This window comes from Streptomyces sp. NPDC051563 (assembly GCF_044454225.1).
GTDB lineage: Bacteria > Actinomycetota > Actinomycetes > Streptomycetales > Streptomycetaceae > Streptomyces.
The window spans coordinates 341,508-385,953 of record NZ_JBITDL010000003.1 but is presented as its reverse complement, the minus strand read 5'-3'; the positions used below and the strand labels follow the sequence as shown (position 1 = coordinate 385,953).

Annotated in this window: 38 protein-coding genes, 1 pseudogene and 1 riboswitch (1 of these 40 running past the window's edge); of the genes and pseudogenes, 9 read left to right on the top strand and 30 right to left on the bottom strand. The window is 71.6% G+C overall.

The annotated features are described in order from the left end of the window. Positions 1 to 123: 123 nt before the first annotated feature. From ACIA8F_RS05960 to ACIA8F_RS05945, 4 genes are all read right to left on the bottom strand, one after another. Positions 124 to 714, bottom strand: a complete 591-nt coding sequence (locus ACIA8F_RS05960; protein WP_399376978.1) for a hypothetical protein — start codon at positions 712 to 714, stop codon at positions 124 to 126. A 123-nt stretch (positions 715 to 837) separates the two neighbouring features. After that, on the bottom strand, positions 838 to 1,392 hold the full coding sequence (locus ACIA8F_RS05955) for a GNAT family N-acetyltransferase (protein WP_399376977.1): 555 nt from the start codon (positions 1,390 to 1,392) through the stop codon (positions 838 to 840). Between the two features lie 39 nt (positions 1,393 to 1,431). Continuing rightward, positions 1,432 to 3,681: an MMPL family transporter gene (locus tag ACIA8F_RS05950; protein WP_399376976.1), complete on the bottom strand. Its 2,250-nt coding sequence runs from the start codon at positions 3,679 to 3,681 to the stop codon at positions 1,432 to 1,434. A 246-nt stretch (positions 3,682 to 3,927) separates the two neighbouring features. Further along, a complete protein-coding gene (locus ACIA8F_RS05945; RefSeq protein WP_399376975.1) occupies positions 3,928 to 4,428 on the bottom strand; it encodes a signal peptidase I in 501 nt (166 codons plus the stop codon). 59 nt (positions 4,429 to 4,487) lie between these two features. Between ACIA8F_RS05945 and ACIA8F_RS05940 the strand changes: the two genes are divergently transcribed. Next, entirely contained in the window at positions 4,488 to 5,297 is an 810-nt protein-coding gene (locus ACIA8F_RS05940) for a GNAT family N-acetyltransferase (RefSeq protein WP_399377003.1), read from the top strand. Between the two features lie 695 nt (positions 5,298 to 5,992). On the opposite strand, the gene ACIA8F_RS05935 is transcribed toward ACIA8F_RS05940, so the two are convergent. Further along, positions 5,993 to 6,421, bottom strand: coding sequence for a hypothetical protein (locus tag ACIA8F_RS05935; protein ID WP_399376974.1), 429 nt, complete (start codon positions 6,419 to 6,421; stop codon positions 5,993 to 5,995). Between the two features lie 863 nt (positions 6,422 to 7,284). Then, positions 7,285 to 8,568, bottom strand: a pseudogene (locus ACIA8F_RS05930) (chloride channel protein); the annotation flags it as partial. A 133-nt stretch (positions 8,569 to 8,701) separates the two neighbouring features. Here ACIA8F_RS05930 and ACIA8F_RS05925 point away from each other — a divergent pair. Together ACIA8F_RS05925 and ACIA8F_RS05920 are read left to right on the top strand one after the other, a co-directional pair. Beyond that, complete coding sequence (locus tag ACIA8F_RS05925) at positions 8,702 to 9,220, top strand: DinB family protein (protein ID WP_399376973.1); 519 nt, start codon at positions 8,702 to 8,704, stop codon at positions 9,218 to 9,220. Between the two features lie 148 nt (positions 9,221 to 9,368). Continuing rightward, a complete protein-coding gene (locus ACIA8F_RS05920; protein ID WP_399376972.1) occupies positions 9,369 to 11,321 on the top strand; it encodes a protein kinase in 1,953 nt (650 codons plus the stop codon). 83 nt (positions 11,322 to 11,404) lie between these two features. Here the strand turns inward: ACIA8F_RS05920 and gatB are convergent, their stop codons facing one another. From gatB to ACIA8F_RS05860, 12 genes are all read right to left on the bottom strand, one after another. After that, a complete protein-coding gene (gene gatB, locus ACIA8F_RS05915) occupies positions 11,405 to 12,913 on the bottom strand; it encodes an Asp-tRNA(Asn)/Glu-tRNA(Gln) amidotransferase subunit GatB (protein WP_399376971.1) in 1,509 nt (502 codons plus the stop codon). Positions 12,914 to 12,928: 15 nt separating this feature from the next. After that, complete coding sequence (locus tag ACIA8F_RS05910) at positions 12,929 to 13,180, bottom strand: hypothetical protein (RefSeq protein ID WP_399376970.1); 252 nt, start codon at positions 13,178 to 13,180, stop codon at positions 12,929 to 12,931. Further along, positions 13,177 to 14,688 carry an Asp-tRNA(Asn)/Glu-tRNA(Gln) amidotransferase subunit GatA gene (gene gatA / locus ACIA8F_RS05905; RefSeq protein WP_399376969.1) on the bottom strand — a complete coding sequence of 504 codons (1,512 nt, stop codon included), beginning with the start codon at positions 14,686 to 14,688 and terminating at the stop codon, positions 13,177 to 13,179. The genes ACIA8F_RS05910 and gatA overlap by 4 nt, the downstream gene beginning before the upstream one ends. Positions 14,689 to 14,693: 5 nt before the next feature. Then, the gene (gene gatC, locus ACIA8F_RS05900; protein WP_007266718.1) at positions 14,694 to 14,990 is read right to left on the bottom strand and encodes an Asp-tRNA(Asn)/Glu-tRNA(Gln) amidotransferase subunit GatC; all 297 of its coding nucleotides are present in this window, start codon (positions 14,988 to 14,990) and stop codon (positions 14,694 to 14,696) included. Between the two features lie 446 nt (positions 14,991 to 15,436). After that, positions 15,437 to 15,898, bottom strand: coding sequence for a nucleoside 2-deoxyribosyltransferase domain-containing protein (locus tag ACIA8F_RS05895; RefSeq protein WP_399376967.1), 462 nt, complete (start codon positions 15,896 to 15,898; stop codon positions 15,437 to 15,439). Positions 15,899 to 15,903: 5 nt separating this feature from the next. Then, positions 15,904 to 18,120, bottom strand: coding sequence for a putative bifunctional diguanylate cyclase/phosphodiesterase (locus ACIA8F_RS05890; protein WP_399376966.1), 2,217 nt, complete (start codon positions 18,118 to 18,120; stop codon positions 15,904 to 15,906). Positions 18,121 to 18,508: 388 nt separating this feature from the next. Continuing rightward, positions 18,509 to 20,719 (bottom strand): NAD-dependent DNA ligase LigA, encoded by a 2,211-nt coding sequence (gene ligA / locus ACIA8F_RS05885; protein ID WP_399376964.1) that lies wholly within the window; start codon positions 20,717 to 20,719, stop codon positions 18,509 to 18,511. Between the two features lie 31 nt (positions 20,720 to 20,750). After that, positions 20,751 to 21,746, bottom strand: a complete 996-nt coding sequence (locus tag ACIA8F_RS05880; protein WP_399376963.1) for a methionine synthase — start codon at positions 21,744 to 21,746, stop codon at positions 20,751 to 20,753. After that, a complete protein-coding gene (locus tag ACIA8F_RS05875) occupies positions 21,743 to 22,432 on the bottom strand; it encodes an SDR family oxidoreductase (RefSeq protein WP_399376962.1) in 690 nt (229 codons plus the stop codon). The genes ACIA8F_RS05880 and ACIA8F_RS05875 overlap by 4 nt, the downstream gene beginning before the upstream one ends. Before the next feature lie 100 nt (positions 22,433 to 22,532). Continuing rightward, the gene (locus ACIA8F_RS05870; protein WP_399376960.1) at positions 22,533 to 23,462 is read right to left on the bottom strand and encodes a hypothetical protein; all 930 of its coding nucleotides are present in this window, start codon (positions 23,460 to 23,462) and stop codon (positions 22,533 to 22,535) included. Between the two features lie 2 nt (positions 23,463 to 23,464). Beyond that, entirely contained in the window at positions 23,465 to 23,809 is a 345-nt protein-coding gene (locus ACIA8F_RS05865; protein WP_399376959.1) for a DUF1330 domain-containing protein, read from the bottom strand. A 116-nt stretch (positions 23,810 to 23,925) separates the two neighbouring features. Then, positions 23,926 to 24,906 carry a GlxA family transcriptional regulator gene (locus tag ACIA8F_RS05860; RefSeq protein WP_399376958.1) on the bottom strand — a complete coding sequence of 327 codons (981 nt, stop codon included), beginning with the start codon at positions 24,904 to 24,906 and terminating at the stop codon, positions 23,926 to 23,928. A 128-nt stretch (positions 24,907 to 25,034) separates the two neighbouring features. Between ACIA8F_RS05860 and ACIA8F_RS05855 the strand changes: the two genes are divergently transcribed. Then, positions 25,035 to 25,958, top strand: a complete 924-nt coding sequence (locus ACIA8F_RS05855) for an NADP-dependent oxidoreductase (RefSeq protein ID WP_399376957.1) — start codon at positions 25,035 to 25,037, stop codon at positions 25,956 to 25,958. Positions 25,959 to 26,059: 101 nt separating this feature from the next. Here the strand turns inward: ACIA8F_RS05855 and mnmA are convergent, their stop codons facing one another. After that, positions 26,060 to 27,199 (bottom strand): tRNA 2-thiouridine(34) synthase MnmA, encoded by a 1,140-nt coding sequence (mnmA, locus tag ACIA8F_RS05850; protein WP_399376956.1) that lies wholly within the window; start codon positions 27,197 to 27,199, stop codon positions 26,060 to 26,062. Positions 27,200 to 27,270: 71 nt separating this feature from the next. Between mnmA and ACIA8F_RS05845 the strand changes: the two genes are divergently transcribed. Further along, positions 27,271 to 27,990: an N-acetylmuramoyl-L-alanine amidase gene (locus ACIA8F_RS05845; RefSeq protein WP_399376954.1), complete on the top strand. Its 720-nt coding sequence runs from the start codon at positions 27,271 to 27,273 to the stop codon at positions 27,988 to 27,990. Positions 27,991 to 27,994: 4 nt separating this feature from the next. On the opposite strand, the gene ACIA8F_RS05840 is transcribed toward ACIA8F_RS05845, so the two are convergent. The 11 genes from ACIA8F_RS05840 to ACIA8F_RS05790 all read right to left on the bottom strand — a co-directional run bounded on the left by ACIA8F_RS05840 (position 27,995) and on the right by ACIA8F_RS05790 (position 40,173). Continuing rightward, the gene (locus ACIA8F_RS05840) at positions 27,995 to 29,158 is read right to left on the bottom strand and encodes a cysteine desulfurase family protein (RefSeq protein WP_399376953.1); all 1,164 of its coding nucleotides are present in this window, start codon (positions 29,156 to 29,158) and stop codon (positions 27,995 to 27,997) included. A gap of 141 nt (positions 29,159 to 29,299) precedes the next feature. Beyond that, positions 29,300 to 30,166 carry a thioesterase family protein gene (locus ACIA8F_RS05835; RefSeq protein WP_399376952.1) on the bottom strand — a complete coding sequence of 289 codons (867 nt, stop codon included), beginning with the start codon at positions 30,164 to 30,166 and terminating at the stop codon, positions 29,300 to 29,302. A 42-nt stretch (positions 30,167 to 30,208) separates the two neighbouring features. Beyond that, positions 30,209 to 30,817, bottom strand: coding sequence for a trimeric intracellular cation channel family protein (locus tag ACIA8F_RS05830; protein WP_399377002.1), 609 nt, complete (start codon positions 30,815 to 30,817; stop codon positions 30,209 to 30,211). A gap of 340 nt (positions 30,818 to 31,157) precedes the next feature. Next, positions 31,158 to 32,276, bottom strand: coding sequence for an ABC transporter ATP-binding protein (locus tag ACIA8F_RS05825; protein ID WP_399376951.1), 1,119 nt, complete (start codon positions 32,274 to 32,276; stop codon positions 31,158 to 31,160). 5 nt (positions 32,277 to 32,281) lie between these two features. Then, entirely contained in the window at positions 32,282 to 33,403 is a 1,122-nt protein-coding gene (locus tag ACIA8F_RS05820) for an ABC transporter ATP-binding protein (RefSeq protein ID WP_399376950.1), read from the bottom strand. Continuing rightward, positions 33,400 to 34,398, bottom strand: coding sequence for an ABC transporter permease (locus ACIA8F_RS05815; RefSeq protein ID WP_399376949.1), 999 nt, complete (start codon positions 34,396 to 34,398; stop codon positions 33,400 to 33,402). The genes ACIA8F_RS05820 and ACIA8F_RS05815 overlap by 4 nt, the downstream gene beginning before the upstream one ends. A 126-nt stretch (positions 34,399 to 34,524) precedes the next feature. After that, a complete protein-coding gene (locus ACIA8F_RS05810) occupies positions 34,525 to 36,303 on the bottom strand; it encodes an ABC transporter substrate-binding protein (RefSeq protein WP_399376948.1) in 1,779 nt (592 codons plus the stop codon). 102 nt (positions 36,304 to 36,405) lie between these two features. Continuing rightward, positions 36,406 to 37,401: an ABC transporter permease gene (locus ACIA8F_RS05805; protein ID WP_399376947.1), complete on the bottom strand. Its 996-nt coding sequence runs from the start codon at positions 37,399 to 37,401 to the stop codon at positions 36,406 to 36,408. 441 nt (positions 37,402 to 37,842) lie between these two features. After that, complete coding sequence (locus ACIA8F_RS05800; RefSeq protein ID WP_389435290.1) at positions 37,843 to 38,583, bottom strand: enhanced serine sensitivity protein SseB C-terminal domain-containing protein; 741 nt, start codon at positions 38,581 to 38,583, stop codon at positions 37,843 to 37,845. A gap of 67 nt (positions 38,584 to 38,650) precedes the next feature. Then, a complete protein-coding gene (locus ACIA8F_RS05795; RefSeq protein ID WP_399376945.1) occupies positions 38,651 to 39,361 on the bottom strand; it encodes an enhanced serine sensitivity protein SseB C-terminal domain-containing protein in 711 nt (236 codons plus the stop codon). A gap of 125 nt (positions 39,362 to 39,486) precedes the next feature. Further along, the gene (locus tag ACIA8F_RS05790) at positions 39,487 to 40,173 is read right to left on the bottom strand and encodes an AAA family ATPase (protein WP_399376944.1); all 687 of its coding nucleotides are present in this window, start codon (positions 40,171 to 40,173) and stop codon (positions 39,487 to 39,489) included. A 180-nt stretch (positions 40,174 to 40,353) separates the two neighbouring features. Continuing rightward, a riboswitch (glycine riboswitch) is annotated at positions 40,354 to 40,457 on the top strand. A 184-nt stretch (positions 40,458 to 40,641) separates the two neighbouring features. Between ACIA8F_RS05790 and gcvT the strand changes: the two genes are divergently transcribed. From gcvT to ACIA8F_RS05770, 4 genes are all read left to right on the top strand, one after another. Further along, positions 40,642 to 41,757: a glycine cleavage system aminomethyltransferase GcvT gene (gene gcvT / locus ACIA8F_RS05785; RefSeq protein WP_399376943.1), complete on the top strand. Its 1,116-nt coding sequence runs from the start codon at positions 40,642 to 40,644 to the stop codon at positions 41,755 to 41,757. Positions 41,758 to 41,864: 107 nt separating this feature from the next. Next, positions 41,865 to 42,245 (top strand): glycine cleavage system protein GcvH, encoded by a 381-nt coding sequence (gcvH, locus tag ACIA8F_RS05780; protein ID WP_399376942.1) that lies wholly within the window; start codon positions 41,865 to 41,867, stop codon positions 42,243 to 42,245. Positions 42,246 to 42,259: 14 nt separating this feature from the next. Next, entirely contained in the window at positions 42,260 to 43,516 is a 1,257-nt protein-coding gene (gene glyA / locus ACIA8F_RS05775) for a serine hydroxymethyltransferase (protein WP_399376941.1), read from the top strand. Between the two features lie 166 nt (positions 43,517 to 43,682). Then, positions 43,683 to 44,446, top strand: the 5' portion of a protein-coding gene (locus ACIA8F_RS05770) for an APC family permease (protein ID WP_399376940.1). The gene runs 886 nt beyond the window's last position; the window shows 764 of its 1,650 coding nt (coding positions 1-764); it begins with the start codon at positions 43,683 to 43,685; its stop codon lies beyond the right edge, outside the window.

Here is a 44,446-nt window from a genome sequence, read left to right as displayed (position 1 = left end):
TCGCCACCATGCACAACCTCGCCATGACACGGTGAAACAGCAGGTCAATCACCACTCCGGCCTGCATAAGACGGACCTTCTGAAACAACCTTTAGGACGGGCCTTCGTGCGACGGCGGACGGACTAGGCGGCGGGGGCCACCGGGAGGGAGAGGACGTACATGAACGCGAAGGCGAGCACGCCGATGGCGGCGACGACCACGGCGGCCCAGGACACGGAGCGGACCCAGGTCGGCAGGGTGCGGCCGGGGGCGCCGAAGGCCGGGCGGGCCAGCACGAAGACGGCGATGAGCAGCGCGATCGTCGACAGGACGCCGTTGACCAGGGCGGTCATGTGCCAGGCGTTGCCGTACAGCGCCTCGATCTTGGCCTCGGTGGTGGTGGCGGTGGCGGAGCTGATCTGGCCCTTCAGGGTCTCCCGCTCGCCGATGATGCGGGAGGTCCAGCTGCCGCTGAGGGCGACCAGGCCGAGACCGGCGGCGACGATCGCGGAGGCTCCGGAGGCGACACCACTGCTCTGCTGCTCTTCGGCCTCGGCGTCGAGCTCGTCGAGCTCCTCGTCGAGGTCGGTGGCGAGCTCCTCGCCCGGCACCTCCTGCGCGACGGCGGTGTCCGCGGCGGCCGGGGCGGTCGTCTCGTCGGTGGCGGCCTTCTTCAGGTCGGCCGGGGAGTCCGCCTCGGGAGCGGTCGGGGCGGGGGTCTTGGTGGTGTCCATGCGGGGCACCGTAGGCGGCTTTTCTGAGAGGTTTCTGAGAATCCGTCCGAACGGCGTGCGGGGCCGCGCCCCGGCCCTGCGGCGGACTCGGGGCGGGGCGCCGTCGCACGGGCGCTGGCGGTGCTACGCGGAGCTGGCCGCGGACCACTCGTCGGCGAGGATCGCCCAGATCTCGGTGTCCTGGCGGACGCCTCGGTGCAGGTGGTTCTGGCGCATGACGCCTTCACGGGTCATGCCCAGGCGCTCGGCCACCGCGAGGCTCTTCTTGTTGCCGGAGGCGGCGTGCCATTCGATGCGGTGCATGCCGCGCTCACCGAAGGCGTAGTCGATCAGGACCCGGCAGGCCTTGGTCACCAGGCCGCGGCCGGCCGCGTCGGGCTCCAGCCAGCAGCCGATCTCGCAGTTGCCCGTCCCCGCGTCGAAGGCCGGGAAGAGCACCCCGCCGACGAGGGTGCCGTCGAGCCTGATCCCGAAGAACCGCGCGCCGTCCTCCCCCGCCGTGAGCGCGTACTTGGCCAGCAGGGCGCGGGCGGACTCCAGGTCGCAGGACCGGTCCGGGAAGCCGACGTACTGGCCGATGAACGCGCGGCCGCGTTCGATGTGGGCGAAGAACTCCTCGGCGTGCCGGGCCTCCAGCGGGAACAGCTGGGCGTCGTCGGCGAGGTCTATCGAGAACATGCGCGTTCTTCCTTGGGTAGCGAGCGGCGGGTGGCCGGATTACCGGGAGGTGGTCGCGGGCTCGGCCGCGTCCTCGCTCGTGACGGGGTCCGTGCCGGGCCGTTGCAGGGGAAGTTTCGCATGCGGGCGGCGTTCCGGGGGCTCGATGCTGATCCTCGGGAGCCGGCGGTCCAGCCAGGCCGGCAGCCACCAGTTGGCTCCGCCGAGCAGGTGCATCAGGGCCGGGACGAGGAGGGTCCGCAGGACGAAGGCGTCGAGGGCGACGGCCACGGCGAGCGCGATGCCGAACATGGCGATGAGCCGGTCGCCGCTGAGCACGAAGGCCAGGAAGACCGAGATCATGATGACGGCCGCCGAGTTGATCACCCGGCTGGTCTCGGCGAGGCCGACGCGCACCGCCCGCTTGTTGTCGCCCGTCTCCAGCCATTCCTCGTACATCCGGCTGACGAGGAAGACCTGGTAGTCCATGGACAGCCCGAAGAGCACCGAGACCATGATCACGGGGAGGAAGGGCTCGATCGGCCCCGCGCTGCCCAGCCCGAGCGGTTCGCTGCCCCAGCCCCACTGGAAGACGGCGACGACGACTCCGAAGGAGGAGGCGACGGCGGCGACGTTCATGGCGGCCGCCTTGACCGGAATGCCGATGGAGCGGAAGGCCAGCAGCAGGAGCACGCAGCCGAGCGCGATGACCACCCCGACGAAGAGCGGCAGTTTGCCGACGATGACCTCGGCGAAGTCGTCGTACCCGGCGGTCACGCCGCCGACGTGGACCTGCAGGGAGGTGTCGTGGCCGGCCCGCGGGATGACGTCCTCGCGCAGCCTGTCGACCAGCTCGCTCGTGGCCCGGGACTGCGGCGCGGAGTCCGGTACGACGGTGACCACGGCGGTGTCGCCGCTGCGGTTGAAGACCGCCGGTCCTGCCGCGGCCACGCCCCTGGTCGTACGGATCGACTCGGCCAGCGTGTCCACGGCGGCCCGGTCGCCGGCCCCGCCGACGCGGGCGACCACGGTCAGCGGGCCGTTCGTCCCCGGGCCGAAGCCCTCCGCGAGCAGGTCGTATGCCTTCCGGGTGGTGGACGCGGCCGGGTTGTTGCCCTGGTCGGAGGTGCCGAGGTGCAGGGAGAGCGTGGGCAGCGCCAGCACCGCCATGACCACCGCGGCGACCAGGCCGAGCAGCTTCGGGTACCGCTCGACGAAGGCCGACCAGCGGGCGGCGAAGCCCGTCACCGCCTCGGGCAGCGGCCCCTCGGCGGCCAGCTTGCGGCGCTCGCGGCCGGACAGGGCGCGCATCCCGATGTACGAGAGCAGCGCGGGCAGCAGGGTCACCGAGGCGGCGACGGTCAGAACCACGGTGAGGGAGGCGGCGATGGCGACGCCGTTGAGGAATCCCAGCCGGAGCACCAGCATGCCGAGCAGCGCGATGCAGACGGTGGCCCCGGCGAAGACCACGGCCCGGCCGGTGGTGGCGACGGCGCTCTCGGCGGCCTCCGCGACCGGGAGTCCGCGCTTGAGGCCCTTGCGGTGGCGGGTCACGATGAACAGCGCGTAGTCGATGCCCACCCCGAGGCCCACGAGGGTGCCGAGCATCGGAGCGAAGTCGGCGACCGGCATGGCGTGGCCGAGGAGGGTGATGCCGAAATAGGCGGTGCCCACGCTGACCAGGGCGGTCGCGATGGGCAGCAGGCTGGCCGCTAGCGATCCGAACGCCAGGAACAGCACCACCGCGGCGATGGCCACCCCGATGACCTCGGCGAGGTGCGCGGAGGGGGCCTCGGTGAGGCCGATGGCGCGCCCCCCGAGCTCGACCTGGAGCCCGTCGGCCTGGGTCACCGGGTTCCGCGCGGCGTCGACGACGGCCTTCGCCTCGCCCTTCGGCACCGAGTCGGCCTGCCGGTCGAAGGTGACCACGGCGTAGGCGGTACGCCCGTCGGGGCTGATCCGGGCCCCGCTGTCGGGCCCGGGACCGTAGGGACCGGCCACCGATCCGACACCGGGCAGCCCGGCTATGGAGTCCAGCGCCCGCGTCATGCGCTCCTGCACGGCCGGCGTCCGCACGCTCTGCCCGTCGGGAGCCCGCCACACGACGGTGTCGGTATCGCCGCCCTGCCCGTGGAACCCCTCCCGCAGCAACGCGTGCGCCTTGGCGGACTCGGTGCCGGGGACCTCGTAGTCGTTGGAGAACGCCGTCCCGGCGCCGACCGCGGCAGCGGCGGTCCCGCCGAAGGCGAGGAGCCAGATCAGAACGGCAACGAGTCGGTGCCGCATGCACCAGCGTGCGAGGGCTGACAACGGACGGGCTCCCTGGTGGTTCGGATCCTCACCGGGGAACGGCCCGTCGGGAAGAACACGTGAACACTGAAACTGAACGCCGGGTTGGGCGTGGGGCTGGCGTGGGGCTGGGCGTGGGGTGGGTTGGGCGTGCGGTTGCCCTGGTCTGAGCGGGTTGGTCTACACCTCCACGATCGCAGCGTGGCGTGATCGTTGGCGGCCTACGTGGGCAGCGTCACAGGCGTTCGGGCAGGTGCGGGACCATGGTCACACCGGGTTCGGAGCGGAGGTCCGGCCGGACTGGTCGTCGGGCTCTGCGGCGGGTGCTTCGTCGGGCACTTCGGCGGGTGCTTCGGCGGGTGCTTCGGCGGATGCTTCGTCGGCTCGGTAGCCCGGCAGCGAGGGCCAGCGCACGGTGAGCACCACCGAGTCCTCCTCCGCGTACCAGGAGTGGTCGACTCCGCGTCCCCACACGACGTAGTCCCCCTGTTCGGCCAGGACGACGTTCCGGCCGGGGAACTCCAGCCGGAACCGGCCGCTGATCAGCACCTGCAACGCCGTACGGGACTCCCCGTGGACCCAAGCGGCCCGCTCCTCACCCTTGGGGTGGACGCCCCACTTGATCTCCACGTCCTCGCTGTGGCGGGGATCGCCGGGCTCCTTGAAGTGCCCCAGCAGCCAGCCCCGGTCGACGGCGGCGTCGGGGGCGGCCTTGCCGGTGTAGATCGAGGGGTGGGTGGGGTGGGTCGGGTGGGTGTGGTCGTTCACGGGGTGAGGTTAATGCAGTTGTCGGACCCGTCGGCGGCTGGTGAGCTGGCCGGATGACCATGGATCCAGATGCCCTGCTGAAGGTGCGCGCCGAGTTCGACACCGTGATGCGCCGAGAGGCCCGGCCCGACACCAGTGACGCGCGCGTGGAACGAGCCGGCCCGGTCGTACGGCAGATCGCGCCCGGTCCCGGAGGGAACACGGTGCTCTGGTCGGACCTCGACGAGCGCACCGCGGATGCGGTGATCGCGGAGCAGGTGGCGTTCTTCAGGGAGCTGGCCGATCGGGGCGAGGTCCCGTCGGCGGAGTTCGAGTGGAAGCTGTACGGCCACGACCGCCCCGCCGACCTCGGAGACCGGCTGCGCGCGGCCGGCTTCGTGGCGGAGCCCGCGGAAACCCTCCTGGTCGGGCGGGTGGCGGACCTCGCAGCCTTGCCGGTGGAGCCACCGGAGGGCATCACCCTGCGGGTGGTGACCGACGAGGCGGGCGTCGACCTGATGATGCAGGCCCACCGCCACGCCTTCGGCGCGGATCGCCCCCGCATCAAGGACCTGATGCTGAACCTCCTGAGGGACGAGCCGGACACCATCGAAGCCGTCGTCGCGATGGCGGGCGACACCCCGGTGAGCGCGGCCCGGATGGAAATGCGCCCGGGAAGCCCCTTCGCCGGCCTGTGGGGCGGCGGCACGGTCCCGGAATGGCGAGGCCACGGCATCTACCGCCTCCTGGTCGCCCACCGCGCCCGCGTGGCAGCGGAGCGAGGCATCCGCTACCTCCAGGTCGACGCCTCGGAGGACAGCCGCCCGATCCTGCAACGGCTGGGCTTCGACGTCCTGGGCGTGACGGTGCCCTGGGTTTGGGAGGGGTAGGGGGAGGGGGGGGTTGGGGAGGTGGGGAGGTGGGGAGGTGGGGAGGTGGGGAGGTGGGGAGGTGTTGGTCGGGGGTGGGTGGCTGGCTTGGGCTGCGGGTTGGGCGGGGGCGTTGACAGGGCCCGGTGGGATCCCGGCAGTCCAGTGTCCTTTCGGTGCGGGCCGGTCCCTCAAGGGCGCTCCCTGCGGTCGCGTCGCTTCGCGATGGCCTTCGGCCACCCTTGACCGACCGGCCCACCCCGAAACGCCACAAGACTTCCGGGATCCCCCCGGGGAACGGCCGGGAGGGAGGAGAGGGAGGAGCGGCCATGCTTCAGATCCGCAGCCCCCTTCGGCCCGTGGGCATCTGGACACGGCCCCGGCAGGACCGTGACCTCAGCCGGAATGGACGCGCGGGGCGATCAGAGCATCCAGGGCCGGGCGTCTGGACACCCTTCCCGTGACCGTCGACCGCCACCCCGAGCGCAAGGTGGACGAGGAAGACCTCAGGGTCGGGGGGCGCGACAGATCGCTACACACTCCCACTCGGCTCAGCGACTACCGACCGCCCGTGGCCGATGCAGCCGACCTAGCGGACTAGCGGACTAGCGGATCTAGCCGACCTCATCGATAGAGGGGAGCGGGCGGTACCTGCCCATGTGGGGGGGAAGGTACCTGCGCATGTGGGGGGGGACGGTACTTGTATGTGTGGGGGGTCAGGAATTGGTGTTGAGGAAGCCGATGGTTACGGCGCCCCACCAGCAGAGCTGGGAGACGACGGCGGTGGCGCCGCCCCAGAGCAGGAGGCGGGGTGTGGCGGCGGGGGCGGCGGACAGGCGGTGGCCTAGGAGGCCGGCCTGGAGACCGTTGAGGGTCAGGAGGGCGACGAGCCCGAGCTTCGCGAGGGTGAGGGGCGACTTGAGGTCGGGCTCCAGCATCATGCCGCTCACGATGAGGCCACCGAGTCCGGCCCAGATGGGTATATGGAGCCTGGACGTCGCTCCGACCACCTCGGCGAGCGTGCAACGCCTCGTGGCCCACAGCAGACCGTAGTAATCCGCGGCCAGAACAGCGCCGAAGCCGACGACGAGCGAGGCGAGGTGCGCGAAGAGCGCAGCGGTGTGCAGCGCCGGGTCGGTCTTCATGTGAACGGAAATCCACAGACCGGCCGGAAGAACGACCATCGCCCCAAGCCCCGCGGCCACGACCGTCCACCAAGAGTCGTACAGGCGGATAGGACGAGCAGACAGATCAGCGGCAGGGGACGACATGAGGATGCTCCGAGGGCAGTGCGGCCGCGAGGGCGACCTGGGCGAGGTAAGGCTTACCTAAACTCCCCCACACGTCAAAACCCGTCCACAGCCCAAGACGCCCACCCAAGCCCGAGACGAGTCCCTTAGTCGTACCCAAACCCTCGTACGCGCCCATACCGCTATAACCGCCGAGATCGGCCCATTAAGAGTCAATCCATGTACATCGGCCACGGGCGGTCGGTAGTCGCTGAGCCGAGTGGGAGTGTGTAGCGATCTGTCGCGCCCCCCGACCCTGAGGTCTTCCTCGTCCACCTTGCGCTCTGGGTGGCGGTCGGCGGTCACGGGAAGGGTGTTCAGACGCCCGGCCCTGGATGCTCTGATCGCCCCGCGCGTCCATTCCGGCTGAGGTCACGGTCCTGCCGGGGCCGTGCGTGGATGCTCACCGGCCGGAGCAGGGCTGCGCATCTTCGGCGTGGCCGCTCCTCCCTCTCCTCCCTCCCGGCCGTTCCCCGGGGGGATCCCGGAAGTCTTGTGGCGTTTCGGGGTGGGCCGGTCGGTCAAGGGTGGCCGAAGGCCATCGCGAAGCGACGCGACGAAGGAGCGCCCTTGAGGGACCGGCCCGCACCGAAAGGACACTGGACTGCCGGGCTCCCCCCGGACCCTGTCAACGCCAAGGACCGGCCCGCAGCCCAAGCCCCCCACCCCGATTCGCATCGCCTCCCCCACCTCCCCAACTCCCCACCCCCCTACGCCGCCAGCTCGATCCCCCTCCGGGTCAGCTTCAGGGTGTACACCGTGTCCCTGCTGAGCAGGCGGCTCACGCCTGTCGCCAGGGCCACCGCCAGCATGAAGGGGGCTATCAGGGTGTATTCGCCGGTCAGTTCGACCATGATGACCACCGCCGTGATCGGGGCGCGGGCGCTGCCTGCGAAGACGGCTGACATGCCGACCAGGGCGAAGGCGGGGGCGTTGGCCGGGGAGGTCGCGAGGCCGAAGGCCGCGCCGAGGGTGGCTCCGATGAAGAGGGACGGGGCGAAGACTCCGCCCGAGCCGCCGATGCCCATCGTGGTGCTCGTGGCAAGGATCTTGCCCAGCATCAGGAGCAGCAGCAGGCCCAGGGCGTACTTCCCGTGGACCGCGCCCTCCAGGACTGGATAGCCGACTCCGTACATCTGGGGCAGGGCGAGCAGGATCAGGCCGAGCAGTAGTCCGCCGACCGCGGGGCGCAGCCATTCCGGGCCGCGCCACAGTCGGTCGCACAGGTCCTCGGCCACGTAGAGGAAGCGCGTGAAGCCGATGCCGACGGTTCCGGCGAGGACGCCGAGGGCGGCGAAGAGGAGGTACTGCGCGGGGTGTCCTACGTGCATCGCCTCGAGGACCAGGAACGGCCGGTCGCCGAAGACCGCGCGGGCGATGGCGCAGGCCGTGACGGAGGCGAGGGCGAGGTAGCCGAAGGTGCGGGAGGACCAGCGGCGGAGGATGAGTTCCATGGCGAACACGACACCGGCGAGCGGTGCGTTGAAGGTCGCCGCGATGCCGCCGGCCGCGCCGCAGGCGAGGAGCAGTTTGGTGTGTTCCTCGTTGGACTTCAGCAGCCGCCCGAGGGTGGAGCCGAGTGCCGCGCCGATCTGGACGATGGGGCCCTCGCGGCCGACGGAGCCGCCGCCGCCGATGCAGAGGGCGGAGGCGAGGGATTTGACGGCGGCGACGCGGCCCTTGATCTGTCCGCCGTTGTGGGCGACGGCCAGCATGACTTCCGGGACCCCGTGGCCCCGGGCCTCGCGCGCGTAGCGGTGGACGAGCGGGCCGTAGACGAGTCCGGCGGCGACGGGGGCGAGCAGGACGAAGTACGGCCCGAGGAGGGGTACGCCGGGGTGGGCGGCGTGGCCGGCTGCCGCGTAGTCGGCGTGGCCGGAGAGCAGCTCCGTCGCTCCGATCACCATCCACCGGAAGAGCACGGCTCCGACGCCCGCTCCGATGCCGATGAGCAGCACGGGACCGAGGGCCTTCAGGTGGGGGATGTGGGTGGTACGGGTCATGCGGGTCATGCGGGTGATACAGGTGGTGCGGGTACGACTTTGCGGCATATGTTCACTTTAGGAACAAAAAACGGGACGCGGGTAGGGGCGAACGCCTTCCACCCCCCGGGACCAACGGGGCAAGATCTCAGCCATGGCTGCAACAGAACCCGATCACCGCGTCGGCCCGCCCCTCACCGGGGGCGAGCGCGAGACGCTCCGCGCGTACCTCGACTTCCACCGGGCCACCCTCGCCTGGAAGTGCGAGGGCCTCACCGACGAGGAGCTGCGCCGCCAGTCGTCCCCGCCCTCCACGCTGTCCCTGCTCGGGCTGGTGCGGCACATGGCGGAGGTGGAGCGGCACTGGTTCCGGCGCACCTTCGGCGGGGCGGACGTCCCTCACCTGTGGTCGGACACCCACGACTTCCAGGCCGCCTACGACGCCTCCGGCTCGACCCGCGCAGAGGCCTTCGCGGCCTGGCGGGCGGAGGTCGAGCACGCCCGCACGGTGGAGGCGGCCGCCGAGTCACTGGAGGTGACGGTGCGCGTGGAGAAGTGGGAGGAGGACGCTTCGCTGCGCCTGCTCATGCTGCACATGATCCACGAGTACGCCCGCCACAACGGGCACGCGGACTTCCTCCGCGAGGCCGTCGACGGAGCCACGGGCGCCTGAGGCCGACCCGGACACCCGGACACCCGGCAGCCAACTCGACCCACCACAAACGGAGTTCGCCCACACCCCCACCGCAGCCGGAACTTGACCGCCACCCACTCGCGCCGGGAAGCTGATCCCCACTCAAACAACCAGCGCTGGGGGGAAATTGACCAGCCAGAATCTGCACATCGGGCCGGACTCGGCAGCAGACCGCTACCGGTTGCTCCGGTCCATCGGGCGCGGCGGGGAAGCCGTGCTCTATCTCGCCGAGATAGAGCTCGCGGGAGGATCCGAGCCCGTCGTGGTGAAGGTGCTCGACTCCAAGACCACGATCACCCCGGACGTCTTCGACCGGATCAGCCAGAAGTGGAACGAGCAGGCCGAACTGCTGCGCTTCGTCCACCGGCCGGGTGTCGTGGGCGTACGCGAGCATTTCGAGGGACCGCCGATCCACCGGCCCGGGGAGTCGTCGACGCTGACCGGCCGGGCCCTGGTCCTGGTCATGAACCACGTCGACGGCCTCGACCTGCGCGACTGGCGGGCCGAGCGGACCCTCGCCACGGCCGCCGAGCGGCGCGAGGTGATGCGCACGCTGGAACAGCTGGCCGACGTACTGGACTGGCTGCACTCGGGGAAGGCCACCCCCTCGGGGCGCCAGGTGATCCACGGTGACCTGTCGCCCGGCAACGTCATGGTCGACGCGCACGGGCAGGCCACGCTGGTGGACTTCGGCCTCAGCAAGCTGACCGCCGACCACCAGACGGCCGAGGTGTGGTTCACCCAGGGCTACGCGGCGCCCGAGGTCTTCGAGGGGAAGCGGACCCCGGGCGCGGACCGGTACGCCTTCGGGGCCATCGCGTACTTCCTGCTGAGCGGGGAATCCCCGCCCTCGACGCCCGAGTTGCTGGCGCACGCCCTGCTGCGGCTGCCGCAGTTCGCGGTGCTGGACGCGGAGCAGCGGGGGCGGATCGCCTCCATCTACGCCGCCGACCCGCTGAAGCGTCCGCTGAACCTGGCGGGCTGGATGAAGGACATCCGCCGCGCGGTGGTGTCCACGACCAGCTCCACCTCGCAGCGAGTGGTCCAGGACGCGGTGCCGGTGCCGCTCCCGGTCGCTCCCCCTGCCCTGCCCCCGACCGCTCCCCCGGTCCCTTCGGCGGCCCCGCCGAAGCCGGTGGTCCCGCCGCAGCAGCCGCCACAGCCGTCGGCGCAGCAGCCGCAGCAGCCGCCGCAGCAGCCATCCGTACCGGCAGCTGCCCCGGCCGTCCCTCCGGCAGGGCTCCCGGCGCAGCCGGTGGCCACCGCGCAGCCCGCCCAGCCCGTGTACGCGCCGCCGCCCACCGAGCCGGTGTACGCCCCGCCGCCCGTACAGGCGACCGTGCCGCCGGGATACGGCCCGGCGCCGGTGACCGTCTCCTCCTCCGAGGCGGCCCCTGCGCCGCCGCGCAAGCGGAAGCGGCGTACCGGGCTGGTGCTCGGGGCGGTGCTGGCCGTCCTGCTCGTCGCAGGCGGCGCGGTGGCCGGCGTAAAGCTGCTCGGGGACAAGGAGGACGCCGACGGCTCGAACACGGCGAGCGGCGGGGACAAGGGCGCCTCCTCCCCCGCGGTCCCCGAGAGCCCGACGCCCTCACCCTCGCCCAGTCCGTCGGCGTCGGCGTCCGAGTCCGATTCCCCGGCCACCCAGCCGACGGGGACCGGCTCGCCCCCTTCGGGGATCGCCCCGGACGTCAAGGCGGCCGACCTGACCGTCATGGGGCCCGTCAACGACGACCTGGGCGGATTCGACGTCGGACCCGCCAAGATCAACACCACGCAGTACGGGGCCGCGTTCATCCAGCAGAGCAGCTGCAACTTCGACGCGCAGACCGAGTTCGACCTCAACCGAGAGTGGAAGACGCTGGACTTCACCGCGGGCATCGACGACGGCTCGACGAACGAGAAGGGGCGGGTCACCATCTCGCTCGACGGCAAGCCCGCCGCCTTCTCCGAACTCGTCGAACTGGGCAAGCCGATCACCCGTACCGTGGACGTGAGCGGAGCCCTGCGGCTGCGCATCAAGGTGGACAAGGGCTGCGACAACGGCACGGTCGTCATCGCCGCTCCCCAGCTCAAGCGGTAGCGCCGGCAGGCCCGTACGCAGGCGGCCCCGCACCGGATCTCCGGTGCGGGGCCGCCGCGTACCTACGGGAGCGAGTCCGTCGACTACTCCGAAACGCCCAGGCGCTCCAGGATGAGCTCCTTGACGCGTGCGGCGTCGGCCTGGCCGCGGGTGGTCTTCATGACCGCTCCGACCAGTGCGCCGACGGCGGCGATCTTGCCGCCGCGGATCTTGTCGGCGATGCCCGCGTTGCCCGCGATGGCCTCGTCCACGGCCGCGCCGAGCGCGCCCTCGTCCGAGACGACCTTCAGGCCGCGCTTCTCGACGACCTCGTCCGGGGTGCCCTCACCGGCGAGCACGCCTTCGAGGACCTGGCGGGCCAACTTGTCGTTGAGCTCACCGGCCGCCACCAGGGCCGCGACGCGCGCGACCTGGACGGGGGTGATGGGCAGCTCGTCGACGACGACGCCCTGCTCGTTGGCGTTGCGCGCCAGCTCGCCCATCCACCACTTGCGGGCGGCCGTGGAGTCGGCGCCGGCCTCGATGGTGGCGACGATGGAGTCCACCGCGCCCGCGTTGAGGATCGACTGCATGTCGTGCTCGGTGACGCCCCACTCCTGGAGGAGGCGGTTGCGGCGCACGCGCGGCATCTCCGGCAGGCCGGAGCGCAGCTCCTCGACCCAGGTGCGGGCCGGGGCGATCGGGACCAGGTCGGGCTCCGGGAAGTACCGGTAGTCCTCGGCGTTGTCCTTGATGCGGCCGGCCGTGGTGGAGCCGTCCTCCTCGTGGAAGTGCCGGGTCTCCTGGACGATCGAGCCGCCGGAGGAGAGCACCGCCGCGTGGCGCTGGATCTCGAAGCGGGCGGCGCGCTCGACGGAACGCAGCGAGTTGACGTTCTTCGTCTCGCTGCGGGTGCCGAACTCGGACTCGGGGGTGGGGCGCAGCGACAGGTTGACGTCGCAGCGCATCTGGCCCTTGTCCATGCGGGCCTCGGAGACGCCGAGCGCCTTGATGACCTCGCGCAGCTCGGCGACGTACGCCTTGGCCACCTCGGGGGCGCGCTCGCCGGCGCCCTCGATCGGCTTGGTGACGATCTCGATGAGCGGGATGCCGGCGCGGTTGTAGTCCAGCAGGGAGTGGGACGCGCCGTGGATGCGGCCGGTGGCGCCGCCCACGTGCAGCGACTTGCCGGTGTCCTCCTCCATGTGGGCGCGCTCGATCTCCACGCGGAAGATCTCGCCGTCCTCCAGCTGTACGTCGAGGAAGCCGTTGAAGGCGATCGGCTCGTCGTACTGGGAGGTCTGGAAGTTCTTCGGCATGTCCGGGTAGAAGTAGTTCTTCCGGGCGAAGCGGCACCACTCGGCGATCTCGCAGTTCAGCGCGAGACCGATCTTGATGGCGGACTCGATGCCGATCTCGTTGACGACCGGCAGCGCGCCGGGCAGGCCGAGACAGACCGGGCAGGTCTGCGCGTTGGGCTCGGCGCCCAGCTCGGTCGAGCAGCCGCAGAACATCTTGGTCTTCGTGCCGAGCTCGACATGGACCTCGAGGCCCATGACGGGGTCGTACGACGCGAGGGCGTCCTCGTACGACAGCAGTTCAATGGCAGTCACAGTGGAAATTCCCTCTCAGCCCAGCAGGACGTCGTCGTCGCCGAGACGCTTCAGTTCGCGGTACAGGATCGCGAGGCCGGTGACGATGGCGGCGGCGGACACGACGGCGTCGATCAGCTTCAGCGTGTCGTGCTCGGAGCGGGCCTTCTTGGCCTGCTTGACGACGCTGAGGGCACCGAAGGCGGTGGTGCCGATCGACAGGTACGTACCGGACTTGGACTTCCTGAAGCCCTTGGCCTTGGACAGCGCACTCGTGTTGGAACTCACAGCGACGGAGCCTCCTCAAGCAGCGGGTGACCCCAGCGCTCGACGAAGGCGGCCTCGACTGCGGCACCCACCTTGTACAGGCGGTCGTCCTTCATCGCCGGGGCGATGATCTGGAGCCCGACCGGCAGACCGTCCTCCGGGGCCAGGCCGCAGGGCAGCGACATGGCGGAGTTGCCGGCCAGGTTGGTCGGGATGGTGCACAGGTCCGCGAGGTACATGGCCAGCGGGTCGTCGGTGCGCTCACCGATCGCGAAGGCCGTGGTGGGCGTCGTCGGGGAGACGATCACGTCGACCTGCTCGAAGGCCTTCTCGAAGTCCCGCGTGATGAGCGTGCGGACCTTCTGGGCGGAGCCGTAGTACGCGTCGTAGTAGCCGGAGCTGAGTGCGTACGTACCGAGGATGATGCGGCGCTTGACCTCGTCGCCGAACCCGGCTTCGCGGGTCAGGGCGGTGACGTCCTCGGCGGACCGGGTGCCGTCGTCTCCGACGCGCAGGCCGTAGCGCATGGCGTCGAAGCGGGCCAGGTTCGAGGAGCACTCGGACGGCGCGATGAGGTAGTACGCGGCCATCGCGAGGTCGAAGGACGGGCAGTCCAGCTCCACGATCTCGGCGCCGAGCTCCTTGAGGAGGGCGACGGACTCGTTGAAGCGCTGGACGACGCCGGCCTGGTAGCCCTCGCCCGCGAACTGCTTGACGACGCCGACGCGCATGCCGGCGACGGAGCCGTTGCGGGCCGCCTCGACGACCGGCGGGACCGGGGCGTCGATGGACGTGGAGTCCATCGGGTCGTGACCGGCGATGACCTCGTGCAGGAGGGCCGCGTCCAGGACCGTACGGGCGCAGGGACCGCCCTGGTCGAGGGAGGAGGAGAAGGCCACCATGCCGTAGCGGGAGACGCCGCCGTAGGTGGGCTTCACGCCGACGGTGCCGGTGAGGGCGGCGGGCTGGCGGATGGAACCGCCGGTGTCCGTGCCGATCGCCAGCGGCGCCTGGAAGGCGGCCAGCGCGGCCGCGGAGCCGCCGCCGGAGCCGCCGGGGACGCGGGTGAGGTCCCAGGGGTTGCCGGTGGGGCCGTAGGCGCTGTTCTCGGTGGAGGACCCCATGGCGAACTCGTCCATGTTGGTCTTGCCGAGGATGACGACGTCGGCTTCCTTCAGCCTGCGCGTCAGGGTGGCGTCGTAGGGCGGGACCCAGCCTTCGAGGATCTTCGAACCCACGGTGGTCGGGATCCCGACGGTGGTGAAGATGTCCTTGAGGGCGAGCGGTACGCCGGCCAGCGGGCCGAGCTCCTCGCCGCGCGCACGCTTGGCGTCGACGGCGGCGGCCTGGGCGAGCGCGCCCTCGCGGTCGACGTGCAGGAAGGCGTTGACCTTCTCGTCGGTAGCGCCGATACGGGCCAGGTGGGCCTCGGTGACCTCGACGGCCGTGAGCTCGCCGGAAGCGATCTTCTCGGCGGTCTGGGCGGCCGTGAGCCGGATGATGTCGATGCTGCTGTTGATGTCAGCCATGGTGATTAGTCCTCCCCCAGGATCTGCGGCACCTTGAAACGCTGCTGCTCCTGGGCGGGAGCGCCGGAAAGCGCCTGCTCGGGGGTGAGCGACGGACGGACCTCGTCCGCGCGCATGACGTTCGTCAGCGGCAGCGGGTGGGAGGTCGGCGGGACGTCTTGGTCGGCGACCTCGGAAACGCGGGCGACCGCGCCGATGATGTCGTCGAGCTGTCCAGCGAAGTGGTCGAGCTCTTCGCTCTTCAGCTCCAGACGTGCCAGCCGAGCGAGGTGGGCGACCTCCTCGCGCGTGATGCCAGGCATGCAGCGATCCTCTGGGGGTTCGGGTGTATAGGTTTCGGCCCCAATCCTATGGGGCCCGGCCCCCACCCGACGCCCCGGTTTCCCCGGGCGGCGCTACGGGGCCCTGCGCGGGCCCGATTCCACCCCCGGCGGGGCCGCCTGCGGCGGCTCGAGCGAAGCCCCGGCCGCGGCCGCGGGTGCGCCGCTGCGCGGGGCGAAGTCCCCGCTGCGGCCCTTTGCCGCTGCGCGGGGCGAAGTCCCCTACCCGCCCTTCGCCCGTTCCCCGGGCTGCGCCCGGACCCCTCCTGGGGCTCCGCCCCAGACCCCGCGCCTCAAACGCCGGCAAGATCAGCCCCTCCGGCGTTTGAGGAGCGGGGGTCCGGGGGCTGGCCCCCGGAACGGGTCCGGGCGGAGCCCGGGGAACGGTGGAAGGGCGGGTAGGGGACGGCCCCGCAGGGCTTCGGGCGTCAGGACGGGGCGGTCAGTTCCGCGCGGGCGGCTGCCAGTGTTTCGGGCAGGGTCCGGTGGACCGGGAGGCCGGGGCGGGCCAGGGCGAGCTGCGTGCGGACGTCGGCGCAGCGGGGGTAGCCGGGGTCGGCCCCGACCACCAGGCGGCGTCCCGGGGTGGCCGCGGCCGCGCCGAGTTCGTACAGGGTGATCGGCTGGACCGTGAGGGACGCGTCGCACGCGGGAAACCAGAACAGCGTCAGATCGGCCAGCTGCAGGTGCCGGTACTCCCACGCGATCTGGACGTCCGTCTGCGACGGGTCGGACACGTCGAAGTCCGTCCGCCGCGGGTTGAGCACGACGAAGTCGGCCAGCGCGGCCGCGGCCCGTGACTGCCACGGCGGGCAGTGCGTGATCCCGCCCGCGAGGAAGACCGACGGCGGGTCCCCCGGGGCGGGCCGGTGCACGGCGGGTGCCTCCACGTACCTCACTGCGTCTGGGACGACGCCGCGGCCGCGGTCTGCGCCGCCGCCGTCTCCGCCGCCAGCTCGGCCGTGATGTCCGCCGGCCGCCGCCAGCCGCGCTCTCCGCGGGCCAGCAGCCAGGCCGTCGCCTCCTGCGGAGGCATCGCGGCGGCAACCAGCCAGCCCTGGACGGCATCGCAGCCCAGGTCGCGGAGCCGCTCCCACGTCTCGTCGTCCTCGACGCCCTCCGCGACGACCAGCAGGCCCAGCGAGTGTGCGAGGTCCACCGTGCAGCGGACGATCTCCGCGTCCTGGGCGTCCACCGCGAGCCGGGCCACGAAGGACCGGTCGATCTTCAGTTCGCTGACCGGCAGCCGCCGCAGGTGGACGAGGGAGGAGTAGCCCGTGCCGAAGTCGTCGAGGGACATCTTCACGCCGTGGCCGGTCAGCCCGGCCATCGTGTCGGCGGCCCGCTGCGGGTCCTCCAGCAGGACGTGTTCCGTTATCTCCAGCTGCAGCCCGCTCGCGGGGACCCCGTGCCGGGCGAGGCGCGCGGCCACGGCGCCGGCGAAGCCGGGGGTGTGGACGTCGCGCGGCGACACGTTGACGGCGACCGGGACCTTGAGGCCCTGGGCCCGCCACCGGGCGACCTGCGCGAGCGCGGTCTCCAGTACGTACTCCGTCAGGTGCGGCATCAGCCCGGAGGTCTCCGCGATCGCGATGAACTCGTCCGGCGAGACCCGTCCGCGCTCCGGGTGCACCCAGCGCACCAGTGCTTCCAGCCCGGCGACCTTGCCGTCGAAGCGGACCTTCGGCTGGTAGTGCAGTTCCACCTCGCCCGCGTCCAGCGCACGGCGCAGGTCGCCCAGCAGGCCGAGCCGGTCGGGGGTGTTGCTGTCGCGCTTGGACTCGTAGACCTCGACGCCGGTCCGGTCCCGCTTCGCCTGGTACATGGCGACGTCGGCGCGGCGCAGCAGTCCCTCCGCGTCCAGTGCGTGGTCGGGGAAGACGGCGAGGCCGGCGCTGGCCTCCAGGACCAGGGTCAGGCCGTCCAGGTCGAGGGGGGAGCTGAGTTCGGCGACGAGGTTGCGGGCGACCCGCTGGGCGCTGGTGGTGGAGTCGGTGAAGGGCAGGAGGACGGCGAACTCGTCGCCGCCGAGGCGGGCCGCCTCGGCGTCCTGGGGCAGGGCCTGGCGCAGCCGGTCCGCTATCTGCAGGAGGAGCCGGTCGCCGGCGAGGTGGCCGAGGGTGTCGTTGACCGCGCGGAAGCGGTCCAGGTCGATCAGTACCAGCGCGGCTCTGGTGCCCGAGCGTTCGGCCTGGTCGAGCGCGCTCCAGGCGCGCTCCAGGAGCCACTGGCGGTTGGGCAGTCCGGTGAGCGGGTCCCGCAGCTGTTCCTCGGCGCGGGCGCGGGCGATCCACAGCGTGGAGTCCAGGGCGATCAGCGGTACGGCGAACAGCGGCAGCAGCACCGGCTGCGATTCGGCGACCACGCAGATCAGCGGGGCGATGCCGAGGAGGGCGACGGCGACCAGGGCCTGGCGCAGCAGCGCGGTCCGGGCGACCGTGGGCAGTCCCCCGCCGGTCGGGGCGAGGGCGAGCCACAGCAGGATGCGGGTGACGAGCAGGTAGGCGAGGGCGACGAGGATGACTTCGGGGACCGCGTCGAGCCCCCATCCGGTGGGCAGCCAGGGGTGCTCGACGGAGGGTGCCTCCCCGAACGCGGCGAGGACGAGGGCTCCCGCGCCGATGCCGAGGACGTCGGTGGCCCCGTGCAGCAGGCCCTGGCGCCAGCGGTGTCTGCGGGCGGCGCCGACGAGGGAGACCACGGCGAGGGAGACCAGGCCGGCGGGGACCCATCCGTAGAGGATGAGGACGCCGAGGGTGAGGGCCGCGCCCGATCCGGTGCCGCCCCACCAGCGGTCGCGGCCGAGGGCGACGAGGTGGCCGACGATGATGCCGGTGAGCAGGGCGAGCGCCCAGCCGACCGGGCCGCCGGGGAACAGGGCGTGACGGCTGGTCAGCGCGGTGATGATGCCGATGCCGAGCACGACGGCGGCGAGACCCACGATGACGAGGGGCAGCGCGGCGCTGCGGCCCGTCCGGCCCGCGCCCACGCCCGTGTCGAGCGGTCGCGATCGCGGTGTCCTGGATCCCAGGACACCGAGCCGGCCCGTCCGCATGGACGGGAACTCCCCGCCGAAATCTGGTGACGGGTCGGCGCTTTCGGTGGGTTTCATGCCCGTCCCTCTCACAGCCGGCGATGCCGATGCCACGCGATGGCCCCGATGTCATGCCATCACGGCTGGAAGCGCGTCAAGCAGCCGTGCACGACAGGCGCACCCCTCAACAGTAGGACGCGGGAGGCGCCCAGGGGCAGCGGTCGGCGGCGGTTGCCCGAATACGACCCAGCCATCCTCATCAGTACGGTATCCGCCGAACGGGTGAGTTTGGACCAGGACTCCCCGGCCGCCGGTCCGATGATCCGACAGGCCGGGGGCCCGCCACCAGCCTTGTACCGGCCTTGCATGGGCCGGGTACCGGCCGTGCGGCGCCGGGTGCCACCACCGGCCGCGCCGGGCGCGCGCCCGCTCGTACGGCCGCACGCCACGCATCCGTTCGCCTTCGCTACTCCGCCTCGGCGTTGCCGTCCACCGGGAGCGCCGCCTCGCGCGCCGCGTCGGGGCCCTCTTCGAGCAGGACGGCGAATCCGGCGTCGTCGAGGATGGAGAGCTTCAACTGCACCGCCTTGTCGTACTTCGAGCCGGGGTTGTCGCCGACCACGACGAAGGAGGTCTTCTTCGAGACGGACCCGGTCACCTTGGCGCCGCGGCTCTGCAGGGCCTCCTTCGCGCCGTCCCGCGTGTGGCTCTGCAAAGTCCCGGTGACGACGACGGTCAGCCCCTCCAGCGGGCGCGGCCCCTCGTCCTCGCCGGAACCTTCCTCCTCCATCCGGACCCCGGCGGCCCGCCACTTGCGCAGGATCTCCTGGTGCCAGTCGACGGCGAACCATTCCTTGAGGGACGCGGCGATGATCGCGCCGACTCCGTCGGTGGCGGCCAGTTCCTCTTCCGTCGCCTGCTCGATCCGCTCGATGGAGCGGAACTCCCGGGCCAGTGCTTCCGCCGCTACCGGTCCGACGTGCCGGATCGACAGGCCGTTGATGATGCGGGCGAGCGGGCGGTCCTTGGCGGCGGCGATGTTCTCCAGCATCGACAGGGCGTTCTTCTTCGGCTCGCCCTTCTGGTTGGCGAAGACCGTGACGATCTTCTCCTCGCCGGTCTTCGGGTCCCGCTTGGGCAGCCCGCTGTCCGGGTCGAGCACGTACGCCTTGATGGGCAGGAGCTGCTCGATGGTGAGGTCGAAGAGGTCGCCTTCGTCCCGCAGCGGCGGCTCGGCCGGCTCCAGCGGGTGGGTGAGCGCGGCCGCGGCCACCGCACCGAAGTTCTCGATGTCCAGGCACTGCCGGCCGCCGAGGTAGAAGAGCCGCTCGCGCAACTGGGCGGGACACGTCTGCCCGTTGGGGCAGCGCAGGTCGATGTCGCCTTCCTTCATCGGCCGCAGCGCCGTCCCGCACTCGGGGCATTCGGTCGGCATGACGAACTCCCGCTCGCTGCCGTCCCGCAGGTCGACGACGGGTCCGAGGATCTCGGGGATGACGTCGCCGGCCTTGCGCAGGACGACGGTGTCCCCGATGAGCACGCCCTTGGCCTTGACGACCTCCTGGTTGTGCAGGGTCGCGAACTCGACTTCGGAGCCCGCCACCGTCACCGGCTCCACCTGGGCGTACGGGGTCACGCGCCCGGTGCGGCCCACGCCGACCTTGATGTCGATCAGCTTGGAGTTGACCTCCTCGGGCGCGTACTTCCAGGCGATGGCCCAGCGCGGGGCGCGTGCGGTGGAGCCGAGCCGGCCCTGGAGGGCGATCTCGTCGAGCTTGACGACGACGCCGTCGATCTCGTGCTCCACCGAGTGGCGGTTCTCGCCGAAGTAGGCGATGAACTCCCGGACCTCGGCGAGCGTGGAGACCACCTTGTTGTGCTGGGCGGTGGGCAGGCCCCACTCGTGCAGCAGCTCGTACGCCTGGGACTGGTTCTCGATCTCGAAGCCCTCGCGGGCGCCGATGCCGTGCACGACCATGTGGAGCGGCCGGCCGGCGGTGACCTTGGGGTCCTTCTGGCGCAGCGAACCGGCCGCCGCGTTGCGCGGGTTGGCGAAGGGCTTGCCCTCGGCCTCGACGAGGCGGGCGTTGAGCTCCTCGAACTTCTCCATCGGGAAGTAGACCTCGCCGCGGATCTCGACCAGGGCGGGGATCCGCTCGCCCTTGAGCCGGTCGGGGATGTCGGCGATGGTGCGGACGTTGGGCGTGATGTCCTCGCCCGTGCGGCCGTCGCCGCGGGTGGCGGCGCGGGTCAGGCGGCCGTTCTCGTAGGTGAGGTTGACGGCGAGGCCGTCCACCTTGAGCTCGCACAGGTAGTGGTAGTCGGAGGTGTTGGCGTCCCGGGCCACGCGCTCGGCCCAGGCCGCCAGTTCCTCGTCGTCGAAGGCGTTGTCGAGGGAGAGCATGCGCTCGCGGTGCTCCACGGAGGCGAAGTCCGTCTCGTACGCCCCGGCCACCTTCTGGGTGGGCGAATCGGGCGTGCGCAGCTCCGGGTACTGCTCCTCCAGCGCCTCCAGCGAGCGCAGCAGCGTGTCGAACTCGGCGTCGCTGACGACCGGCTGGTCGTTCACGTAGTACCGGAAGCGGTGCTCCTCGACCTGTTCGGCGATCAGCGCGTGCTGCTCGCGCAGTTCCGCCGGTACGGCCGATTCGCTGCCCTGCTTCTGTTCGGCTGCCATGCCGTGTCCTCCCGTGACCCGTCTCGATCCATCACTCAGGGTTGTCGGCGAGCGACCTCGCCGCCCTGACGCAGTGCGCCTGAACCGCCCGCGCGTAGGCGGGCGAAGCGCCCGCCAGACCGCACGAAGGGGTGACCACGACGGACTCCGCCAGAGTCCCCGGGGTCAGCCCCAGCCTGCGCCAGAGCTTCCTGACACCCATGACGCTACCGCCCGGGTCCGACAACGGGCCGTCGGTCCCGGGCACCACTCCGGCGAAGAGTTTCGTGCCGGCCTCGACGGCTTCCCCGATGGCGTCATCCTCGCGCTCGGTGAGCAAGGAGAAATCGAACGACACGCCCGAGACACCGGCGCGCCGCAGCAGTGCGAAGGGCACCTCGGGGGCGCAGGAGTGGACGATCACCTCCCCGTCGTGGACGGAGAACAGCTCGCGCAGGGTTCCCTCGACGACCTGCCGGTCGACGGCGCGGTATGTGCGGTAGCCGCTGGCGGAGCGCACCCGGCCGAGCAGGACCGCGGTGAGCGAGGGTTCGTCGTACTGGAGGACGATCTCGGCGCCGGGGATCCGCTTGCGTACGTCGGCCAGGTGCTCGCGGACGCCTTCCGCGAGGGATCCGGCGAGGTCCCGGCAGGCGCCCGGGTCCTGGAGGACGGCCTCGCCGCCGTGCAGCTCCAGGGCGGAGGCCAGGGTCCACGGCCCGACGGCCTGGACCTTGAGGCGGCCCTCGTACCCCTGGGTGAACTCCTCCAGGGCGTCCAGGTCCTCGCCGAGCCAGGAGCGGGCCCGCTTGCTGTCGCGGCCGGGGCGGTCGCTGATCCGCCAGCCGCTGGGCTCGACGTGCGCGTACATGTCCACGAGCAGCCCGAGGGAGCGGCCGATCATGTCCGAGCCGGGTCCGCGGGCGGGCAGCTCGGCGAGGTACGGGAACTCCTCGAAGGAGCCGGTGACGGTCTTGGCGGCCTCGCGGGCGTCGCCGCCGGGGAACGAGCCGACTCCGGTGGCTCCGCCGGTGCGGCTCGCGCTCATCGGCCGGGCCTGACGGTGAGGTCGCTGACCACGGCATCGCGGGGCAGGTCGACGGCCATGACGATGGTCGTCGCGACGGACTCGGCGTCGATCCAGTCGGCGGCGTCGTAGGACTCCCCCTCCTGCGAGCGGACCTTCATCTGCATGGGGGTGGCGGTGCGGCCGGGGTAGACGGAGGTGACGCGGATGCCGTTCTCCTTCTCCTCCGCCCGCAGCGAGTCGGCGAGCGCCCTGAGCCCGTGCTTGGAGGCGGCGTACGCGCTCCAGTCGGCGTGGGCGGCGAGGCCGGCGCCGGAGTTCACGAAGACGATGGTGGCGTGGGAGGCGCGCAGGGTGGGCAGCAGGAGCCGGGTGACCTCGGCGGGGGCGATCAGGTTGACGTTGAGCTGCTGGTGCCAGGTCTTGGGGCGCAGCTCCCCCACGGGCCCGAGGTCCACGATGCCGGCGATGTGCAGGAGCGAGTCGATCCGCTCGGGGACGGCCTGCTTGGAGAAGGCCCACGACAGCCGGTCGGGGTCGGCGAGGTCCCCGACGAGCGCGCTCGATCCCGGGTAGCGGTCGGTGAGCTGCCGGGCGCGGGCGGCGTCACGGGCGAGAAGGACGAGATCGTCGCCGCGGCCGTGCAGACGGTCCGCGACGGCCTTGCCGATACCGGATCCGGCACCGGTGATGAGATGAGTAGCCATGCCGCCATGCTCGCACCCCGTCCCGCCCCTCCACCCCCACCGGTCCCGAACCCCGACGGAGGCGGCGGGATCCCGCCGGGCCGGTGGCCCGTCGGCTGCGTCAGCGGGCCGCGGCGTGGGCCCGGACGATCGCCTCCCGCGCCCGCGCGGCAAGGTCACCGGGGACCGGCGGGGACAGACCCGGGCCGGTCAGGGCCCCGGGAGCGGCGGCGCGGACCGCTGCGCGGACGTCCCGCCGGGCTCCGGCCCACCGGTCCAGCGCCGCGTCGCGCACCTCCGCCAGGGCCGCCGCCCGGTCCGCCTCCCGCACCTCCAGCGCCGGAGCCCGTCGTACGTGCTCGGCCCAGCGGTCCTCCCAAAACTCCACGGTCCACCCCGGCCAGCGCTCGCCCGCTTCCGCCGGCCCGGGCCGGCGGGTCGTGTGCCACCACCCCACGCGCCGCAGCAGCGGGTCCACATGGAGCCCGCCCTCAAAGGCCCCCGAGTACCCCGCATGCCCGGGCTCCGCGGCCAGCCGCTCCAGCAGGGCCGGGCCCTCGTCCACCGGGTGGTCGCCGAGCATCGCCAGGACGTGGCAGCGCCCGCCCACGGTGACGACCAGTACCGAGGGGTCGGGCTCGGCGAGCTCCGGGTCGTCCGGCTCCAGCACCGGGGAGGCGATCACACCGCCCCGGTGCGCGCAGGGCTCGGCGCCGGCGTACGCGCGCAGGCCGCGCTGACCGTCGTAGAGCCACCGCACCCGCCAGCCCGGCCAGGCGCGGCGCAGCAGCTCGAAGGCCGCCGCGCGGGTGCGGGTGGAGGCGAAGACGCCTTCCCAGGCGAACACCAGCAGGACCTTCGCGCGCGTGTCGACCAGCGCGCCCGCCTCGCACGCCTCGTCGTCGTACCAGGGGCCGGCCGCTTCCGCGTGGGCTTCGGCAAAGGGGACGAAGGCCCGCGGCCCGGCGAGGAGGTCGAGGTCCAGGCCGACCGCGCCGGAGGAGGACTCGTAGCGGCGGCGGTCGACGAGGAAGGTGGCGCGGCTCGACATCGTCAGGGGCCCGCGGCTTCGCGGAGGGTGGCCGCGGTCTTCGAGGCGTCGTAGTCCGCCGGGACGCCGTCGACGAGGATGATGTCGCCCGGCATGTGGTTCGTGCGCAGCGGGATCAGGGTCTGGTAGGGGGCGGAGGCGTACCAGCCTCGGGCCCGCTCCAGGTCCGGGAAGGCGATCAGGACGACCGTGCCGGGCCAGGCGCCCTCCAGGACCTCGACCTGCTTGCCGTGGACCAGGAAGCGGCCCTCGAAGGGGTCCATGGTGGCCTGGATCTCCTCGATGTAGCGGAGGACGTCCTCGTGCATGGTCTCGGGCCGTATGTGGCCGATGGCGTAGGCGGTCATGTCGGGCCTCTTCTTCCGTGCGGGATCGGCTTGTTGATCCGATCCTGCCCGCCGAGGGCCCGGAAGGCGATTACCTCCCGGGTCATCGGTGTACCGGTGGCCGGCCCGGGCGGGCGTCAAGAGTGGGCGAGCGCCGGGGTGTTGGGCTGGAAGGTGCGGCGGTAGGCGATCGGGGAGATGCCGAGGGCGGAACGCATGTGCTGGCGCAGGGAGTTCGCGGAGCCGAAGCCGGAGCGGTGGGCCACCAGGTCCACGGGGAGGTCGCTGGTCTCCAGCAAGTGGCGGGCGAGCTCCAGGCGTTGGCCGGTGAGCCATTGCACCGGGGTCATGCCGACCTCGTCGCGGAAGCGGCGGGTGAAGGTGCGCAGGCTCATGCGGGCGTGGGAGGCCAGTTCCGCAAGGGTGAGCGGCTCGGTGAGGCGTTCCAGGGCCCAGGCCCGGGTGGCGGTGGTGGTGGCGACGGTGGGCTCGGGGACGGGCCGCACGATGTACTGGGCCTGCCCGCCGTCGCGCCACGGCGGGACCACGCACAGCCGCGCGGCGAGGTTGGCGACGGCGCTGCCGTGGTCGGCGCGGACCAGGTAGAGCAGGAGGTCGATGCCGGCGGCGACCCCGGCCGAGGTGAGGATGTCGCCGTCGTCGACGAAGAGGACGTCCTCGTCGAGATCGACCCGCGGGAAGGCGCGCCGGAACTCGGGTGCGTGGACCCAGTGGGTGGTGGCGGGCCGCCCGTCGAGCATCCCCGCGGCGGCGAGCACCTCGGAGCCGGTGCAGATCGACACGATGCGGGTGCCCGGCCGGATGTGGGCGAGGGCGTCGGCGAGGGCCTGCGGCAGCGGCTCGCCGCGCAGGAGCCCGGGCAGCGAGTGGGTCGGCGGGATGATCACGGTGTCGGCCGCCGCGAGGGCCTCGGGGCCGGCGCCGGCGTCGATGGTGAATCCGGCGTCGGTCGCCACGGGCAGGCCGTCCGGGGTGCAGACGGTGACCTCGTAGAGGAAGCTCCCGCCCGGGCCGCGGGCGTTCCCGAAGACCCGCGAGGGCATGCCGAGCTCGAACGGGGCGACGCCCTCCAGGGCGAGTACGGCTACACGGTGCATGGCCCGATTCTGTCACATGGTGGCCATCCGGCCACCACCACGCGGGTCGGTACGGGGCCAAGCTGGAGCCGTCGGCCGGGGAAACCGGCAGGTGAAACAGCAGATCGAGCACAATCAGGGAGACATTCATGCGCGCCGTCGTCGTCAGCCAGTGGGGCGGACCCGAAGTACTGACCGAGACCGAGCTGGTCCGCCCGGAGCCGGGTTTGGGCGAGATCCTGGTACGGGTCCACGCGGCCGGGGTGAACCCGGTCGACTGGAAGACCCGCGCCAGCGGCGCCCTCATTCCCTGGGGGCCCGTCCCGATGGTCGGCTGGGACGTGTCGGGCACGGTCGAGGCCGTCGGACCGGGTGTGACCCTGTACCGGGCCGGCGACGAGGTGTACGGGATGCCCCGCTTCCCGGAGCAGGCCGGCGGGTACGCCGAGTACGTGACCGCGCCCGCCCGGCACTTCGCCCGCAAGCCCGCCTCCCTGGATCACGTCCAGGCGGCGGCCCTGCCGCTGGCGGCCCTGACCGCCTGGCAGGCGCTGGTGGACGCCGCCGGGGTGTCGGCCGGACAGCGGGTGCTGGTGCACGCGGCGGCCGGCGGGGTCGGCCATCTGGCCGTGCAGATCGCCAAGGCCCGCGGCGCGTACGTGATCGGCACGGCCAGCGCGGCCAAGCACGGGCTGCTGCGCGAGCTCGGCGCCGACGAGGTGATCGACTACCGGACCACGGACTTCGAGGAGGTCGTCTCCGGCGTGGACATCGTGGTCGACGCGGTCGGCGGGGAGTACACCGCACGCTCGCTGAAGGTGCTCAAGCCGGGCGGCCACCTGATCACCCTGCCGGGCCCGGACGGCATCCCGGCCGACACGGCGGGCGTGCACGCCGCCTGGCTCCTGGTGGAGCCGGACCTCGGCGGCCTGCGGGAGATCGCCGCCCTGGCCGACCGGGGCCTGCTGCGGCCGCTGGTCGACACGGTGCTCCCGCTGGCCGAGGCCGCGAAGGCGCACGAGATCGGCGAGCAGGGCCGGACCACCGGCAAGATCGTCCTGACGGTGGTCTGACCCGGCGAACTGACGGTGGTCCGACCCGGCGGCCTGATGGTGGTCCGACCCGGCGACCCGGCGGCCTGGCGGCCTGGCAGCAGGCCTGCCGGGCGGCCCGGCTAGACGGGCGCCGGGGCCGTGGCCCGGGTGGTGGTGGCGATGGTGGCGGAGCCGACCACGCGGGTGCCGTCGTAGAGGACGATCGCCTGGCCGGGGGCCACACCGCGGACCGGCTCGGTGAAGCGGACGCGCAGTTCGCCCTCCACCAGCTCGGCGAAGACCTCGGTCTCCCCGCCGTGGGCGCGCAGCTGCGCGGTGTACGTGCCCGGGGCGGCGGCCGTGGAGCCGCACCAGCGCGGGCGGATCGCGGTGAGGGCGGTGACGTCGAGCGCCTCCACCGGTCCCACCGTGACGGTGTTGTTCACCGGGGAGATGTCGAGGACGTAGCGCGGCTTGCCGTCGGGGGCCGGGTGGCCGATCCGCAGGCCCTTGCGCTGGCCGATGGTGAAACCGAAGGCACCCTCGTGGGTGCCGACCTTCTCGCCGGTGGCCTCGTCGACGATGTCGCCCTCGGCCTTGCCGAGGCGGTTGGCCAGGAAGCCCTGGGTGTCGCCGTCGGCGATGAAGCAGATGTCGTGGCTGTCGGGCTTCTTCGCGACGGCCAGGCCCCGCTCCTCGGCCTCGGCGCGGATCTCTTCCTTGGTGGTGAGGGTGTCTCCGAGCGGGAACAGTGCGTGGGCGAGCTGCTTCTCGTCGAGCACGCCGAGGACGTAGGACTGGTCCTTGGCCATGTCGGAGGCGCGGTGCAGCTCGCGCGTGCCGTCCTCGTTCAGGACGACGGTGGCGTAGTGGCCGGTGCAGACGGCGTCGAAGCCGAGGGCGAGGGCCTTGTCGAGCAGCGCCGCGAACTTGATCTTCTCGTTGCAGCGCAGGCAGGGGTTCGGGGTGCGCCCGGCCTCGTACTCGGCGATGAAGTCCTCGACGACGTCCTCGCGGAAGCGTTCGGCGAGGTCCCAGACGTAGAACGGGATGCCGATGACGTCGGCGGCGCGGCGGGCGTCGCGGGAGTCCTCGATCGTGCAGCAGCCGCGGGCTCCGGTCCGGAAGGACTGCGGGTTCGCGGAGAGGGCGAGGTGGACGCCGGTCACGTCGTGCCCGGCTTCGACCGCGCGGGCGGCGGCGACGGCGGAGTCCACTCCGCCGGACATGGCGGCCAGGACGCGGAGGGGGCGGGGGCTGCTCGGCAGGTTCTCAGTCATAGCACCGTCCAGGGTACGGGGGAACCGCGCGGGCTCACAGCGCGTTCTCGGTGACAGGGGGTGGATCACCGATGGGAACCAAGAGCGGCAAGGGCGGTACGGGGGCCAAGGCGGGGACGGGGGCCACGGCGGGCGCGGGCGGCAAGCGGCCCGGGCGGACCCGCAGGGCGGTGCTGTTCGGCGGGCTCGGGGTGGTGGCGGCCGCGGCGGTCGCCGGGCGCGATGAGCTGGGGCGGGCCTGGTGGCTGGTGCCGGGGGTGTCCAAGCCGCGGAAGGAAGGCGAGCTGGACCACGCGGGGGCCTCCTGGACGGCGGCCTCTCCGGCGAACTGGCGGCTGGCGGACCGGCCCGCCGACTACCGGATCGACCGGATCGTGGTCCATGTCACCCAGGGCGGCTTCAAGTCCTCGGTGGACGCCTTCAAGAATCCGTTCCACCGGGCGTCGGCGCACTACATAGTCGGGCAGGACGGCCACATCGAGCAGATGGTGCGCGAGCTCGACGTCGCCTTCCACTCGGGCAACCGCTCCATGAACGAGCGCAGCATCGGGATCGAGCACGTCGGGTTCATCGACCGGCCGCAGGACTTCACGGACGCGATGTACGGGGCTTCGGCCCGGCTCGCCGCCGACGTCTGCAAGCGGTACGGGATCCCCGCCGACCGCAAGCACTTCCTCGGCCACTCCGAGGTGCCCGGAGCCGACCACACGGACCCGGGCCGGCACTGGGACTGGGACCGCTACCTCCGCATGGTCAACGAGGCCGGGGCGGCGGGCGCCAAGACGGCCTGACGGCCTAGCTGAGCCCCGCCGTACGGGCGCGGGCCACCGCCGGGCCGATGGCGGCGGCGACCGCGTCCACGTCGGCCTGCGTGGAGGTGTGGCCGAGGGAGAAGCGCAGGGTGCCGCGGGCCAGGCGCGGATCGGTGCCGGTGGCGAGCAGTACGTGGCTGGGCTGCGCCACGCCGGCCGTGCAGGCGGAGCCGGTGGAGCACTCGATGCCCTGGGCGTCGAGCAGGAGCAGCAGCGAGTCCCCCTCGCAGCCGGGGAAGCTGAAGTGGGCGTTGGCCGGGAGCCGGCCGTCCGGGTCGCCGCCCAGGACGGCGTCGGGCACCTCGTGGAGCACGGCGGCGACGAGCCGGTCGCGCAGGGCGCCGATCTCGGCGGCGAACCGTTCGCGCCGCTCGGCGGCGAGGACGGCCGCCACGGCGAAGGCGGCGATGGCCGGGACGTCGAGGGTGCCGGAGCGGACGTGCCGCTCCTGGCCGCCGCCGTGCAGGACGGGTACCGGGGTCTGGTCGCGGCCGAGCAGCAGCGCGCCGATCCCGTACGGTCCGCCGACCTTGTGGCCGCTGACGGTCATGGCGGCGAGGCCGCTGTCGCCGAAGCGGACGTCGAGCTGGCCGAAGGCCTGGACGGCGTCGGAGTGCAGCGGGATGCCGGACTCGCGGGCCACGGCGGCCAGTTCGGTGATCGGCATGACGGTGCCGATCTCGTTGTTGGCCCACATGACGGTGGCGAGGGCGATGTCCTCGGGGTTCCGCTCGATCGCCTCGCGGAGGGCCTCGGGGTGCACGCGGCCGTAGCGGTCCACGGGCAGGTACTCGACCTGCGCCCCTTCGTGCTCGGCGAGCCAGTGCACGGCGTCGAGGACGGCGTGGTGCTCCACGGGGCTGGCGAGGACGCGGGTCCGGGCGGGATCGGCGTCGCGGCGGGCCCAGTAGAGCCCCTTGACGGCGAGGTTGTCGGCCTCCGTGCCGCCGGCGGTGAAGACCACCTCGCTCGGACGGGCCCCGAGCGCGTCGGCGAGGGCCTCGCGGGCCTCCTCGACGGTGCGGCGGGCGCGGCGGCCGGCGGCGTGCAGGGAGGACGCGTTGCCCGTGACGCCGAACTGCGCGGTCATCGCCGCGGCGGCCTCCGGCAGCATCGGGGTGGTGGCGGCGTGGTCGAGGTAGGCCATGATCCCCCGATTCTACGAGTCCCCCGCGCTCCCGTTCCCCGCCGGTGCCCCACAGCCCCCCCTGACGGGGCCCCGCCCTCGCGCCACGCGGCAGCTTCGAACGCGGCGGCCCGCGCCCGCACGGGCCGCGCGAGCGGGGCGTTAAGAGGGTGTGGTCGGCCGCGGGGCTCGGGCCAGCTGGCGGGACTGGGCTACCAGGCGGTCCGCCGAGTCCCAGACCTCGGCGTCCTCCTCCAGGAAGCCGCCGGCCAGGTTCCGCGTGGTGATCGACACCCGGAGCGGGCCGGGGGCCGGGCGGTGGCGGACGTGCGTGGTGAGTTCCACGGTCGGGGTCCAGCCGAGCAGGCCGAGGTCGAAGGAGGTCGGCGGGAGCGCGTCCACGGCCAGGAGGAGGGAGAAGGGGTCGGCGTCGCGGCCGTCCGCGAGCTCGAACCAGGCCCGCATCTCGCCCTTGCCCGAGGGCTGTCCGACGGCCCAGCCGGCCGTCGCCGGGTCCAGGCGCAGCCGGAGCCGGTCCACGATCGCCGAGCTGCCGGGGATCGGGGCCGGGCCGGCCTCCGCGCCGAGGCAGTCCTCGTAGGCGGGGATGGCGGGCGGGAGGGCCGCGGTGTGGACGGAGTCCGGCAGCTCGGCGAGGTCCCCGTAGGAGGCCAGGACGCGGATCCGCTCGATCTCGGCGCCGCTCTCGTCGAACTGGAAGAGGGAGGCCTGACCAGTGGACAGGGTGCGGCCGATCCGTACGACCTCGGTGCGGATCACGGCGGGGCCGGGAACCGACGAGGTCAGGTAGTGCGCGGACACCGTGAAGGGGTCCGGGTGCGGCAGGGCCGACGACAGGGCGCGGCCTACGAGGGCCAGCAGGTAGCCGCCGTTGACGGCGGTGATGATCGTCCACCCGGCGGAGAGGTCCGCGTCGTACACACCGGGCTCGCCCGCACGGGCGGTGACGGTGGTGTCGCGGTCGAACTCGCTGTCGCCGATGGGGGCCTTGGCAGCTGCGTGTGACATGGAACGACCGTACACCGGGACAATACTAAGCGGTAGCTTTGTTTACGGCTCCTCCGCCACCGACGAGCGTCGGTTCCAGGCGAGCGGCGCCCGCCAGTGGTAGCGGATGGCCAGCAGCCGCAGCACGAAGGTGGTGACGATCGCCAGACCCGTCGTGAGGGCGTTCAGGTTGTCGAAGCTGATGAAGAGCGCCACCATCGAGGCGCCGATGACGGCCGGCACGGCGTACATCTCGCGGTCGCGCAGCAGCGAGGGCACCTCGTTGACGAGGACGTCGCGCAGGACGCCGCCGCCGACGGCGGTCGCCAGGCCCAGCGCGGCGGACGCGGTGAGGCCGAGACCGTACTCGTACGCCTTGGTCGTGCCCGTCACGCAGAACAGCCCGAGGCCGGCCGCATCGAAGACGTTGATGGCGCGGTTGATGCGCTGGACCTCGGGGTGCAGGAAGAAGACGATCGCGGCGGCGATCAGGGGCGTGACGAAGAACCCGAGATCGCTGAAGGCGGCCGCCGGAGTGGCGCCGATGACGATGTCGCGGAACAGGCCGCCGCCGAGGGCGGTGACGAGCGCGAGGACGACGATGCCGAAGACGTCGAAGTTCTTGCGTACGGCGAGCAGGGCGCCGGCCGTGGCGAAGACGAAGATGCCCATGAGGTCCAGGGTGTGCTGGACTCCGGGCGGGAAGAGATCGTGGATCACGGCTTCATTCTGCCGGTCGCCCGCGGCGTGCTCGGCAGGCCCTGCCGGGTCGGGACACGGCGCCCCGTGGAGCTGCGGACCGTGACCGGCTGCGGCACCGCCGTCAGGGGCTCCGCCCCCGAACCCCCGCGCCTCAAACGCCGGCGGGGCTGATTTTTGCCCGGCGGCGCCGTCAAGAGCAGGCGGATCTGGATTCGCCCGGCGGCGCCGTGAAGCAGTCCGGCGGCGCCGGAAAGCAGTCCGGCGCCGCCCTGGCGGCCGGCGGGGCCGAGAGTGCCCCGCCGGCGCGTGGTCAGCCCGTCGGCTCCGCCACGGCGTCCGCCGCGCCCGGCAGGGCCGGGTCGCCCGGGGCCTGGTCGGGGGCGTTCTCCGGGTGGTGGCAGGCCACCTGGTGGCCGGTCTTCAGGGCGACGAGGGGGGGCTCCTGCGTGGTGCAGACCTGGGTCGCCTTCCAGCACCGGGTGTGGAACCGGCAGCCGGAGGGCGGGGAGATCGGCGAAGGGACGTCGCCCTTGAGCAGGATGCGGCCGCTCTTGGCTCCGCGCCGGCGCGGGTCCGGCACCGGGACGGCCGACATCAGGGCCGTGGTGTACGGGTGCATGGGCGCCGTGTACAGGGACTTGTTGTCCGCGAGCTCGACGATCTTGCCCAGGTACATGACCGCGATCCGGTCCGAGACGTGCCGGATGACCGACAGGTCGTGGGCGATGATCACGTAGGTGAGGCCGAGCTCTTCCTGGAGGTCGTCCAGCAGGTTGACCACCTGGGCCTGGATGGAGACGTCCAGGGCCGAGACCGGCTCGTCGGCCACGACGAGCTTCGGCTTCAGGGCCAGGGCGCGGGCGATGCCGATGCGCTGGCGCTGGCCGCCGGAGAACTCGTGCGGGTAGCGGTTGTAGTGCTCCGGGTTGAGGCCCACCAGGGACAGGAGGCGCTGGACCTCCGCCTTGAGGCCGCCTTCCGGCTGGACCCCCTGGAGCTTGAACGGGGCGCTGACGATGGTGCCCACCGTGTGCCGCGGGTTCAGCGAGCCGTAGGGGTCCTGGAAGATCATCTGCACGTCGCGGCGCATCGGGCGCATGCCCGACACGCTCAGGTGCGTGATGTCCTTGCCCTCGAACTCGACCTTGCCCCCGGTCGGTTCGAGCAGCCGGGTGATCAGCCGGCCCATGGTCGACTTGCCGCAGCCGGACTCGCCGACGATGCCGAGGGTCTCACCGGGGTAGACCTCGAAGTCGATGCCGTCGACGGCCTTCACGGCCCCGACCTGGCGGCGCAGCAGCCCCTTGGAGATGGGGAAGTGCTTGACCAGTCCGGTCACCCGCAGCAGCGGCTCCGGGGAGGCCACCGCCTGGGCCGGGACGGTGACCACGGCTGCCTTGTCGTTCGCGCCTTCGTTGGGCACAGTCATGTCGGTCACAGCTTCGGCGCAATCTCTTCGGTCCAGATCCGGTCCCGCTGCTCCGGGGAGAGGTGACAGGCGGCCCAGTGCCGGCCCGCGCCCTCCGCCGAGGTGTCGACCAGGGACAGCTCGGGCCGTACGGTCCGCGTGACCTCGCCCTTGGGCAGGTCGGCGTACGGGCACCGGGGGTTGAAGGCGCAGCCGCTCGGGATGTTGATCAGGCTGGGCGGCGAGCCCTTGACCGGGATGAGGCGTTCGGTCTGTTCCCGGTCGATGCGCGGCATCGAGCCGAGCAGGCCCCAGGTGTACGGGTGGCGGGGCTCGTAGAAGACCTTCTCCGCGCTGCCCCGCTCCACGCACCGGCCGCCGTACATCACGAGGAGGTCGTCGGCCATCTCGGCGACCACGCCGAGGTCGTGCGTGATCATGATGACCGCGGAGCCGAACTCCTTCTGCAGGTCCCGGATCAGGTCGAGGATCTGCGCCTGGACGGTGACGTCCAGGGCGGTGGTGGGCTCGTCCGCGATGAGCAGTTCGGGGTTGTTGACCAGCGCCATCGCGATCATCGCGCGCTGGCGCATGCCGCCGGAGAACTCGTGCGGGTAGCTGTCGACCCGCTTGTGCGGCTCGGGGATGCCCACCCGGTCGAGGAGCTCGACGGCCCGCTTGCGGGCCGTCTTCTTGTCGGCCTTGTTGTGGACCCGGTAGGCCTCGGCGATCTGCTTGCCGACGGTGAAGTAGGGGTGCATCGCCGACAGCGGGTCCTGGAAGATCATCGCGATCTCCCGGCCGCGCAGCTTGCGGACCTCTTCCTCGGGGCTGGACAGCAGTTCCTTGCCGTCGAGCCAGATCTCTCCGGAGATCCGGGCCCGCTGGCGGCCGTACTGGCCGACCCGGTGCAGGCCCATGATGCCCAGCGAGGTCACCGATTTGCCGGAGCCGGACTCGCCGACGATGCCGAGGGTCTTGCCCTTCTCCAGCGTGAAGGAGAGTCCGTCCACGGACTTGACCAGGCCGTCTTCCGTGGGGAAGTGCACCTTGAGGTCGCGTACGTCGAGGAACGCGGTGCCGGGGGCGCCGGCGGCGACGGGCTCGTTCAGTGCGCCCGTCACGGCGGGCGTCGTCGAATCGGTCATGACAGCCTCACTCGGGGGTCGATCACCGCGTACAGGAGGTCGACGACGAGGTTGGCCGCGACGACGAAGAAGGCGGAGATCAAGGTGATGCCGAGAATGACCGGCAGGTCGTGCTCGCTGATGGCCCGGACGGCGCTGTAGCCGAGGCCGTGCAGCGAGAAGGTGTACTCGGTGAGGACCGCGCCGCCCATCAGTGCGCCCAGGTCGAGGCCGAGGACGGTGAGGATCGGGGTCATGGTCGAGCGCATCGCGTGCTTGCCGATGACGACGGGTTCCGTCAGCCCCTTGGCGCGCGCGGTGCGGATGTAGTCCTCGTTGAGCACTTCGAGCATGGTCGCGCGGGTGAGCCGCGCGTACATCGCCGCGTAGAGGAAGGCGAGCGAGATCCACGGCAGGACCATGCCGTTGAACCAGGTGCCCGGATCCTCGGCGAAGGTCTTCTCCGGCCGGCCGAACCAGCCGAGCTGGTCGGAGAAGAGGGCGATGGCGAGCATGCCGGTGAAGTAGATCGGGAGGGAGACGCCGGCGAGGGCGACGCCCATGGCCGAACGGTCCAGGACCGTACCGCGCTTGAGGGCGGAGATGATGCCGGTGGCGACACCGCCGACCACCCACAGCACGACGGCGCCGGCGGCGAGCGAGAGGGTGACGGGCAGCCAGTCGGTCAGCAGCGGCCACACCTCCTGCTCGGTCTTGAAGGAGTAGCCGAAGCAGGGCGCGGCGCATTGCGTGACGTCGTTGCCGTTGGCGTACGTACGACCCGCCACCAGCCCGACGACGAACTTGCCGAACTGGACGAGGATCGGGTCGTCGAGACCCATCTTCTGCCGGATGCCTTCGATGGCGGCGGGGTCGGACTGCTTGCCGACGAAGTACAGGGCCGGGTCCGTCCCGATCATCTTCGGGAAGAGGAAGAAGATTCCGAAGGTCACCAGGGAGATGACCAACAGCATGACGATGACGGCGAAGATCCGCCGGATGAGATATGCAAGCACTGCGCTCGGCCTGGCCGCGGCCCGGGGACGCCCTCTTCTGGAGAGCGCCCCCGAGCCGCCGCCGCGGCCATCACCTGCCCTTCGTGCCTAGCGGGTGTGGCACTGGAACTGAATCGGACGGTCGGTTTACTGGACGCCGAGCGAGGCGTAGTCGTAGCGGCCGTTGTACGCGTCGGAGGTGTAGACGTTGGTCAGACGGCTGCTGCGCCAGTTGATCGTCTTGTCGTAGACGAAGGGCAGGTAGACCGCGGCCTCGGAGACCTTCTGGTTCATCTGCTTGTAGATGTCGCCGGCCTTGTTGGCGTCGGTCTCCGCGATGGCCTCGTCGAACAGCTTGTTGATCGCCGGGTCGTTGAGCTCGGAGAAGTTGTTGTTGCCGCTCTGCAGGATGAAGCGGCCGTCGACCAGCGGCTGGGAGAAGCCCTGTCCGGTCGGGAAGTCGGCGCCCCAGCCCATGATGATGATGCCGTAGCCCTTCTCCTTGACCACCTTCGGCGAACCGATGATGCCGGAGGTCTGGGCGCCGTCGAACTGGTCGACGTCGGCCTCGATGCCGACCTGCTTCAGGGCGTTCTGCAGGGAGACGGCCGTGGCGACCTCGACCGGCTTGTTGTTGCGGACCGCGATGGTCGTCTTGAAGCCGGACTCCTTGCCACAGGCCTTCAGCGCGGCCTTGGCCTTCTCGGTGTCGGGCTTGCCGTCGTTCGTCAGGACGCCGTACGGGTCGTACTTGCCGTCGGAGCCCTTGATGCCGAGCGGGAGCATGTTGGGGGCGATGTCGCCACCGGCCTGCGGGCCGCCGCGGGCGGTCTGCAGGGACTTGTGGTCGGCCGCGTAGATGACGGCCTTGCGGCACTCGATGTTGTCGAACGGCGCGACGGTCTGCGGCATGACGGCGTACCGGATGAAGCCGGTCTGGCCGTTGTCCAGGTTGTCCTTGTGGTCCTTCAGCGCGGTGGCGCGGGCCGCCTGGCCGATGCCGGTCGCGTTGATGTCCAGGTCGAACTCGCCGTTCATCAGGCGCTTGTCCATGTCGTCCGCGTTCGCCATGAACGTGACCGAGATGGAGTCCGGGAGCGCCTTGCGGATGGTGTCCGACTCGGCCTTCCAGGCGGTGTTGCGCGAGAGCTTCATGCTCTTGTTGGGCTCGTACGAGTCGATCTTGTACGGGCCGCTGGAGAAGGGCTTGAGGCCGTACTTGGCCGCGGTGTCCTTGTCCTGCTTGACCGGGCTGGCGGCCGGCATGGCCAGCATCTGCTCGAAGTCGCCGTTGGGCGCGGGGAGCTTGAAGATGACGGTCTTGGCGTCCGGGGTCTCGATCGCCTTGAGGCCGAGCTTGTCCGGGCTGGTGTCCTTGTACGGACCGGGGTACTCGGTCTTCGGGTCGAGGACCTGCATCAGGTAGACCGGGCCGCCGGAGATGACGTCCTGGGCCCAGGTGCGCTCGATGCCGTACTTGACGTCCTGGGCGGTGATGGGCGTGCCATCCTCCCAGGTCACGTTGTCCTTGAGGGTGTACTTGTAGGTCTTGCCGCCGTCGCTGATCTCCGCGTTGGCGGTGGCCAGGTCGGGGACGAGCTCGGTGCTCTTGGAACCGGGCTCCGCCTTGAAGCTGACGAGCTGGCGGGCGTAGTAGCGGGAGAAGTCCCACATGAAGCCGTAGTAACCGCGCTGCGGGTCCCACGAGTCGGCCTCCTGCGTGCCGACGAACTTCAGCTCGCCGCCCGCCTTGGTGGAGGCGTTGGCGACCTTGCCGATGGCGGCGTTGAAACCGCCCGCGGCGGACGGCTTCTCGTCCTTCGTCTTGCCGTCGTCGCCGCCACAGGCGGTCGCGGCCAGCATCGTCGCGAGCACGACGGCCGTGCCGGCGGCAAGCCTGCGCTTGGACATGCGATGGGTAGTCACGATGCTCGCAACCCTCCGTTGTGATTCCGGTTCGAAGCCGGGTTCCGGTGTGCCCTGCGGTTCTGACCTACGGGTGCCCTGCGGGATGACCTGCGGGGACGGCTAACGGGAGCCCTTCGGGTCGAGGGCGTCGCGGACGCCGTCGCCGAAGAGGTTGAAGGCCAGCACGGTGATGAAGATCGCCGTGCCGGGGAAGATCATGAAGAGCGGGTCGTCCTCATAGGTCCGCACGGCCGTCGAGAGGGTCTCGCCCCAGGACGGTGTGGGCGGCTTGACGCCGACGCCCAGGAAGCTGAGCGCGGCCTCGGTCAGCACGTTGGTGGGGATCATCAGCGTCGCGTAGACGGTGATGGGGGCCACCAGGTTCGGGAGCAGCTCGCGGAAGAGGATGTACATCCGGCCGGCGCCCAGGCTCCGCGCGGCTTCGACGTACTCCCGTTCGCGCAGCGACAGGGTCTGGCCGCGGACGATGCGGCCGATGTAGGGCCAGCCGAAGAAGCCGATCACCAGGACCAGTACGGCGATCCGCAGGCCCGATCCCTCGAAGCCCCAGAGCTTGCCGGGGACGACCGAGATGAGCGCGATGATGAAGAGCAGCTGCGGGAAGGCGAGCAGCAGGTCCATGACCCGGCTGATGGCCGCGTCGACCCAGCCGCCGAAGTAGCCGGCGACGATGCCGAAGAAGGTGCCCATCGAGACCGCCACGAAGGCGGACAGGAAGGCGACCAGGAGCGAGATGCGGGCGCCGTAGACGATGCGGCTGAAGACGTCGCGGCCGTTGACCGGTTCGATGCCCAGCAGGAAGTCGCCGCTCATGCCGCCGTAGTCACCGGAGGGCAGGCCCAGCAACGGGTCCAGCAGGTCTTCGTGCAGCTCCTCCGGGGGGTGGCCGAACGCGCTGACGATCAGCGGCGCGAACAGTGCGACGAGGATCAGCAGGAGCACGACGAAACCGCCGGCCAGCGCGACCTTGTCGCGCTTGAGCCGCATCCAGGCGATGCGGCCGGGCGAGCGGCCTTCGATGGCCTTGGCGGGGACGTCGGCTACGGACACGGGTGCGGGTGTCTCCGCGCTCATGTCGTGCAGTGGTGCCGTCATCGTGGTGGGGACCCCTCTCGGCCGACGTGTGGGCCGGCCCATGCCCGCCGCTGTGGCGGCGTTGGTGCGGAGTGGCGCTCGGAGTGCGAGGTACGGATGCGTTCTGCGGAACGGGTACTGCTCGGGCGGTGCGCTGCGGACAGTGCCATCGGAGGACTGACCCGCTCTTGGGTGGGGAGTCTTCATCGGGCGCTCGATCAGCCGCCAGACCCGCAGGTGAATGGATGCGCAACCGTGATCTGAGGGTCGAGTTCCCGTTATCCGGACTTCGCTGCCACCTCAGCGGAGCAAGACATGCTGTTCGGTACGGAATCGGACATGGCGCCCAACTCGGCGTACTAGCGCGCCCATTGGGCGTACATCAGGGGTGAAATCCGGACAACGCAAAGACCGCACGGAACGACTGTTCCGTGCGGCCTCGGGTGGCTAAATACCGATGTCTCAGTAGGCGGGCGCCTGTCCCTCGCGGTCGTAGAAGGGCCTGGTCTGGGCCCGCAGCCACATCGCGACGGGATCGTGTTCGTCGGCGAGCGCGACCGTGCACACGGGCACTCCCTCGGGGACCGCGCCGACCGACTGGCGCATCATCTCCCGTACGGATTCCAGCGCGTGGGCGGAGGCGTCGTACAGGTCGAGCCCGACGGCGAGGTACGGGGACCCCAGCGCGGGCTGCACCCAGGCGCGGCGCAGCGAGCGGACGGCGGGCGTGCGGTGCGCGTGCTGCGTGAGCAGTCCGTAGAACTGCGGCAGCTCGATGGCGGGTTCGGACAGCCGCAGCGGGCCGGCCGGCATCCGGTCGAGCCCGGTGGCGATCCGGCGCAGGTCGGCCCAGGGGAGGCCGACGCCGCCGCCCTGGGCGTGCGGATTGAGCCACAGCCCCCAGCGGTCGGGGTAGAGGGCGCGGGCGATGTCCCGGCCCGTGACCACCTCGTACCCGCGGTTCCAGCCGCTGGCGGCCAGCTCCTGCGGGGAGGTCACGCAGGGCGCGTACCCGAGGCCCTCGACCTCCATGCCGCCGTACTGGGCCTCCGGGGATCCGGGCTGCCCCTGCCAGAGGAGCATCCACAGCCGTCCCTCGGCCAGGGCGTGCAGGAGAGACTCGTAGCTCTCGTAGCGCCCCGGAGTCACCTGGCGCAGCATGTGCTCGACCTGCCCGACCGCGGCCGTGCCTGACGCACTCACCCGGTACCCCTCTTCGTCTGTTCGTCCGCCCGTCGTCCACGCGTGTCGGCCACCAGCTTAAGCGTCACTACGGCAGGTAGAAGGGGCGTACGCGCTCACGTATGTAGTCGACGACCGGGTCCTCGGCGGCGTCGAGCAGGATCAACTGCACCGGCCACGGCGGCGGTACGCGGGTCAGGGCGCGGCCCAGCGCGTCCATCGGGGCGTTTCGCATCTCGGGCTCCCATCCCACCAGGTGGACCCCGATGTAGAGCTCCGGCGAGCCGCCCTCGACGCTGGCGAGGCAGCGGTGCGCGGACGCGACGACCCCGGCGGCCCGGAACTCCTCCGCGGCGGCGGCCAGGAACTCGACCGGGTCCTCCTGCCAGTCGGGCTCGTAGAGCCGGACCCGGCCGCCGGTGGCGGGGCCGTCGAGCGGGCTGCGGCCGGTGCGGCAGAGCTCCGCGACGGCCTGCGGGGGCAGCGGCACGCCGACGGACCCCTCGGGGTTGACCGCGAGGCCGAGCTGCGGGGGCAGGCCCCGGGCGAAGTCCACGGCGGGGGCGACGGCGAAGTCCATGGCGGGTCCGGCGCAGGCGCGGAACTGCTCCTCGGAGCTGTAGACGGGCACGTACGCGGCGCCGTCGATCTCCATGGTGGGCAGGCTCAGGCTGTTCACCCCGCCGGGCAGCGGGATCCACAGCGGGCTGCGCCCGAGGACCTCCAGGATCCGCCCGCCGGCGTCCGCCTGTCCGAGCGCCGCCCCGAGCACCTGCTCCAGCTCGTTACCCGGCCACATGTACGTCTCCGCTCGCTTGCCCTTGCCCTTGATGTCGACCCGAGATTAACGGGCGCCTGCGACAGCGGGGCCGGGGGCCGCCGCCCCGCCGCCACTACCGCCGCCACTACCGCCGCCGCTCGTCGCTAGCGGAAGCCGATCGACGTCAGCCGGGACGCCGCCGGCCGGTCCAGCAGGGTCACCGACGCGCAGCCGGCCGGCGGGCGGCCCGCCTCGGCCTCGCGCAGCAGCCGGGCCACCGCGCCGCGGTGCCGGGCGAAGGCGTACGCCGACACCCCGCGGCCCCGTGCCGCCTGCCCGGCCCTGGCCTCCTCGGGCGTGGTGTCCAGCAGGACCAGGTGCAGTGCGCGGCCGCGCCGGCGGGCCGCCGAGGCCAGCAGGCCCCGTACCCAGCTCTGCGTACCGCAGTCGTGGACGACGGCCGGGGCCCCGGAGCGGAGCACCCGCCACAGCCCCCAGTAGTGGGCGATCCGGACCGCGGGCCGGTACACCGCGTAGGGCAGCGCGGCCGGCATCCGGCGCTCCCACCGCTCGCGGACGTCCTGGGAGTCGATGCCGCCGCCCTCCGCGGCCCGCTTGATCAGGGTGCTCTTGCCGCCGCCGGGCAGTCCGGAGACCACCACGACGTCCCCCGCGGCGAAGCGCAGCCTGCACGGGCCCTCGGCCCCGCGCAGGTCGCGCACGGCTCCGGGCTCCCCCGCCGCTCCGGCCGCCGCCGGATCCCGTACGACGCCGCGCTGCGACGGCACCCCGCCCACCACGCCCTCGACGGTGCCGGTGCCGGTCGCCGCCAGTGGTCCGAATCTCCGCACAGTGTTCGCCTCCCCCGCGACGGGCCGCCTGGACCCGGTCCCCCTGAGTGTAAAGAGACGGTAATCCGGCAGTGCCGGTTCCGTTCCGGGCCCGATCCGCTTGCGGACCCCCTCCCCCATTCGGCCGCACGCCGTGCAATGATGTGCGCCATCTGGACACCTAACTGCATACCGGCCGCTTGAATCCGCGCGGGAGAGTCCCGGCACGCCGCAAGGCGGTGCCCGGGCGCCGAAGGAGCAAGTACCTCCCTTGAATCTCTCAGGCCCCGTACCGCGTGGATGAGGCAGATCTGAAAAGCGAGCCGCACCACCGCCCGTGAGGGCACCGGTGACGGTTCCACCCAAGGTGCAAGTCGAAGGCCTTCCCCTGGAAGCGGGGAACTCTCGGCGAACCTCTCAGGTTCCGATGACAGATGGGGAGGAACTCCTCCTCGTCATGTCATGCCCTGGGACCCGGGAGCCACACCCATGAGCACTGCCCCCCGCCTGACCGCCCTCGATGCGCTGCACCGTTCCCTCGGTGCGACCATGACCGATTTCGCGGGCTGGGACATGCCCCTGCGGTACGCCAGCGAGCGCGACGAGCACAACGCCGTCCGCACCAGGGCCGGTCTGTTCGACCTCTCCCACATGGGCGAGATCACCCTGACCGGCCCCGAGGCCGTCAAGGTCCTGGACTACGCGCTGGTCGGCAACATCTCCACCGTCGGCGTCGGCCGCGCCCGCTACACGCACATCTGCCGGGAAGACGGCGGGATCCTCGACGACCTGATCGTCTACCGCCTGGGCGAGACCGAGTTCATGGTCGTCGCGAACGCCTCCAACGCCCAGGTCGTCCTGGACGCGATCACCGAGCGCGCCGCCGGCTTCGACGCCGAGGTCCGCGACGACCGCGACGCGTACGCGCTGCTCGCGGTGCAGGGGCCGGAGTCCCCCGGCATCCTCGCCTCCCTCACCGACGCCGACCTGGACGGGCTGAAGTACTACGCCGGCCTGCCCGGCACGGTCGCCGGGGTGCCCGCGCTGATCGCCCGTACCGGCTACACCGGCGAGGACGGCTTCGAGCTGTTCGTCGCCCCCGAGCACGCCGTGGAGCTGTGGCAGGCGCTGACCAAGGCGGGAGAGGGCGTCGGCCTGGTCCCGGCCGGCCTGTCCTGCCGCGACACCCTGCGCCTGGAAGCGGGCATGCCGCTGTACGGGCACGAGCTGACCACCTCCCTGACCCCGTTCGACGCGGGTCTGGGCCGGGTCGTGAAGTTCGAGAAGGAGGGCGACTTCGTCGGCCGCGCCGCCCTGGAGGCCGCCGCCGAGCGCGCCGCCTCCAAGGCGCCGCGCAAGCTGGTCGGCCTGATCGCCGAGGGCCGCCGTGTTCCGCGCGCCGGTTTCCCCGTGACCTTCGACGGCCAGGTCATCGGCGAGGTCACCTCCGGGGCCCCGTCCCCGACGCTGGGCAAGCCGATCGCGATGGCCTATGTCGACGCGGCGCACGCCGCGCCCGGCGCCTCCGGTGTCGGCGTGGACATTCGCGGTACGCATGAGGCGTACGAGGTCGTGGCCCTGCCGTTCTACAAGCGGCAGAAGTAGCCCCGTACCGCACCGCACCGCGGCGCACCGCCGGACGGCGCACGCACCGCGCCGTCCCGCACGACCACCGTTCGTATCCACTCCCCCGCATCCAGGAGAATCAGGTCATGAGCAACCCCCAGCAGCTGCGTTTCAGCAAGGAGCACGAGTGGCTGTCGGGCGCCGTCGACGGCGTCTCGACGGTCGGCATCACGGAGTTCGCGGCCAACGCGCTCGGTGACGTCGTCTACGCCCAGCTTCCCGAGGTGGGCGACACGGTGACCGCGGGCGAGACCTGTGGCGAGCTGGAGTCGACCAAGTCGGTCAGCGACCTGTACTCCCCCGTCACCGGCGAGATCACCGAGTTCAACCAGGACGTCGTCGACGACCCGGCGCTCGTGAACTCGGCTCCGTTCGAGGGCGGCTGGCTCTTCAAGGTGCGCGTCACGGAGGAGCCGGCCGACCTGCTCTCCGAGGACGAGTACGCCAAGCTCACCGCCGGCAACTGACCCAGGGAACCCTGATGTCTGTACTGAACACTCCCCTTCACGAGCTCGACCCGGACGTCGCCGCCGCCGTCGACGCCGAACTCGTGCGCCAGCAGTCCACCCTGGAAATGATCGCGTCGGAGAACTTCGCTCCGGTCGCCGTCATGGAGGCCCAGGGCTCGGTCCTGACCAACAAGTACGCCGAGGGCTACCCCGGCCGCCGCTACTACGGCGGCTGTGAGCACGTCGACGTGGTCGAGCAGATCGCGATCGACCGCATCAAGGCGCTCTTCGGCGCCGAGGCCGCGAACGTGCAGCCCCACTCGGGTGCGCAGGCCAACGCGGCCGCGATGTTCGCGCTGATCAAGCCGGGCGACACGATCATGGGCCTGAACCTGGCCCACGGCGGTCACCTGACCCACGGCATGAAGATCAACTTCTCCGGCAAGCTCTACAACGTGGTCCCGTACCACGTCGACGAGACCGGCGAGGTCGACATGGCCGAGGTCGAGCGCCTCGCCAAGGAGTCCAAGCCGCAGCTGATCGTCGCCGGCTGGTCCGCCTACCCGCGCCAGCTGGACTTCGCCGCCTTCCGCCGCATCGCGGACGAGGTCGGCGCGTACCTGATGGTCGACATGGCGCACTTCGCCGGCCTGGTCGCCGCGGGTCTGCACCCGAACCCGGTGCCGCACGCCCACGTCGTGACCACCACCACGCACAAGACCCTCGGCGGTCCGCGCGGCGGTGTCATCCTGTCGACGCAGGAGCTGGCCAAGAAGATCAACTCCGCGGTCTTCCCCGGTCAGCAGGGCGGCCCGCTGGAGCACGTGATCGCGGCCAAGGCCGTCTCCTTCCTCGTGGCGGCCTCGCCCGAGTTCAAGGAGCGCCAGGAGCGGACCCTGGAGGGCGCGAAGATCCTCGCCGCCCGCCTGGTCCAGGACGACGTCAAGGCCGTGGGCGTGGACGTCCTCACCGGCGGCACCGACGTGCACCTGGTCCTGGTCGACCTGCGCAACTCCGAGCTGGACGGTCAGCAGGCCGAGGACCGCCTCCACGAGGTCGGCATCACGGTCAACCGCAACGCCGTCCCGAACGACCCGCGGCCGCCGATGGTCACCTCGGGTCTGCGGATCGGCACGCCGGCGCTGGCCACCCGCGGTTTCGACGCCGAGGCCTTCACCGAGGTCGCCGAGATCATCGCGCAGGCGCTGAAGCCCGCCTACGACGCCGAGGACCTGAAGGCGCGCGTCTCCGCGCTCGCCGCGAAGTTCCCGCTGTACCCGACGCTCTAGGCGCCGGCCTGAGAGGGCCCGGCCTTGTTGTGCACAGGGCCGGGCCCCTTTCATGACCAAAGCCCCAGGCGGATGCGACCTATTGCCGCTGATTACTCCAATAAATGGCAAATAGGCTCCACATAAAGGATCGACCGCACCCCTGGCAGGACGGACAGCACACCCCATGGACATGAGCGCAGCCAACAAGAAGGGACTCAGTCTCTTCGCCCTGATCATGATCGGGCTCGGCTCGATCTTCGGATCGGGGTGGCTCTTCGGGGCGGGCCAGGCGGCCGCCGTCGCGGGTCCCGCGGCGATCATCGCCTGGGTCATCGGTGCCGTCTTCATCGGCATGATCGCCATGTCCTACGCGGAGGTGGGCGCCGCCTACCCGCTGCCCGGCTCGATGGCCCGCTTCGGCACCATCTCGCACGGGCCGGTCCTGGGCTTCATCACCGGCTGGGCGGTCTGGATCGCCATCGCCGCGCTGATCCCGATCGAGTCCATCGCCGGTACGCAGTACATGTCCTCCTGGAACTTCGGGTGGGCCAAGGGCCTGGTCGAGAACGGCGGCCTGACCACCTCCGGCATGGCGATGGCCCTGTTCCTCACCGTGGCCCTGTGGCTGGCCTGCTACTGGTCGGTCGCGCTGCTCGCCAAGGCGAACAACCTCCTCACCCTGGTCAAGTTCGCCATCCCGGTGCTCGCCGTGATCGCCCTGATCGCCTCCGGCTTCCACACCGGCAACTTCACCGACCACGGCGGCTTCGCGCCCAACGGCTGGTCCGCGGTCATGACCGCCGTCACCACCTCCGGCGTGGTCTTCGCCTTCAACGGCTTCCAGGCCGTCGTCAACCTCGGCGGCGCCGCCAAGAACCCCGGCCGCGCCATCCCGCTGGCCCTGGTCGGCGCCCTCTCCCTCGGCCTGGTCATCTACCTGGCCCTGCA

Coding starts and splice junctions, on each gene's coding strand:
- ACIA8F_RS05960 (WP_399376978.1), bottom strand. CDS start 714: ATGGACACCACCAAGACCCCCGCCCCGACCGCTCCCGAGGCGGACTCC.
- ACIA8F_RS05955 (WP_399376977.1), bottom strand. CDS start 1,392: ATGTTCTCGATAGACCTCGCCGACGACGCCCAGCTGTTCCCGCTGGAG.
- ACIA8F_RS05940 (WP_399377003.1), top strand. CDS start 4,488: ATGGATCCAGATGCCCTGCTGAAGGTGCGCGCCGAGTTCGACACCGTG.
- ACIA8F_RS05935 (WP_399376974.1), bottom strand. CDS start 6,421: ATGAAGACCGACCCGGCGCTGCACACCGCTGCGCTCTTCGCGCACCTC.
- ACIA8F_RS05925 (WP_399376973.1), top strand. CDS start 8,702: ATGGCTGCAACAGAACCCGATCACCGCGTCGGCCCGCCCCTCACCGGG.
- gatA (WP_399376969.1), bottom strand. CDS start 14,688: ATGGCTGACATCAACAGCAGCATCGACATCATCCGGCTCACGGCCGCC.
- gatC (WP_007266718.1), bottom strand. CDS start 14,990: ATGCCTGGCATCACGCGCGAGGAGGTCGCCCACCTCGCTCGGCTGGCA.
- ACIA8F_RS05890 (WP_399376966.1), bottom strand. CDS start 18,120: ATGAAACCCACCGAAAGCGCCGACCCGTCACCAGATTTCGGCGGGGAG.
- ligA (WP_399376964.1), bottom strand. CDS start 20,719: ATGGCAGCCGAACAGAAGCAGGGCAGCGAATCGGCCGTACCGGCGGAA.
- ACIA8F_RS05880 (WP_399376963.1), bottom strand. CDS start 21,746: ATGAGCGCGAGCCGCACCGGCGGAGCCACCGGAGTCGGCTCGTTCCCC.
- ACIA8F_RS05875 (WP_399376962.1), bottom strand. CDS start 22,432: ATGGCTACTCATCTCATCACCGGTGCCGGATCCGGTATCGGCAAGGCC.
- ACIA8F_RS05870 (WP_399376960.1), bottom strand. CDS start 23,462: ATGTCGAGCCGCGCCACCTTCCTCGTCGACCGCCGCCGCTACGAGTCC.
- ACIA8F_RS05865 (WP_399376959.1), bottom strand. CDS start 23,809: ATGACCGCCTACGCCATCGGCCACATACGGCCCGAGACCATGCACGAG.
- ACIA8F_RS05860 (WP_399376958.1), bottom strand. CDS start 24,906: ATGCACCGTGTAGCCGTACTCGCCCTGGAGGGCGTCGCCCCGTTCGAG.
- ACIA8F_RS05855 (WP_399376957.1), top strand. CDS start 25,035: ATGCGCGCCGTCGTCGTCAGCCAGTGGGGCGGACCCGAAGTACTGACC.
- mnmA (WP_399376956.1), bottom strand. CDS start 27,199: ATGACTGAGAACCTGCCGAGCAGCCCCCGCCCCCTCCGCGTCCTGGCC.
- ACIA8F_RS05845 (WP_399376954.1), top strand. CDS start 27,271: ATGGGAACCAAGAGCGGCAAGGGCGGTACGGGGGCCAAGGCGGGGACG.
- ACIA8F_RS05840 (WP_399376953.1), bottom strand. CDS start 29,158: ATGGCCTACCTCGACCACGCCGCCACCACCCCGATGCTGCCGGAGGCC.
- ACIA8F_RS05835 (WP_399376952.1), bottom strand. CDS start 30,166: ATGTCACACGCAGCTGCCAAGGCCCCCATCGGCGACAGCGAGTTCGAC.
- ACIA8F_RS05830 (WP_399377002.1), bottom strand. CDS start 30,817: ATGGGCATCTTCGTCTTCGCCACGGCCGGCGCCCTGCTCGCCGTACGC.
- ACIA8F_RS05825 (WP_399376951.1), bottom strand. CDS start 32,276: ATGACTGTGCCCAACGAAGGCGCGAACGACAAGGCAGCCGTGGTCACC.
- ACIA8F_RS05820 (WP_399376950.1), bottom strand. CDS start 33,403: ATGACCGATTCGACGACGCCCGCCGTGACGGGCGCACTGAACGAGCCC.
- ACIA8F_RS05805 (WP_399376947.1), bottom strand. CDS start 37,401: ATGACGGCACCACTGCACGACATGAGCGCGGAGACACCCGCACCCGTG.
- ACIA8F_RS05795 (WP_399376945.1), bottom strand. CDS start 39,361: ATGTGGCCGGGTAACGAGCTGGAGCAGGTGCTCGGGGCGGCGCTCGGA.
- gcvT (WP_399376943.1), top strand. CDS start 40,642: ATGAGCACTGCCCCCCGCCTGACCGCCCTCGATGCGCTGCACCGTTCC.
- gcvH (WP_399376942.1), top strand. CDS start 41,865: ATGAGCAACCCCCAGCAGCTGCGTTTCAGCAAGGAGCACGAGTGGCTG.
- glyA (WP_399376941.1), top strand. CDS start 42,260: ATGTCTGTACTGAACACTCCCCTTCACGAGCTCGACCCGGACGTCGCC.